The sequence below is a fragment of the Pseudomonas sp. Y24-6 genome (assembly GCF_020295325.1).
Taxonomy (GTDB): domain Bacteria; phylum Pseudomonadota; class Gammaproteobacteria; order Pseudomonadales; family Pseudomonadaceae; genus Aquipseudomonas; species Aquipseudomonas gregormendelii.
On sequence record NZ_JACBXG010000002.1, the window covers coordinates 281665 to 338817 of the forward strand.

Consider the following 57153-nt stretch of genomic DNA (forward strand, 5'->3'; position numbering starts at 1 on the left):
TGGTGCTGCTGATCATCTTCATGGTGGCCGCTCCCCTGGCTACCGTGGACATTAAGGTCGACCTGCCAGCCTCCAGCGCAAAACCTGCACCAAGGCCGGAAAAACCGGTGTTCCTCAGCGTAAAGGCTGATCAACGCCTGTTCCTGGGCGAAGACGAAGTGAAGGCCGAAGCACTGGGCGCCACTCTGGACGCCCGGACCAAAGGCAAAAAAGACACGACCATCTTCTTCCAGGCCGACAAGGGCGTGGACTACGGCGACCTGATGAGCGTGATGGACGCCCTGCGCGCCGCCGGCTACCTGAAGGTTGGCCTGGTGGGTCTTGAGACGGCAGCCAAAAAATGATCACGACGCGCCATAAGCTGACGCGTTACAGCGGGAGCCTGGCCGTGGTGCTGGGCGTGCACGCGCTGGCCATCGCGCTGGCACTGAACTGGACCTCGCGCCAGCCGATCCCATTGCCGCCCCAGGCAATGATGGTCGAGTTGGCGCCAGTACCGGCCCCGCCACCACCGGCCCCGCCGAAAGTGATAACGCCGCCACAACCACCGGCACCGGTGGAAGAACTGCCGATCCCGAAACTGGCTGAAGCGCCAAAGGCCGAGATCACCGTACCCAAGCCGGTAAAACCCAAGCCCAAACCGCAACCGCCAAAGCCTGTGGAGAAGAAACCGGAACCGCCGAAGGAGAAGCCTTCCGAGGAAAAACCGGCTGACGCTCAACCGACCCAGGCACCCACGGAGAAATCCGCACAACCGGCACCTGGACCATCACCGGCGCAGCAAGCGGCCAAGGCCAGCTGGCAAAACACCCTGCTCGCTCACCTGGCCAAGTACAAAAAGTACCCGGCCAGCGCTCAGGCCAGGGGCAAGACCGGCGTTAACCGCCTGCGGTTCGTGGTAGATGCCGAAGGCAACGTGTTGTCATTCGAACTGGTGGGTGCATCCGGCAATGCCGATCTGGATCGCGCTACTCTGGAAATGATCCGCCGCGCCCAACCGCTGCCCAAGCCACCTGCGGACATGGTGAAAAACGGCCCGATTGAACTCTATGCGCCTTTCGTCTACTCGCTGGAAAAGGGTCGCCGCTAAGCAACCCTGAAACCCTGTAGGAGCGAGCTTGCTCGCGATGGAATCGAACGATAACGCTTGAAGACTGACACCCCGCAGCGGTCTCAGGTTTTTCGCGAGCAAGCTCGCTCCTACATAACGTGCGTCTATCGATTGCAGCCGGTATGCTTGGCGCGCAACTTCATGGACGCCTGCTATGACCCTCACAGAATTACGCTACATCGTTACTCTCGCCCAGGAGCAGCACTTCGGCCATGCCGCCGAGCGTTGCCACGTCAGTCAACCGACCTTGTCGGTAGGCGTGAAGAAGCTTGAGGACGAACTCGGTGTGCTGATTTTCGAGCGCAGCAAAAGTGCCGTGCGCCTCACGCCAGTCGGCGAGGGCATTGTCGCCCAGGCGCAGAAAGTGCTGGAGCAGGCACAAGGCATCCGTGAACTGGCCCAGGCCGGCAAGAACCAGCTGACGGCCCCACTGAAAGTCGGCGCCATCTACACCGTCGGGCCCTACCTGTTTCCGCACCTGATTCCACAACTGCACCGGGTCGCCCCGCAGATGCCGTTGTACATCGAAGAAAACTTCACCCACATCCTGCGCGACAAGCTGCGCAACGGCGAGCTCGACGCGATCATCATCGCCCTGCCGTTCAACGAAGCGGACGTGCTGACCCTGCAGCTCTACGACGAGCCGTTCTACGTCCTGATGCCGGCCCAGCACCCATGGACGCAAAAAGAATCCATCGACGCCGCCCTGCTCAACGACAAGAGCCTGCTGCTGTTAGGTGAAGGTCACTGCTTCCGCGACCAGGTGCTGGAAGCCTGCCCGACCCTGGCCAATGGCAAGGACGGCGCCAAACACACCACCGTGGAATCCAGCTCCCTGGAAACCATCCGCCATATGGTCGCCTCCGGCCTGGGCATTTCGATCCTGCCGCTCTCGGCCGTGGACAGTCACCACTACGCTCCCGGCGTGCTCGAAGTGCGCCCACTGACGCCACCGGTGCCTTTCCGCACGGTAGCCATCGCCTGGCGCGCCAGCTTTCCACGTCCCAAAGCGATTGAGATCCTCGCTGACTCGATTCGCCTGTGCTCGGTCGCCAAGCCGCCAGCGCCGGTCGTTGCCGGCTAAGCCGCTGCCATGACCGAGTTGTCGCAAGTGTCGGTGACGGCACTCAAGGGTGTTGGCGAAGCCATGGCCGAGAAGCTCGCCAAGGTCGGCCTGGAGAACCTCCAGGACGTGCTGTTTCACCTGCCGTTGCGCTATCAGGACCGCACTCGCGTAGTCCCGATCGGCCACTTGCGCCCTGGCCAGGACGCCGTGATCGAAGGTACCGTCAGCGGTGCCGATGTGGTCATGGGCCGCCGCCGCAGCCTGGTCGTTCGGCTGCAGGATGGAACGGGTGGACTCAGCCTGCGCTTCTACCATTTCAGCAACGCCCAGAAAGAAGGACTCAAGCGTGGCACACGGATTCGCTGTTACGGCGAAGCGCGGCCTGGTGCCTCGGGGCTGGAGATCTACCACCCGGAGTATCGCGCCATCACCGGTGACGAGCCGCCGCCGGTCGATGAAACCCTGACCCCGGTCTACCCGCTCACCGAAGGCCTGACCCAGCAGCGTCTGCGCCAACTGTGCATGCAGACCCTGACGCTGCTGGGACCCAGCAGCCTGCCCGACTGGCTGCCGACCGAACTGGCCCGGGACTATCAACTCGCCCCGCTGGCCGACGCGATCCGCTACCTGCATCACCCGCCCGCCGATGCCGATGTCGACGAACTCGCGCTAGGGCATCACTGGGCCCAGCACCGGCTGGCCTTCGAAGAATTGCTGACCCATCAACTGTCCCAGCAGCGCCTGCGCGAAAGCATGCGCTCGCTGCGCGCACCGGCGATGCCCAAGGCGACAAAACTGCCGGCCAGTTACCTGGCCAATCTCGGCTTCGCGCCGACCGGTGCCCAGCAACGAGTCGGCAATGAAATCGCCTACGACCTCAGCCAGCACGAGCCCATGCTGCGCCTGATCCAGGGTGACGTTGGCGCGGGCAAAACCGTAGTCGCCGCCCTGGCCGCCCTGCAGGCACTGGAAGCCGGCTATCAGGTCGCGCTGATGGCCCCCACCGAGATCCTCGCCGAGCAGCATTTCATCACCTTCAAGCGCTGGCTCGAACCGCTGGGCATCGAAGTCGCGTGGCTGGCCGGCAAGCTCAAGGGCAAAAACCGCGTGGCTGCGCTGGAGCAGATCGCCAGCGGCACCCCGATGGTGGTGGGCACCCACGCACTGTTCCAGGACGAAGTGCAGTTCAAGAACCTGGCACTGGTGATCATCGACGAACAGCATCGATTCGGCGTGCAGCAACGCCTGGCACTGCGGCAAAAAGGCGTCGGCGGGCGCATGTGCCCACACCAGTTGATCATGACCGCCACGCCGATCCCGCGCACCTTGGCCATGAGCGCCTACGCCGACCTCGATACGTCGGTCCTCGACGAGCTGCCTCCCGGGCGCACCCCGGTAAACACTGTGTTGATCACTGACACCCGGCGCGTGGAGGTGATTGAGCGGGTTCGTGGGGCCTGCGCCGAAGGTCGGCAGGCCTACTGGGTCTGCACGCTGATCGAAGAATCGGAAGAGCTGACCTGCCAGGCCGCCGAAACTACCTACGAAGACCTCACCGCCGCCCTCGGCGAGCTCAAGGTCGGGTTGATTCACGGGCGCATGAAGCCTGTGGAAAAAGCCGCAGTCATGGCCGAATTCAAGGCCGGCAACCTGCAGTTGCTGGTGGCGACCACGGTCATTGAAGTGGGCGTCGACGTACCGAACGCCAGCCTGATGATCATTGAAAACCCCGAGCGCCTGGGTCTCGCGCAACTTCATCAGTTGCGCGGTCGAGTCGGCCGGGGCAGCGCCGCCAGCCACTGCGTGCTGCTGTATCACCCGCCGCTGTCGCAGATCGGCCGCCAGCGCCTGGGCATCATGCGCGAAACCAACGACGGCTTTGTCATCGCCGAAAAAGACCTTGAGCTACGCGGCCCCGGCGAAATGCTCGGCACCCGCCAGACCGGCCTGCTGCAGTTCAAGGTCGCCGATTTGATGCGCGATGCCGACCTGCTTCCCGCCGTGCGCGACGCGGCGCAGGCGCTGCTTGAGCGGTGGCCGGATCACGTCAGCCCGTTGCTGGATCGCTGGTTGCGTCATGGGCAGCAATACGGCCAAGTGTGAGCACCGTCGCAGTTTCCGGACCACCGTGTTAAACATGATGGTTATACTCTTGCAACTGTTTGAGAACGGATCCAAACCATGATCGACGCTGCCCTCGCTCCCGAAACCCCGCACGCTACGTCTGCAGTTCGGCTGCTGCTGGGCAAGCTGGACATAGCCTTTGATGAAGTCCTCGACCACCACGGCCTGAATGCTGCGCGCAAAGTGCAGGCAGTGCTGCTGGACGATGCCGTCGGCTCGCTCATGGTGCTGTTCCCGCAAAGCCAGCTGCTGGACCTCAATCGCCTCGCCGAGCTCACCGGCCGCCGCCTCACTGCGGTTTCGCCTGAGCGCCTGGAGCGCCTGCTCGGTAAGCACAACCAGAGCCTGTTGCCCGGCTTGCCTTCGCTCACTGCTGCACCGTGCCTTTACGAAGACAGCTTGCTGCGCGAACCCAAGTTGCTGATCAATTCGGGCGTACCGGGCGTGCTGCTGGAAATAGCCTGCGACGATTTCAAGACCCTGCTGAGCAAGGCCAGCGCCGCCCGCTTCGGTGAGGCGCTAACCAGCATCCGTCCAAACCTCGACCGCCCCGACGACGACCGCGAGGAAATCACCCAGGCCGTCCAGGCCTTCACGGCGCGACGCATTCAGCAACGACTGGAAGCCACCATCGAAATCCCGCCGCTGGCTTCGACGGCACAAAAAATCATCAAGCTGCGGGTCGACCCCAACGCCACCATCGACGACATCACCAGCGTCGTAGAGACCGACCCGGCCCTGGCCGCGCAAGTCGTCAGTTGGGCAGCGTCGCCGTACTATGCCTCGCCGGGCAAGATTCGTTCAGTGGAAGACGCTATAGTGCGGGTGCTGGGTTTCGACCTGGTGATCAACCTGGCGCTGGGCCTGGCCCTGGGCAAAACCATGAGCCTGCCCAAAGATCACCCGCAACAAGCAACACCTTATTGGCAACAGTCGATCTACACCGCCGCCGTCATCGAAGGCCTGACCCGAGCCATGCCCCGCGCACAGCGTCCGGAAGCCGGCCTCACCTACCTGGCCGGCCTGCTGCACAACTTCGGCTATCTGCTGCTGGCGCATGTATTCCCGCCGCACTTCTCGCTGATCTGCCGCCACCTGGAAGTCAACCCGCATCTGTCCCATAGCTACATCGAGCAACACCTGCTGGGCATTACCCGCGAGCAAATCGGCGCCTGGCTGATGCGCTACTGGGACATGCCCGACGAACTGGCCACCGCCCTGCGCTTCCAGCATGACCCAAGCTACGACGGCGTCTACGCCGAGTACCCGAACCTGGTGTGCCTGGCCGTGCGCCTGCTGCGCAGCCGCGGCATCGGCTCAGGTCCGGTCGAGGAAATCCCCGACGCCCTGCTGGACCGCCTGGGCCTGAGCCGCGAGAAGGCCAATGATGTGACCAGTAAAGTGCTGGATGCGGAAGTGTTGTTGCGTGAACTGGCTTCGCAATTCGGCCAGCCCTGAAAGTGATCGCGAGCAAGCTTTGCCCCCACACAGGGTGATTCACAATCCTGTGGGAGCAAGGCTTGCCCGCGATGGGCTCAACTCGGTCTGAAGTGTTGTAACGCTCCCAAGCTATCAATGCGTCTCAAACCTTCGCTTTGGCCTTGCGCGGTTTCAAGTACTTGGTCAAACCCTGGAACCAGATCACCAGCGCCGGGTTGCCCTTGATCTGGATCGACTTGTCCTGAATCCCCGTCATGAACGCCAATTGCTTATTCTTCGCCTGCATGGTCGCGAAGCCATAGGCAGCGTCTTTAAATGCAATCGCAAACGCCGGCTCGGGATACACACCGGACGTGCTGGTAATGCGCTGATCCTTCACGCGAAAGTGCCGGGCCACTTTTCCGTCCAGTGTCTGTAGCTGAAAGACCAGATCCTTGTCCCCCAACTGCTGTTGGAACGCAGGATTTTTCCTACTGGCCTTGGCCATCAACAAACCCAGCATCCACAGAAGAAAACGAAATTTCATGCGCACAGCCTCAAGAGAAAAATGAACGGCCGGCGCAGTGTAGCGGCTTCATCCAGGAACGCCACCATCGCGTAACTTTAGCGGAAGATGACCCTATTTTTGACGCCAATGACTACCAAGTCACCAATGAAAACCCCCTGTAGGAGCTGCCGAAGGCCGCGATCCTTTGATGTTAAGCCCCACAACTCTTTGGGCTTTTCCGATCTCCGGACTACAGACCGCCATGCCCGACACCACTCACCCGCGCCCCATAAAAAAAGGGCACCCGATCTAATCGGCATGCCCTTTTTCCAACGCCCCTCCCGGTTCACCCAAGGAGTTCGTCGCAATTACGGATTAACGCTGTCCTTCAACGATTTGCCTGGCTTGAACGCAACAGTATTGCTGGCCTTGATTTTGACTGGCTCACCGGTTTGCGGGTTTTTGCCGGTGCGGGCGCCGCGGTGGCGTTGCAGGAAGGTGCCGAAGCCCACCAGCGTGACGCTGTCCTTGCGGTGCAGAGCGCCGGTGATTTCTTCGAGAACGGCGTTGAGGACGCGGTTGGCCTGCTCTTTGGTGAGATCTGCTTTTTCAGCGATTGCTGCGGCGAGGTCTGGTTTACGCATTAGTGAAGCCCCTTTGACGGTTTTTTGTTGTTATGTCCGTGCTGTTCTCGTTGGAACAGCGCCAAAAGCGCCGCAGGTGCTCTACTCTGCGGCAGACGGGAGTGAGAATGGCACGCAGCGGGGTGCCGCGCCAGTCTCGGCGCGACGTTTGTGGGGGCAAAAGCGGGGTGATTCCGACAGAACGACCAGTATTTACGCCAGCAGTGCCGGAAGCTCTTTGTTCAGTGCCAATTTTTCCATGACTGCCGCGCCTGTGAGGGCGTAACCGAGCAGTTTTCCACCAGCATCGCGGCACAGTGCCTTGATGTCTGCGCCCTGCCCTTCGACGGTCCAGACGCCTTCCACACCGCGCGGTGGCGGGGAAACGACCAAGGGGCAGACGGGGGTTTTGACAGTGATCGGCATCGCGCCATAGTTGACGGTCGTGGGATTGCCGGCCAGGGTCTGGGCCAGTGCTCTGGCGCAGCTCATGAGGGGCATTACGTACAGCAGGTTCAGCCCATCGACCTCGGCGCAGTCGCCCAGGGCGTAGATGTTGGCGTGGGAGGTCTGCAGGTGGCGGTCGACGACCACGCCCCGATTGACCTGCACGCCAGCCGCTGCGGCCAGGTCGATGCGCGGGCGCAAGCCGATGGCCGAGACCACCAGGTCGCAGGGGATCACCTGGCCATCGGACAGGTGCGCTTCCAGCCCGTCCGTCACGCGTTGCAGGCGGTTGAGCACAGGGCCGAGATGGAAGCGTGCACCGAGGCTTTCCAGGCCGGCCTGAACCGCAGCAGCGGCGGCGGGATGCAGCAAAGTGGGCATGACCTGTTCGCACGGGGCGACCAGTTGCACCTCGTAGCCACCGAGCATCAGGTCGTTGGCAAATTCGCAGCCGATCAGCCCGGCGCCCAGCAGCAATACCCGGCGCTTGCCGACAGCGGCTGCACGAAAGCGCGCGTAGTCTTCCAGGTCATTGATCGGGAACACGCAGTCTGCGGCATCCCCTTCGATGGGTACACGCACGGTTTCTGCGCCCCAGGCCAGCACCAGGTCGCGGTACATCACCGACTCTTCGCCGATCCACAGACGCTTGTGGCCCGGGTCGATGCCGCTGATGCGCGTATGGGTGCGCACCTCGGCCTTCAGCTGCTCGGCCATGGCGCCTGGCTCGGACATGCTCAGGCCATCGGCGTCCTTGTTTTTGCCGAAGCCGGTGGAGAGCATCGGCTTGGAGTAGGAACGTCCGTCATCTGCGGTAATCAGCAGCAGCGGGGTTTCGCCATCGAGTTTGCGAAACTCCCGGGCCAGGTTGTAGCCAGCCAGCCCGGTGCCTACGATCACGACAGGTGCGTTCATTCTCTACTCCCCTAATGTCTTAGTTGATTTCGATCATTTCGAAATCCATCTTGCCCACGCCGCAGTCGGGGCACAGCCAGTCTTCCGGCACGTCCTGCCACAGGGTGCCCGGCGCAATGCCGTCGTCCGGCCAGCCGTCGGCTTCGTTATAGATCAGGCCGCAGACCACACATTGCCACTTTTTCATTCAGGTATTTCCTCAGAGTTCAGGCTTTTGCCGGCACGAACGGTCGATGGTTGCAGCACTGCCGTCCGGCTCAGGGCGTTTTGTACTGATCGAGCCCGGCAGATGCAAGCCTGTTCGACGCAGCGCCATGCCCGATCAATCAAAATCGCCGACCGACATGGTAAGCTCGCCGCCTCATTTGCTGCCAATAATGACTCACCGTGCCGCACTCAAATACCCCCCGAACGGCCCCGCTCTGGCTACCTCAAGGCCAGCTCGCTCCCCTCCCCGACGCTTTTTCCCTCGACTGGCTGTTCGACGAAGGCTCGTTGACCCGGCGCCTGACCCGTTTGTCGAATGACGCTTTCAGCGTCACGCCGCTGTTCGAAGGCTGGCAAGCGCTGCGCGCCGATGAATGCGCCGCATTGGACCTGGCCGAAGGCAGCGAAGGCTGGGTGCGCGAGGTGTACCTGCGCGGCCACGGCGAGGCCTGGGTATTTGCCCGCAGCGTGGCGTCGCGCAATGCGCTGCAGGGCGATGGCTTGCACATGGACGAACTGGGCAGCCGTTCCCTGGGTGAGCTGCTGTTTTGCGACCAGGCGTTTGAGCGCCGTGCCATCGAGGTTTGTCACTATCCTGAGCAATGGCTACCTGAAGAGTGCCGGGCACCACAACTGTGGGGGCGCCGCTCGCGCTTCGACCGGGGCGCCCTGAGTGTGCTGGTGGCCGAAATCTTTCTGCCAACCCTGTGGACCGCCGCCCGCTCTCATCCGGAGAACTGCTGATGTACCAGAGCCTGCTCAAGTCCCTGAACCGCCTGAACCCCAGGGCCTGGGATTTCATTCAGCTGACCCGAATGGACAAGCCCATCGGCATCTACCTGCTGCTGTGGCCGACGCTGTGGGCGCTATGGATTGCCGGCAAGGGCTCACCGTCGCTGGCCAACATCGCGATTTTTGTCCTCGGGGTAGTGCTGACGCGCGCGGGTGGTTGCGTGATCAACGACTGGGCGGACCGCAAGGTCGATGGCCACGTCAAACGCACCGCACAACGCCCTCTGGCTGCCGGCAGAATCAGCTCGAAAGAGGCGCTGGTGTTCTTTGCGCTGCTGATGGGTTTGAGTTTTCTGCTGGTGCTGTGCACCAACGCGCCGACGATCTGGCTATCGTTGGGTGGCCTGGCGCTGGCTTTCACCTACCCGTTCATGAAGCGTTACACCTACTACCCGCAAGTGGTGCTGGGCGCGGCATTTTCCTGGGGGATGCCGATGGCGTTCACCGCCGAGACCGGTGAGTTGCCAGCTGCGGCCTGGCTACTGTGGATCGCCAATCTGCTGTGGACCGTGGGATACGACACCTACTACGCCATGACTGATCGTGATGACGACCTGAAGATCGGCGTGAAATCCACTGCCATCCTGTTCGGCGAGGCGGACCGGGTGATCATCCTGACGCTGCAGGGCCTGGCGCTGGGCTGCCTGCTTCTGGCCGGGTCGAAATTCGAGCTGGGCGGCTGGTTCCACTTGGGATTGCTGGCGGCGGCGGGCTGTTTTGCCTGGGAGTTCTGGTACACCCGCAGCAAGGACCGCATGCGTTGCTTCAAGGCGTTCCTGCACAACCATTGGGCCGGGTTGGCGATTTTTATCGGCATCGTCCTGGATTACGCGTTGCGCTGACGAACACACGCCCCTTGCAGGAGCGAGCTTGCTCGCGATGAACCCGAGATCGACGCGTGAACCCGCGAAAACACCGGGTCATCGTTCAAGTTTTTCGCGAGCAAACTCGCTCTTACGGAAGATGGCCTACATCTTCGGCCCTTGAAGGACGTGCCACTTGTCCATTTTCTTGTCGCCAGTCATGTCGCCTGGCTTCTTGTCTTGAACGAAGTAGTACAGCGGTTTGCCGTCAAAGGCCCACTGCATCGTGCCGTCATCACGGCTGATAACGGTCCATTTTCCTTCGGGCTTATCGGATTCGGTCGCTTTGAGCGGCGGCCAGTTTTCTGCGCACTTACCGGTACAGGCCGATTTGCCACCCGTGTCGTTATCGAAGGTGTACAACGTCATACCCTTATGGTCGACCAACATGCCGTCCTTGACCATGCCCGGGTCTGCCGCGAAGGCCATTGTCGGCAGCGATAGCGCTGCGCTAACCAATAGTGCCTTCCAGGATTGCGCGATGTGCTTCATGGAAACCTTCCTTTTGTGGTTGTCAGGATTCGGACTTAGAGCTTAGTCCAGGATCCCTGCGATCGCCGGGCGACTAAAATACTGTCACACGACTGCAATAATTCCGTTATCTAATGCGGCGCAAGACAGTTAAATGACAAGAGGATATACGCATGGTTGGCAGGAGCATTCTGATCGTCGACGACGAAGCGCCCATTCGCGAAATGATCGCCGTTGCGTTGGAAATGGCCGGCTATGACTGCCTGGAGGCTGAGAACTCCCAGCAGGCCCACGCCATCATCGTCGACCGCAAGCCGGACTTGATCCTGCTCGACTGGATGCTGCCGGGTACATCCGGCATTGAATTGGCCCGCCGCCTCAAGCGCGACGAGCTGACCGGGGACATACCGATCATCATGCTCACCGCCAAGGGCGAAGAGGACAACAAGATCCAGGGGCTGGAGGTCGGGGCCGACGACTACATCACCAAACCGTTCTCCCCACGCGAGCTGGTAGCGCGGCTCAAAGCCGTGCTGCGCCGCGCCGGCCCGACCGATGGCGAGACGCCGATCGAAGTCGGTGGCCTGCTGCTGGACCCCATCAGCCACCGCGTGACCATCGACGGCAAGCCCGCCGAGATGGGCCCCACCGAGTACCGTCTGCTGCAGTTCTTCATGACCCACCAGGAACGCGCCTACACCCGCGGCCAGTTGCTGGATCAGGTCTGGGGCGGCAACGTTTATGTCGAGGAACGCACCGTCGACGTGCACATCCGTCGCCTGCGCAAAGCCCTCGGCGATGCCTACGAAAATCTGGTACAAACCGTGCGTGGCACCGGATACCGGTTTTCCACGAAGGCATAAAAGCAGCGGCAGGCATTAAGCTACAAGCGGCCAGCAGAAGCACAGCCGATCCCCTACTTGAAGCTTGCAGCTTGAAACTTGAGCTGCGCTAAGGACGCTCCGTGAATCAAAACTGGCATGGCACCCTGATTCGCCACATGCTTTTGCTGGTCACCGCCTGCCTGGTGATCGGCCTGATTACCGGCTACTACGGCTGGAGCCTGGCTGCAGGCCTGGCCCTGTACCTGGCCTGGACCCTCAAGCAGTTGCTGCGCCTGCACGAGTGGCTGCGCCTGCACAAACCCGATGAAGCACCACCCGACGGCTACGGCCTGTGGGGCGAAGTGTTCGACAGCATCTACCACCTGCAACGCCGCGACCAGCGCGTGCGGGGGCGCCTGCAAGCGGTGATAGACCGGGTTCAGGAATCCACGGCGGCCCTCAAGGACGCGGTGATCATGCTCGACACCGACGGCAACCTGGAATGGTGGAACCGCGCCGCCGAAACCCTGCTGGGCCTCAAGACCCCGCAAGACAGCGGCCAGCCCGTCACCAACCTGGTGCGCCATCCGCGCTTCAAGGAGTATTTCGAGCAGGACAGTTACTCCGAGCCGCTGGAAATCCCGTCGCCCACCAATGATCGGGTACGCATCCAGCTGTACATCACCCGCTACGGCAATAACGAGCACCTGATGCTGGTGCGCGACGTCACACGCATTCATCAGCTGGAGCAGATGCGCAAAGACTTCATCGCCAACGTCTCCCACGAACTGCGCACACCGCTGACAGTGATCTGCGGTTACCTGGAGACGCTGCTGGATAACGTCGAAGACGTAAACCCGCGCTGGTCCCGTGCCTTGCAGCAGATGCAACAGCAAGGGGGGCGCATGCAGACGCTGCTCAATGACCTGCTGTTATTGGCCAAACTGGAAGCCACCGATTACCCGTCGGACAATGCACCGGTGCCTATCGACACTTTGCTGCAATCGATCAAAAGTGACGCACAGCAGTTGTCCGGCCAGAAAAACCAGCACATCACCCTCGAAGCGGACCCGCAGATCCTGCTCAAGGGCAGCGAGGCGGAATTGCGCAGTGCGTTTTCGAACCTGGTGTTCAACGCCGTCAAATACACCCCGGCCGAAGGCAATATCCGCATTCGCTGGTGGGGCGACGAACAGGGCGCGCACTTGAGCGTCCAGGATTCGGGCATCGGTATCGACAGCAAGCACCTGCCGCGCCTGACCGAGCGCTTTTACCGGGTCGATTCCAGCCGCAACTCCAATACAGGCGGCACCGGCCTGGGGCTCGCGATCGTCAAACACGTGCTGTTGCGCCACCGTGCACGCATGGAAATCAGTAGCGTACCCGGGCACGGCAGCACGTTTACCTGTCATTTCGCCCCGGCTCAGGTCAGCAAATCCCTGACCATCAACGCCGCCGACTGATACCGGCCAGCACGCGCCACTAGGCAATCGCCCAGTCAGCCGCTACATTGGCTGACTTGTGCCTGCCTTTCAGGTGCACAGCTGTCCCCCCTTTCGAATACACGGAACCCGCAAAACTCCATCATGGACCCATCCCCTGGCTTGACCCTCGCGACACTCTTCGCCGATTTCGGCATGATTCTTTTTGCTCTGATCCTGGTTTTGCTCAACGGTTTTTTCGTTGCAGCGGAATTCGCCATGGTCAAATTGCGCTCGACCCGGGTCGAAGCCATTGCAGAAAAGAACGGCTGGCGCGGACATATCCTGCGCACCGTTCACAGTCAGCTCGACGCGTACCTGTCGGCCTGCCAACTGGGTATCACCCTGGCATCCCTCGGCCTCGGCTGGGTCGGTGAGCCGGCGTTCGCGCATATCCTCGAACCGGTCCTGAGTGCCGTAGGCGTCGAGTCCGCCGAAGTGGTCAAGGGCGTGTCGTTCTTCACCGCGTTCTTCATCATTTCCTACCTGCACATTGTGGTCGGCGAGCTGGCTCCAAAATCCTGGGCCATCCGCAAACCCGAGCTGCTGTCGTTGTGGACTGCGGTGCCGCTGTACCTGTTCTACTGGGCCATGTACCCGGCCATCTACCTGCTGAACGCCAGCGCCAACGCCATACTGCGCATCGCTGGCCAGGGTGAACCCGGCCCTCATCACGACCACCATTACAGCCGCGAAGAACTGAAGCTGATCCTGCACTCCAGCCGCGGTCAGGACCCGAGCGACCAGGGCATGCGCGTGCTGGCTTCGGCGGTGGAAATGGGCGAGCTGGAAGTGGTTGACTGGGCCAATTCCCGGGAAGACCTGGTGACGCTGGAGTTCAATGCGCCGCTCAAGGAAATCCTGGCGATGTTCCGTCGCCACAAGTTCAGCCGTTATCCGGTGTACGACAGTGATACACAGGAGTTCGTCGGACTGCTGCACATCAAGGACCTGCTGCTGGAACTGGCGGCACTGGACCATATTCCCGAGTCGTTCAACCTTGCTGAGCTGACCCGTCCGCTGGAACGCGTATCGCGCCATATGCCGCTGTCGCAGCTGCTGGAGCAGTTCCGCAAGGGTGGCTCGCACTTCGCACTGGTTGAGGAGGCCGACGGCAACATCATTGGTTACCTGACCATGGAAGACGTGCTGGAAGTGCTGGTGGGCGACATTCAGGACGAACACCGCAAGGCCGAACGCGGAATCCTCGCGTATCAACCGGGCAAGCTGCTGGTACGCGGCGATACACCGCTGTTCAAGGTGGAACGACTGCTGGGCATCGACCTGGACCACGTTGAGGCCGAAACCCTTGCCGGGCTGGTGTATGACAGCCTGAAGCGGGTGCCGGAAGAGGAGGAGGTCCTGGAAGTCGAAGGCCTGCGGATCATCATCAAGAAGATGAAAGGGCCGAAGATTGTGTTGGCCAAGGTGTTGATGCTCGATTAATTTGCATTGACCCCAAAAGATCGCAGCCTCCGGCAGCGCCTGCAGGAGATCGCAATTTCCTGCAGGAGCTGCCGCAGCCTGCGATCTTTTGCTTTCAGAGCCTCACTGTTTACCCAACGCAAAGTTGGGTAATGCACCTACCGGCTGATTGAACCGGTACGGTATCGACACCAGCCCCATCCCGGTATTGCGCTGTACCACAAAGTGCAGATGCGGCCCGCTGCTGTTGCCGGTATTGCCCGACAGCGCCAACGCAGTGCCCACACCAACCCGCTGACCTTCCCGGACGCTGACCGAACCTTGCATCAGGTGCAGGTACACGCCCATGGTCCCGTCGTCGTGCAGCACCCGTACGAAGTTGCCTGATGGGTCGGTCCCCCGGCCGGTCTGGTTATTCTCGGTCTTCACCACCATCCCGCCTCGCGCCGCAATGATCGGCGTGCCTTCAGGCATGGCAATGTCCATGGCGTAGCGATTTTTCGCGCCGAAGTGACTGTATTGGCCGTTGGCACCCTGGCTCAGCCGAAATGGCCCACCGCGCCAGGGCAATGGGTAGCGATAAGCCATGGCAGCCCCTGCAGGGTCGCCCAGGGAATATTTGAACGCCGGGGTATACACCAGCGGCTTTCCTGCCCGCGTGGCCGTGAGCAACGCCAGGCGCAGGTTGCTGCGTGCCGGCAGCACCCGGCGGATCGGGCGGCTCGGCGCACCGCTGACGTTCTTCAGACCGGCAAAACTCAATTCGATTTCGACCGGCGCGTACAAGTCATTGCGCACAAATACGCTATCAGCGCCCCGCTGTTTCTTGATGTCGAGGTACACCTGGCCTTCAAGGCGCTCGACCATGCGATCGCGGAAAACGAATACCTTGGCGCCTTTCGAGGGGCGGTCGCTGTAGGAGACCACGCCGTTGGCGTCCTTGGACTTGTAGATAGTCATGGCCAAAACCGAGGTGGAGGCCAGGAAAAGACCACAGAAAAACAGCAAGCGCGCGAGCATGGGCAGAGGTTCTGTCGAGGAGAGGCCTGGGAGGGAGCCTAGCAGCTGCAATGGACCTGGGTAGGCGGCAGATGTTTCAAAATCGGCAGATCAATGGATGGGCGGTGAACAGGATGACGCCATCGCGAGCAGGCTCGCGCCCACAGAGGATTTTCTGTGGGGCTGTTTTTCACAGGAGTCTCTGTTGCAGCGCAGTGCCCTGTGGAGCGAGCCTGCTCGCGATGGCAGCTTCAGGCCACCAAGGATTTAAGCACCGGGCACAAAGTGCTTCTGTACCGTACCACGTGCTATCAATCGCGATATGTAATCGAGCTTCTGAGCGTCCTGGTCCACAAACCGGAAGGTTAGCTGCAACCACTCGCTGTCAGGCCTGGGTTCGTAGGCGACGATGGCATGCAGGTAGCCGTTGAGTCGCGCGATCTCGGCATTGTCGCCCTGCTCCAGGTCTAGCACGGCACTGTCGAGCACCTGCGGCAACGTGTCAGTACGCTTCACCACCAACAAGGCCTCCTTGAGGCTCAAGGCCTTGATCACGCACTGCTGGTTACCACTGGGCAGGCGCAACTGCCCATGGCCGCGGCCTGCCGAAGCAGACGGTGCAGCAGCGGCCTTGGGGGGCGGGTTGCTGAGCAGGCCACGTGTCGGCGTCGGCATCGCAGGCGCGGCAACCACGGTCGCCTGGCCACCGGTCAAGGCGTTGAGGGAATCGTTGCCGAAGGCGGAGCTCATCTTCACCGGCGCGCTGCTCATCAACGCGTCGAGCTTGCCGACCTTGTTCAGGGCCTGCTTGACCTTGGTCAGTAACTGCTCGTTGTTGAAGGGCTTGCTGACGTAGCCGGAAACGCCTGCCTGGATCGCCTGGACAACGTTCTCCTTGTCGCCACGGCTGGTCACCATCACGAACGGCATGGTCTTGAGACGGTCCTGCTCGCGGCACCAGGTCAACAGTTCCAGGCCGGACATTTCCGGCATCTCCCAGTCACACAGGACCAGGTCGAACGTTTCCCTGGCCAGCAAGACCTGGGCCTTCCTGCCGTTGACGGCGTCCTCGATCCGAATGCCCGGAAAGTAGTTGCGCAGGCATTTTTTCACCAGGTCACGAATGAATGACGCATCGTCCACGACCAAAACACTGACCTTACTCATCCATCACCCCTTCCAAAACCCCGGCAAGCATAGCGCTTTGCTGATGGCACACTGCCATAAACCCTCAGTCACGCCGGGACTTTTCGTTCGCGGGGTGCTGCTTCGAATTCGTACGCCACAAACAAAAACGCCCGACCAAAAGGCCGGGCGTTTCTCTTGGGCAAACTTACTTATCGTCAGCTGCACCCGGAACATTAGCGGTTTCGCCGCTTGTGCCTTCAACTTCTTCCTTCATGCGCTTCAAACCCAGGTGACGCACATCGGTGCCGCGCACCAGATAGATCACCAGCTCGGAGATGTTGCGCGCGTGATCGCCGATTCGCTCCAGCGAACGCAGCACCCAGATGATGCTCAAGACCCGCGAGATAGAGCGCGGGTCTTCCATCATGTAGGTCGCCAGTTCACGCAGGGCGGTCTTGTATTCGCGATCAATGATCTTGTCGTACTGGGCTACCGACAACGCCAGGTCGGCATCGAAGCGGGCAAAAGCGTCCAGTGCGTCACGGACCATATTGCGCACCTGGTCGCCGATGTGACGCACTTCGACATAACCGCGCGGCGCTTCACCTTCTTCGCACAACTGAATGGCCCGGCGGGCGATCTTGGTCGCCTCGTCACCGATGCGCTCCAGGTCGATCACCGACTTGGAAATGCTGATGATCAGACGCAGGTCGGACGCAGCAGGTTGACGACGGGCCAGTATGCGCAGGCATTCTTCGTCGATGTTGCGTTCCATCTGGTTGATCTGGTCATCGATTTCGCGAACCTGTTGAGCCAGGCCGGAATCGGCTTCGATCAGCGCGGTGACCGCGTCATTGACCTGCTTCTCCACCAGTCCGCCCATGGCCAGGAGGTGGCTGCGCACTTCCTCGAGCTCGGCGTTGAACTGCGCGGAGATGTGATGGGTAAGGCCTTCTTTACTAATCATGTTGGCGTCCTTGGAGCGTCCGGTAAGGTGCGGTGGACCGCAGCGTCAGTTCAGTGAACAACCACAATGGCTAGCCATAACGACCGGTAATGTAGTCTTCGGTCTGCTTCTTCGCCGGATTGGTGAACAGGGTATCGGTGTCGCCGAATTCAACCAGCTTGCCCATGTACATGAACGCTGTGTAGTCGGAGACCCGCGCGGCCTGTTGCATGTTGTGGGTCACGATGACGATGGTGAACTTCGATTTCAGCTCGTAGATCAGCTCTTCAACCTTCAGCGTGGAGATCGGGTCCAGAGCCGAACAGGGTTCGTCGAGCAGCAGCACTTCCGGCTCCACGGCGATGGTACGGGCAATCACCAGACGCTGCTGCTGACCACCGGAAAGGCCCAGTGCGGATTCGTGCAGGCGATCTTTTACCTCGTCCCACAAAGCCGCGCCCTTGAGCGCCCACTCCACGGCTTCATCAAGTACACGCTTCTTGTTGATGCCCTGGATGCGCAAGCCGTAGACCACGTTTTCGTAGATGGTCTTGGGGAACGGGTTCGGCTTCTGGAACACCATGCCGACGCGTCGACGCAGCTCTGCAACGTCTTCGCCTTTACGGTAGATGTTGTTGCCGTACAGGTTGATGGCGCCTTCCACACGGCAACCGTCGACCAGATCGTTCATGCGATTGAAAGTACGCAGCAGCGTGGATTTGCCGCAGCCAGACGGGCCGATAAAGGCTGTGACGCGCTGTTTCGGGATGTTCATGCTGACGTCGAACAACGCCTGCTTGTCACCGTAGAACAGGCTCAGGCCCGGCACTTCGATAGCCACGGTTTCCTGCTCGAGGTTCAGGCTCTGTTTGTCGCGACCCAGGGCCGACATGTTGATGCCGTGGGTATGTGTTTCGTGTTGCATGGGAGGCTCCCTGTGCTAACAAATTCGGTTCGTTGAGCCACTGGCCTTGCCAATGGGTGACTGAAAATCTGTGGCTTGTGCCGACCCCTGTGGGAGCTGGCTTGCCAGCGATGCAGGCGATGCGGTGTTTCAGTTACACCGCGCTAATGCCATCGCTGAAGCCAGCTCCCACAGGGTTTGTCTTAACTGTCTAACGCTTTGTATTTTTCGCGCAGGTGGTTACGGATATAGACCGCCGACAGGTTCAAGGTCGCAATCACCAGCACCAGCAGCAACGCCGTGGCGTAGACCAGTGGGCGCGCGGCTTCGACGTTCGGGCTCTGGAAGCCGACGTCGTAGATATGGAAGCCCAGGTGCATGATTTTCTGATCGAGGTGAAGGTACGGGTAATTACCGTCCAGCGGCAGCGACGGCGCCAGTTTCACCACACCCACCAGCATCAGCGGCGCCACTTCACCCGCGGCACGGGCAACGGCGAGGATCATGCCGGTCATCATCGCCGGGCTGGCCATCGGCAGTACGATCTTCCACAGGGTTTCCGCCTTGGTCGCGCCGAGGGCCAGCGAGCCTTCGCGCACGGTGCGAGGAATCCGCGCCAGGCCTTCTTCAGTGGCCACAATCACCACCGGCACCGCCAGCAGCGCAAGGGTCAGGGATGCCCAAAGCAACCCCGGAGTACCGAAAGTCGGCGCCGGCAGGGCTTCAGGAAAAAACAACCGGTCAACCGAGCCACCCAGAACATAAACGAAGAAGCCCAGGCCGAATACGCCGTACACGATGGCCGGTACACCTGCCAGGTTGTTCACCGCGATGCGGATCAACCGGGTCATGGTGTTCTGCTTGGCGTATTCACGCAGGTACACCGCAGCCAGTACGCCAAACGGCGTCACGATCATCGCCATGATCAACGTCATCATCACGGTGCCGAAAATCGCCGGGAAGATCCCGCCTTCGGTGTTTGCTTCACGCGGATCGTCGCTCAGGAATTCCCAGACCTTGCTGAAGTAGAAGCCGATCTTGGTCATGGTGCCCATGGCGTTCGGCTGGTAGGCATGAACCACTTTGCCGATGCCGATTTCGATCTCTTTGCCGTTGGCATCGCGGGCCGTCAGGCTGTCGCGATTGAACTGGGCATGCAGGTCGGCCAGGCGCGCTTCGATGGCCTGATAACGGGCATTGAGCTCGGCGCGCTCGGACTCCATGTCCGCTTGCGCGGTAGCGTCCAGCTTGCCGTCCAGTTCCAGTTTGCGGCCATGCAGGCGGATGCGTTCCAGTCCGGCGTTGATCGCGCCAATGTCGGACTTCTCCACGGTCTTGAGCTCGCTTGCCAGCTTGTTCACGCGGTCGACACGGGCCTGCAACTCGGGCCACGCCGCCTCGCCTTCGGCGATGACTTTGCCATCCTGCTTGACGTTGACCAGGTAGCCGTAAAAGTTGCCCCACTCGCGGCGTTCGATCGCCATCAGCTCCGGCGGCGTCTTCTGGTTAGTCAGCCACTCGCCGACGATCCAGGTGAAGTCATTGCCGTTCAAGTCACGGTTGCCGACCTTTATCAGCTCACGGGTCATGAACTCCGGACCCTGCTCGGGCACCGGCAGGCCAGCGCTTTTGAGGCGCTCACGGGGCACTTCTTCTTTCTGCACCACTTCGCCGATGACCAGGTGATTGGCCTGGCCTGGCACGTCGTAGCTGGCGTGGATCAAGTCCGCCGGCCAGAAGTGGCCCAGGCCGCGCACGGCGATCACGGCCAGCAAGCCGATCGTCATGATGACCGCGATGGACACCGCGCCACCGCTGATCCAGACGCCCGGGGCGCCGCTCTTGAACCATCCGTTCAGGGAGTTCTGTTTCACAGACTTCTACCTTTCTTAAAGCGACGAGTATTTCTTGCGCAGACGCTGACGAATCAGTTCCGCGAGGGTGTTCATGACGAAGGTGAACAGCAGCAGCACCAAGGCCGAGAGGAACAGCACGCGGTAGTGGCTGCCGCCAACTTCCGATTCGGGCATTTCCACCGCAACGTTGGCGGCCAATGTGCGCAGGCCTTCGAACAGGTTCATTTCCATGACCGGGGTGTTACCGGTGGCCATCAGCACGATCATCGTTTCACCGACCGCACGCCCCATGCCGATCATCAGCGCCGAGAAAATCCCCGGGCTGGCGGTGAGGATCACCACGCGAGTCATGGTCTGCCAAGGCGTGGCGCCGAGGGCCAGGGAACCGAGGGTCAGGCCGCGAGGCACGCTGAACACGGCATCTTCGGCAATGGAATAGATGTTCGGGATGACCGCGAAACCCATGGCCAGGCCAACCACCAGGGCGTTGCGCTGGTCGTAGGTGATGCCCAGGTCGTGGGAGATCCACATGCGCATGTCGCCGCCGAAGAACCAGTTTTCCATGTACGGGCTCATGTACAACGACAGCCAGCCCACGAACAGGATCACCGGGATCAGAATCGCGCTTTCCCAACCGTCAGGCACTTTCAGGCGCACGGATTCAGGCAGGCGACTGAAGACGAAACCCGCCACCAGAATGCCGATCGGCAGGAGCATCAACAGGCTGAAGATACCCGGCAAGTGTCCTTCCACGTAGGGCGCCAGGAACAGGCCGGCGAAGAAGCCGAGGATTACCGTCGGCATCGCTTCCATCAGCTCGATCACCGGCTTGACCTTGCGGCGCAGGCTCGGCGCCATGAAGTAGGCGGTGTAGATCGCGGCCGCTACGGCTAGTGGCGCGGCCAGCAGCATGGCGTAGAAGGCGGCTTTGAGGGTACCGAACGTTAGCGGGGACAGGCTCAGCTTGGGTTCAAAATCGGTGTTGGCGGCGGTCGATTGCCAGACGTACTTAGGCTCGTCGTAGTTCTCGTACCAGACCTTGCTCCACAGTGCGCTCCAGGAAACTTCCGGGTGCGGGTTATCGAGCAGCAGTGGTTGAATCTTGCCGCCGGCCTCGACGATCACGCGGTTGGCCCGTGGTGACAGGCCAAAAATGCCCTGCCCGTCGACGACCTGATCCACCAGGAGGGTGCGGTGCGCGGTGCTGTGGAACACGCCGAGCTTGCCGGATGCATCCAGGGCGATGAAGCCTTTGCGACGCTCTTCGGCAGTGATCTCAACGATGGGCGTGGTGCCCATCTGGAAGGTGCGAATCTGTTTCAGGCGCTGTTCGCCATCCGGGTCGCGAGCCATGAACCACTGGGCCAGGCCACCCTTGGAATCGCCGAGGATCAGCGAGATACCGCCCACCAGCTGAGTGCTGGCGGTGATCTGCGCCTCGCCATCTTCAAGCAGCTTGTAACGACCGTTGAGGCTCTTGTCGCGCAGGCTGAACACGTCGGCCTGGGCACGCCCGTTGATTACGTACAACCACTGCTGGCGCGGGTCGACGAAGATGTTTTTCACCGTCTCGGTCATCTGCGGCAGATCGATACGCTTCTGCTCGCTGGTGACTTCGCCGGTCATCATGTTTTCTTCGCTGGTGAGCGACAACACGTTGAGCTGCGCACCCGTGGAGCCCACCAGCAACAGGGTCGAATCTGTGGCGTTGAGGCTGATATGTTCCAGCGCCCCGCCCGCTTCGTTCAACGCGATCGGGGTCTCGCCATACGGGTATTCAATGGCTGGCGAGATGGTCTTATTGCCGTCGGGATAGCTAACTTTGTAAGTGTGGCGGAACACCAAAGCCTGGCCGTTGGAAAAGCCGACCGCAACCAATGGGGAACCCGGCTGGTCTTCACCGATAGAAGTGACCTGGCTACCAGCCGGGACCGGCAGGTCGACACGACGCAGCTCTGCGCCGCTGTCGATGTCGAAAAACAACGCCTGGCCCTTGTCGGACACCCGCATGGCCACCTTGTTCTGTTCTTCCAGGGAGATCATCAGCGGCTTGCCGGCGTCCTGCATCCAGGCGGGCGTGATCGAGTCCTTGGCCGTCAGGTCGGCGCCTTGGAACAGCGGCGCGACAACGTAGCCCAGGAAGAAGAAAATCAGCGTGATCGCCCCAAGCACGGCAAGGCCGCCAATGAGGACGTACCAACGCGTCAGGCGGTCTTTGAGCGCGCGCATACGGCGCTTGCGTTGCAACTCAGGCGTATTGAAATCAATTCGCTTGGGGGGATTTGTAGTCATTGTGGAATTGGCCAGATCATTCATTCGCACACCCTAGCGATCCTGTATGACAGAAAGATGACAGTGCAGTGACGCGACAAATCCGCCGCCTGTGGAAACTGGCAGCGGAGCGGAAATTGGGGGGTGTAGGAGCTGTCGAGGGAACCGAGGCTGCGATCTTTTGATCTTGCAGTTCGAAGCCAGATCAAAAGATCGCAGCCTCGTTTCACTCGACAGCTCCTACAGAGCCCGGGGTTACCCCGGACTCAGGGTTTTACTTTTTTGCGACTTCAGCGCCGCCTTCCTGCAGACCCAGGTCAGCCAATGCCTTAGCGGCAACTTTGGCTGGCAGTGGGATGTAGCCGTCTTTCACTACGACTTCCTGGCCTTGCTTGGACAGGACCAGCTTCACAAACTCGGCTTCCAGCGGGGCCAGAGGCTTGTTCGGCGCTTTGTTGACGTAAACGTAGAGGAAGCGCGACAGCGGGTATTTGCCGTTCAGGGCGTTTTCTTCGGTGTCTTCGATGAAGTCGGTGCTGCCTTTCTTGGCCAGTGCCACGGTCTTCACGCTGGCAGTCTTGTAACCGATGCCCGAGTAACCGATGCCGTTCAGCGAGGAGCTGATGGACTGCACGACCGAAGCCGAACCAGGTTGTTCGTTGACGTTAGGCTTGAAGTCGCCTTTGCACAGGGCTTCTTCCTTGAAGTAGCCGTAGGTGCCCGATACCGAGTTACGACCGAACAACTGCACCGGCTTGTTCGCCAGGTCGCCGGTCACACCCAGGTCGCCCCAAGTTTTAACGTCGGCTTTACCACCGCACAGACGAGTCGACGAGAATACCGCGTCGACTTGTTCCATGGTCATGTGCTGGATCGGGTTGTCCTTGTGCACGAACACAGCCAAGGCGTCCACGGCAACCGGGATGGCGGTTGGCTTGTAGCCGTACTTGGTTTCAAAGGCCTGCAGCTCGTTGTCCTTCATCTTGCGGCTCATCGGGCCCAGGTTGGCGGTGCCTTCAGTCAGCGCAGGTGGCGCGGTGGAGGAACCAGCGGCCTGAATCTGGATGTTTACGTTCGGGTATTCTTTTTTGTAGTTCTCGGCCCACAAGGTCATGAGGTTGGCCAGGGTATCGGAGCCGACGCTGGACAGGTTGCCCGACACACCAGTGGTCTTGGTGTAGCTCGGGATAGCAGGGTCAACAGCGGCAACCGCGTTGGCAGTCGCAACGCCAGCAGCGACAAAAGTCATTGCCGCCATCAAACGCTTCAGTTTCATGCCTTACTCCTAGCAGATAGGGTGTGTTAAGTCGGAGCCAAGTATTAGCAGGCCGTGTGAACACTCTATGGCTGAAATATGACAATTGGATGAAAGGCCATCATCCGATGCCGGAAGGGAGACCCGCGTTGCCCGCATCGCGAGCAGGCTCACCCCCACAGCGGTTCTGAAGTGATTACAGAGTCAGTGTGGGAGCGAGCCTGCTCGCGTTGGGCTCGGCAAGATTGAAGAAGATTGCGCGTCAGCGCCCCTTCCTCCAGAGGTACCCGCCCACCACTATCCCTACTCCACAAATAATTGCGACGTAGTAGGCCGGCCCCATCGGGCTTTCCTTGAGCAGCAGGGTCACCACCATCGGCGTCAGGCCGCCGAAGATGGCGTAGGCGAGGTTGTAGGAAAACGACAGCCCGCTGAAGCGCACCACCGCCGGAAAGGCCTTGACCATCACGTAGGGCACCGCACCGATGGTGCCTACCAGCAAGCCGGTCAGGGCATACATAGGGAATAGCCAGTCGGGGTGGTTGAACAGGCTGTGGTAGAAGGTCCACGAGCTGATCAGCAACGCGGCGCTGCCGAACACGAATACCCGACCTGCGCCAAAGCGGTCCGCCAGTGCACCGGACGCAACACAGCCCAGGCTCAGGAAGACGATGGCGAGGCTGTTGGCCTGCAAGGCGACGGTTGGTGCGAAATGGTAGACGGTCTGCAGCACGGTCGGGGTCATGAGAATGACGACGATGATGCCGGCAGACAGCAACCAGGTCAGCAGCATGGAAATCAGGATAGCGCCACGATGGTCACGCAATACGGCCTTGAGCGGCACTTCTTCGGCCAGCGCTTTGCGCAGTTGCAGCTCGGCAAATACCGGGGTCTCGTGCAGCCAGCGACGCAGGTAAACCGAGAACAGGCCAAACACACCCCCCAGCAGGAACGGGATACGCCAGGCGTAATCAGCGACTTCGGTGGGGGTGTAAAGGCTGTTGATCGCGGTAGCAACCAATGAGCCCAGGAGGATGCCGGCGGTCAGGCCGCTGGTCAGGGTGCCGCAGGCGTAGCCGATGTGACGCTGGGGCACATGCTCGGAAACGAAAACCCACGCGCCGGGCACTTCCCCGCCGATAGCCGCGCCCTGGATGACCCGCATCAGCAGCAACAAAATCGGTGCCCACATGCCGATCTGCGCGTAGGTTGGCAGCAGACCCATGATCAGGGTCGGCACCGCCATCATGAAAATGCTCAAGGTGAACATTTTCTTGCGGCCCAGCAGGTCGCCGAAGTGCGCCATGACAATGCCGCCCAACGGGCGCGCCAGGTAACCCGCAGCGAAGATGCCGAAGGTCTGCATCAGCCGCAGCCACTCGGGCATGTCGGCCGGGAAGAACAGTTTGCCCACCACCGTGGCGAAGAATACGAAGATGATGAAGTCGTAGAATTCCAGCGCACCACCGAGGGCGGACAGGGACAGGGTCTTGTAGTCATTACGAGTCAGCGGACGTGCGGGTTGTGTTGGCTGCGCGACGCTCGAGGGCGCTGTGGTCATGGCAAGGCTTCTCTTATAGTCGAATCTGCAACCTCAACAGCTCTGGCCGAGGCTTGGGCAGGTCCGGCACGATAGCAAATTGTTCGAAAAAGCACATGGATGTGCATATTTGACGGTCAAAATGAGAACCCGACGGTCGTCTCGGAGTCTACCGACCGATATACTCGCAATCTTGCAACGATTTGACTGGGTTGCTGTGCGAAAACGCCTGCCGGGGTACATAGGCGATTTCGCAGAGTTTCCCTTTTAGGCGCCTTTCGAAAAACGTGACGAACGTAGTATGTTCGGGGCTGAATCGTTTTTTCTTAGGACGGCTATTCACCTGAAGTACCAATGAAGACTCACGGGTCAGAGGCACCCCCGGCATGATAGAGCTCGAACAAGAAGATCCAATCCCGCAAGGCGACCTGGCCCTGCAAATTACTGCATTGCCGCGCGAAACCAACGGCTTCGGCGATATTTTCGGCGGTTGGCTGGTGGCGCAGATGGATTTGGCTGGCACTGCGATGGCCAGTAAGGTCGCGGGCGGACGGGTAGCTACCGTGGCGATCGATCGCATGGCGTTCCTGGTACCGGTCGCGGTAGGCGCCCAGCTCTCCTTCTATACCCAGGCCCTGGAAATCGGCCGTAGCTCGATCCAGATGATGGTTGAGGTGTGGAGCGACGATCCGCTGTCCAGCGAATGGCGCAAGGTCACCGAAGCGGTGTTCGTGTTCGTTGCCATCGACGGCAGTGGGCGTACCCGTTCGGTTCCGTCCAGAGCTCGATAGCCTTAAAGCGTCAAACGCCGGGAGCGTTTTGCGGTCCATTGCAGCCCTGTTCCAGATTGAGAGTCGCCCCATGAGCACGCCCAACGTTGAAGCCATGAAACTGGATGAACTGAACTGCTGGCGCATCCGCCACGGTCAGGCCGAATTGCTGGTGGCCCAGCAAGGCGCGCAAATCCTCAGCTATCAGTTGGCAGGCCAACCGCCGCTGATCTGGCTCAACGATGAGGCAGTGTTCAAGACCGGCAAGAGCATTCGTGCCGGTGTGCCCGTCTGCTGGCCATGGTTCGGCAATCTGGCGCGCAACCCGCAAAGCGTTCAGGCCATGCGTTCCAGCCAGGAGCCGGCGACGGCCCACGGGTTTGTCCGGGCGATGGACTGGGAGCTGGCCGGCATCGAGACCGAAGGTGAAAGCCTGAAGGTCGAGTTCGCCCTGCCCAACCCCGATGGCGGCTTTCCAGGCTGGCGGCATGAGGTGGATCTGAAGCTGAGCATTCGCCTGGATGAGCAGCTGCACATCGGCCTGACCAGTCATAACCGCGGCAACTCAAGCGTCACGATCAGCCAGGCATTGCACAGCTATTTCGCGGTCAGCGATGTGCGCACGGTGCATGTCGAGGGCCTGGATGGCTTGAACTACATCGAGACGCTGGATGCCTGGAAAACCGTGAAGCAGATCGGTGACCTGCAGTTCACCGGCGAGACTGATCGCATCTATCTCGATACGCCCCAAACGCTGAGCATTGTTGACCCGGCTTGGGAACGGCGGATCGAGCTGCGCAGCAGCGGCTCGCGCTCGGCGGTGATCTGGAATCCGTGGGTTGAGCGCGCGGCAGCGTTCAGCGACATGGCTGACGATGGCTGGCAGCGCATGCTGTGCATCGAGACGGCGAATGTGATGGACGATGTGGTGGTGCTGGCGCCGGGGTCGAGTCACACGCTTGGTGTGAACATCGCCAGCAAGCCGCTTTAAAAGCTTCGCTTTAACCAGACACCTACAAATCCGACTCCTGCACCACCCGCACCGTGGCGGCATCCAGGGCATACGCCGCATCAGCCAGGTCGTTATTGACCTGCTCGACTTTCAGCGTGCCGGTGACCCACAGCGGCGTGTAGATATCATCCAGTTTCAAGCCTTTTGGGTAACGCACCAGCACCAGCTGATTGGGCGGCGGTGGTGGCACGTGGATGCAGGCGCCTGGATAGGGCACCAGGAAGAACAGCGTGCTCCGACCTTTGGCGTCGCTCTCCAGCGGCACCGGATAACCACCGATACGAATCTTTTTGTCGTTCATCGACGCTACGGTTTTGGTCGAATACATCACTGCGGGCAAGCCCTTGCTCTGCTTCATGCCACCTTTTTCGGTAAAGGTGCCATCGCCTTCGGGAGAGTCGTGATCGATTTCCGGCATGGCCTCGAGGGCCTTCTGGTCGGACTTGGGCATCAATTCCAGCCAGTCGGTTTCCGGCAGCTCACTGCCATGGACGAGGCCGGCGCCCAATAAAAGTACAGTCAACAGAGTGCGGCGCATGGAGGTGCTCGGGTTTGGGGAGTGTTGGAACGCCGAGCATTCTAGCCCTCTCTGCACGCCGCGCAGAGAGGGCTTTGTCGCTTGAATCAGTTCTTTTTGATCAAGCCGTAGATCACCAGCAAAATCACGGCACCGACCAGCGCGCCCAGGAAACCTGCGCCTTCGCCGGCCTGGTAGAAGCCCAACGCCTGGCCGCCATAAGTGGCCGCCAGCGAACCGCCGATACCGAGCAAGATGGTCATGATCCAGCCCATGCTGTCATCGCCCGGTTTCAGGAAACGCGCCAGCAGGCCGACGATCAAGCCGATAAAGATGGTTCCAATAATTCCCATGACATTTCCCTCTGATTTGAATGGCTATGCAGAAGACTAGTCAGACTTTCGCATACTGCCATCAGAGAACGGCGGGCCTTGAATGGTTCCGCCGCTGTCAGGTGAAACTATTCGGCGATGAGCGCTTCGACCTTGATGATCTGCTGCTCCAGCGTGGCCTTGTCGGCGCAGCGCAGGTTGGCATGACCGACCTTGCGACCAGCCTTGAACGCCTTGCCATAGTGATGCAGGTGGCAATCGGCGATGGCGATCACTCTCTCGACCGGCGGCACGACGCCGATGAAGTTGAGCATGGCGCTCTCACCGACCTTGGCCGTCGAGCCCAGCGGCAAGCCGGCAACGGCGCGTAGATGGTTCTCGAACTGGCTGCACTCAGCGCCTTCCGTCGTCCAGTGTCCGGAGTTGTGCACGCGAGGGGCGATTTCGTTGGCCTTGAGACCACCGTCAACCTCGAAGAACTCGAACGCCATCACGCCCACGTAATCCAGGTGTTTGAGCACGCGGCTGGAGTAATCTTCGGCCAGGCCCTGCAGGGGGTGATCGGTACTGGCCACGGACAGCTTCAAGATGCCGCTGTCATGAGTGTTGTGCACCAGCGGGTAGAACCTGGTTTCGCCATCGCGAGCGCGCACGGCAATCAGCGAAACTTCCCCGGTAAAAGGCACGAAGCCTTCCAGCAGGCAGGCCACGCTGCCCAGTTCGGCAAACGTGCCTGTTACATCTTCGGGTTTGCGCAGGACTTTCTGGCCCTTGCCGTCGTAACCCAGGGTGCGGGTTTTCAACACGGCAGGCAGGCCGATGGACGCCACTGCGGCGTCCAGGTCGGCTTGCGACTGGATGTCGGCGAACGCTGGCGTCGGTATCTCCAGGTCCTTGAACATGCTCTTCTCGAACCAGCGATCACGCGCGATTCGCAGGGCTTCGGCGCTCGGGTACACCGGAACGAACTGAGAGAGAAATGCGACGGTTTCCGCCGGTACGCTCTCGAACTCGAAAGTCACCAGATCGACTTCATCTGCCAGCTGGCGCAGGTGATCCTGATCGCCATAATCGGCCCGCAGATGCTCGCCCAAGGCGGCTGCGCAAGCATCCGGCGCAGGGTCCAGGAAAGCGAAGTTCATACCCAGCGGGGTGCCCGCCAACGCCAACATGCGACCCAACTGGCCGCCACCGATTACACCGATCTTCATCGTCAACAACCTCAGGCGATGCGTGGGTCTGGATTTTCCAGGACGCTGTCTGTCTGCTCAGCGCGGAATGTTTTCAGCACCGCATGGAACTGCGGGTGCTTGGCGCCCAGGATGCTTGCCGAGAGCAAGGCTGCGTTGATTGCACCGGCCTTGCCGATGGCCAGCGTGGCGACCGGAATGCCCGCAGGCATCTGCACGATGGACAGCAGCGAGTCGACGCCCGAAAGCATGGACGACTGCACCGGCACGCCCAGCACTGGCAGGTGGGTCTTGGCCGCACACATGCCTGGCAGGTGCGCCGCGCCGCCGGCACCGGCGATAATCACCTCGATGCCACGCGCCTCGGCCTCTTCGGCATACTGGAACAGCAGGTCCGGGGTACGGTGGGCAGAGACCACTTTCACCTCGTAAGGAATGCCGAGCTTTTCCAGCATATCGGCGGTGTGGCTAAGGGTGGACCAATCGGACTTGGAGCCCATGATCACGCCAACCAGTGCACTCATCGTCGTGCCTCTTCTCTCTGGGCGCCCGCAGGCGCGTCAAAAAACAACAAGCCACGCGGGAAATCCGGCGTGGCTTGTTGTACGAATTCAGGCCGGTCGAACCGGCCAAAGGCCGCGCAGTATACCGTAATGAAGCAGATAAACAGCCCCCGAAACGACCATCTGTCCTACGGCGCAAAGTGCCGGTTTTATTGACCTGAAGGTCAGCCAAAAAGATCAAAAGATCGCAGCCTTCGGCAGCTCCTGCGCCGATCTCTGCAGGAGCTGCCGAAGGTTGCGATCTTGGCGTCCGTAAACACAGCGCAGTTTATGAACCCTGCGCCGCACCGCCTTCCAGCTTGCGCCACAACAACCGCACATTCGCCTTGCGAACCAGCGCACAGCGATACAGACGAATTTCCAGCGGCACATGCCATTGCGGGCCGCCGCATACCACCAGCTCCCCGCGCGCCAGCTCGGCGCGCACACTCAGTTGCGGCACCCACGCTATCCCCAGGCCTTCGAGTGCCATGCTCTTGAGGCTGTCGGCCATCGCCGTCTCATAGATGGTGGTGAAGCGCAGTGCCCGCTGGCGCAGCAGCATATTGACCGAACGCCCGAGGAATGCACCGGCGCTGTAGGCCAGCAGTGGCACACTGCCTTCGCCTTCGAGATCGAACAGTGGCTTGCCATCGGCATCGGCGGCACACACCGGGAGCATTTCAGTCTGGCCCAAGTGTAGAGACGGGAAAATCTCGGGGTCCATCTGCATCGCAGCGTCAGGGTCATAGAACGCGAGCATCAGATCGCAGCCGCCTTCGCGCAACGCGTGCACCGCGTCACCCACATTAGTGGCGACCAGTCGAGTGGCGATGTTCAGGCCTTCGTTGCGCAACTGCGCAATCCAGCGCGGAAAAAAGCCCAGGGCCAACGAGTGCGCCGCAGCGACTTGCATGACCTCACCCTGCCCGCCTTCCAGGTGATGCAGGTGGCGCAGCACTTCACCGAGTTGCTCGACCACTGTTCGCGCGGTGACCAGAAACAACTGTCCCGCCGCCGTCAGTTCTATCGGCGTGCGCGAGCGGTTGACCAGCTGCAGGCCCAGTGCCGTTTCCAGGCTGCGGATGCGCCGGCTGAAGGCAGGCTGCGTCACGAAACGGCGTTCGGCGGCCTGGGAGAAACTTCGGGTAGCGGCCAGGGCACTGAAGTCCTCAAGCCATTTACTTTCCAGATTCATCAAGTCCTCCCGGACACGCACCAAATTAGGTCACACGCTCTTTTCGAACACAGCGTCACATTCCCATTATGCCGAATTTGCATAGGTCAGTGTTTAACAGCATTGGCCGAAAACTCTCTACAAGCCTAGCATTTGCAGTGTTCCGGCACAGCCCGGGTCCATATTGAGATGATTTCTATCATGTCCTCCGCTGCATCTTTCCGCACAGAAAAAGACCTGCTTGGCGTACTTGAAGTACCTGCTCAAGCGTATTACGGCATCCAGACCCTGCGAGCGGTGAATAATTTCCGTCTCTCCGGCGTTCCGATTTCGCATTACCCGAAGCTGGTCGTCGGCTTGGCAATGGTCAAACAGGCCGCCGCTGACGCCAACCGCGAGCTGGGTCACCTGAGCGAAGCCAAGCACGCTGCCATCAGCGAAGCCTGTGCACGATTGATCCGCGGTGATTTCCACGAAGAGTTCGTGGTGGACATGATTCAAGGCGGCGCTGGCACTTCGACCAACATGAATGCCAACGAAGTCATCGCCAACATCGCACTGGAGGCCATGGGTCACCAGAAAGGCGAATACCAATACCTGCACCCGAACAACGACGTGAACATGGCGCAGTCGACCAACGACGCCTACCCGACTGCGATCCGCCTGGGTCTGCTGCTGGGTCACGACGCACTGCTGGCCAGCCTCGACAGCCTGATCCAGGCGTTCGCCGCCAAGGGTGAAGAATTCAGCCACGTATTGAAGATGGGGCGTACCCAGCTGCAAGACGCCGTGCCGATGACTCTCGGCCAGGAATTCCGCGCCTTCGCCACCACCCTGAGTGAAGACCTGGCACGCCTGAAGACACTGGCTCCCGAGTTGCTGACTGAAGTGAACCTGGGCGGCACAGCCATCGGTACCGGCATCAACGCCGACCCGCGCTACCAGCACCTGGCCGTTCAGCGCCTGGCGTTGATCAGCGGACAACCGCTGGTACCGGCTGCCGACCTGATCGAAGCCACCTCGGACATGGGCGCCTTCGTGCTGTTCTCCGGCATGCTCAAACGTACCGCCGTCAAGTTGTCGAAGATCTGCAACGACCTGCGCCTGCTGTCCAGCGGCCCGCGCACCGGCATCAACGAAATCAACTTGCCGGCACGTCAGCCAGGCAGCTCGATCATGCCCGGCAAGGTCAACCCGGTAATCCCGGAAGCAGTGAACCAGGTTGCATTCCAGATCATCGGCAACGACCTGGCGCTGACCATCGCGGCCGAAGGCGGCCAGCTGCAGTTGAACGTGATGGAGCCGCTGATCGCGTTCAAGATCTTCGACTCGATCCGCCTTCTGCAACGCGCCATGGACATGCTGCGCGAGCACTGCATCGTCGGCATCACCGCCAACGAAGAACGCTGCCGTGAACTGGTCGAGCACTCGATCGGCCTGGTCACCGCACTGAACCCGTACATCGGCTATGAAAACGCCACCCGCATCGCCCGTATTGCCCTGGAAAGCGGCCGTGGCGTGCTGGAGCTGGTACGTGAAGAAGGCTTGCTCGACGACGAAATGCTCGCCGACATCCTGCGCCCGGAAAACATGATTGCTCCGCGTCTGGTCCCGCTTAAAGCCTGAGCCGACACGTTGTTTGCAGTACCGCTCACCAGGTCGAGGGACTAGACACCTCTCACCTTTTGAGGGCTTGGGGACTTGCTCCCCAGGCCCTTTTTTTTACCGAAAAACCCGTGGGAGCGAGCCTGCTCGCGATGGCGGTGGCAAACCTGGATTAGATGGGACTGATATACCGCTTTCGCGAGCAGGCTCGCTCCCACACAAAAGCATGGGTATAGTGCCGCCCCTCTTCGCGTGAGCGGTCGTCGGTAACGAGACCCAAACCCATGCGAAACCCGAACTAATAACAAACCCGCGATTTGGAACCGGGACGAAAACTTCGCCTCGCCTGTTTTGCCGTGCGCAAATCGGTGTAACGCGATGTTTCTGCCCCGCCCAGCATTTGCCTACACAAAAAAACAGCGAGGAATAATCCATGCTCGAAGTCATTAACGACTTCCTCTCAGGAAAAGTACTGATCGTGCTCATTGTCGGGCTCGGTAGCTACTTCACGATCCGCTCGCGTTTCGTACAACTGCGCCACTTCTTCCACATGTTCGCGGTGTTCCGTGACAGCCTCAAAAGCAGCGCCGGGCAATTGAGTTCGTTCCAGGCCCTGATGCTCAGCCTCGCCGGCCGCGTCGGTGCAGGCAACATCGCCGGGGTCGGCATCGCCGTGACCCTGGGTGGCCCGGGCGCTGTGTTCTGGATGTGGGTAACTGCACTGGTCGGCATGTCCAGCAGCTTCTTCGAATGTTCCCTCGGCCAGCTCTACAAGCGCTGCGATTCCGAAGGCCAGTACCGTGGCGGTCCGTCCTACTACATCCAGCACGGCCTGCAGAAACGCTGGCTGGGCATGATCATGGCATTCCTGCTGCTGATCACCTTCGGCTTCGCCTTCAACGGCTTGCAGTCCCACGCCGTGACCCACTCACTGAACAACGCATTCGGGCTCGACACCACTTACACCGGGATCGGTCTGGCAGTGCTGCTGGGCCTGGTGTTCATTGGTGGTATCAAGCGTATCGCCAAGGTCGCCGACCTGCTGGTTCCCGTGAAAACCCTGGTGTACATCGGCGTGACCATCTACGTGATCGTGCTGCAGTTCGATCAAGTGCCAGGCATGTTGATGACCATCGTCAGAAGCGCTTTCGGTCTCGACCAGGCGTTCGGCGGCCTGATCGGCAGCGCGATCATCATGGGCGTGAAGCGCGGCGTGTTCGCCAACGAAGCCGGCCTGGGCAGTGCGCCTAACGTGGCGGCGGTGGCCTCGGTCGAGCACCCGGTGGCACAAGGCGTGGTGCAGGCGTTCAGTGTGTTCCTGGATACTTTCGTGATCTGCACCTGTACTGCTCTGCTGATCCTGCTCTCGGGTTTCTACACCCCTGGTTTCGAAGGCGATGGCATTGCCCTGACCCAGAACTCGCTGGCAGCCGTAGTGGGCGAGTGGGGCCGGATGTTCATTTCCGTGGCGCTGGCCCTGTTTGTGTTCACTTCGATCCTCTACAACTACTACCTGGGCGAGAGCAACCTGCGCTTCCTGATCGGTGAAAACCGCAAGGCGCTGATGGGTTACCGCGCGTTGGTGTTGGTGCTGATCTTCTGGGGCGCGATCGAAAACCTGGGCACGGTGTTCGCATTCGCCGACATCACCATGACCATGCTGGCCTTCGTCAACCTGATCGCGCTGTTCCTGCTGTTTAACGTCGGCATGCGCATCCTGCGCGACTACGACGACCAGCGCGCTGCCGGCATCAAGACGCCGGTGTTCGATTCGAGCAAGTTCCCGGACCTGGACCTCGACCTGAACGCCTGGCCTGCCAATCCACCAGCCGCGGCCACCCAGGCTGAAGCTGAAGCGCAAGGCGTACCCGCAGCGCAACGCTGATCGGTGAATGACGGGCGCATCCCCTGCGCTCGTCAGTTAAAATGTAAAACCTGTGAGAGCAAGCCTGCTCGCGATAGCGCTACGACAGTGCAATGTCGACTGCCAGTGCGCTATCGCGAGCAGGCTCACGCCCACACGTCATGTCTTGTGGAGATTTGCCCATGGTTCCCAGTTCCTACCCTGCCGCCCAGCACGTCATGGTGCTCTACACCGGCGGCACCATCGGCATGCAGGCCAGTGCCAACGGCCTGGCCCCGGCGTCCGGTTTCGAAGCACGAATGCGCGAATACCTGCACAGCCAGCCTGAGCTGGTGGTGCCCCAGTGGCGTTTTCGCGAGATGTCGCCGCTGATCGACAGCGCCAATATGAGCCCGACGTATTGGCAGCAACTGCGTGAAGCGGTGGTTGACGCCGTCGATGTACAGGGCTGCGACAGCGTGTTGATCCTGCATGGCACCGACACGCTCGCCTACAGCGCGGCGGCGATGAGCTTTCAGTTGCTCGGCCTGCAGGCCCGGGTATGTTTCACCGGTTCGATGCTCCCGGCCGGCGTCGCTGACAGCGATGCCTGGGAAAATCTCGGCGGAGCATTGGTGGCGCTTGGGCATGGCGTGGCCCCAGGTGTGCATTTGTACTTCCATGGCGAACTGCTGGACCCGACTCGTTGCGCGAAAGTACGCAGTTTCGGTCGACACCCGTTCAAGCGTCTGGAGCGTCAGGGTGGTGGTGCGAAAGCGTCTGCTGTGCCGATGCAGCTTGGCTACCAGCAACCCAGGCAGCTGGCGAAAGTGGCAGTGATGCCGCTATTCCCAGGGATTGGCGCCGAGCAACTGGACGGCGTGCTCAACAGCGGCATTCAAGGCCTGGTGCTGGAGTGCTACGGCAGCGGCACCGGGCCGAGCGACAACCCCGAGTTTCTCGCCGCGCTGTCGCGGGCCCGCGATAAAGGTGTGGTGGTGGTCGCGGTAACCCAGTGCCATGAAGGTGGCGTAGAGCTGGACGTGTACGAAGCTGGCAGCCGATTGCGCGGTGTTGGCGTGCTTTCCGGCGGCGGCATGACCCGAGAAGCAGCGTTCGGCAAGTTGCATGCGTTACTGGGTGCCGGCCTGGACACCGCTGAGGTACAGCGGCTGGTCGAGCTGGACCTGTGCGGCGAGCTCAGCTGACATACAAAACCTGCGGGAGCTTGCTCGCGATAGCGGAATGTCAGTCACCTCAGTGTTGAATGTGCCGCCGCATCGCGGGCAAGCCCGCTCCCACAGGTTCATCATTGGGCACATAACTTGCTGCGTTCCAGCCATCCCCAGGCTGGAAGCCGCCCATGCTCCACTCCCACCTCACCACCCTCAACGCCGTTTCCCTGGTGCTCGACGCCTTCAAGGCCAAAGGCCTGTCCAGCGATGCCCTGCTCGCCGGCAGCGGTATCTGTGCGGCGGATCTGAACCGGGCGGACACGCGCATCACGACCAACCAGGAGATGCAGGTCTGCGCCAACGCGGTCGCGCTCAAGCGTGATATCGGCCTGGAACTGGGCCGCAGAATGCACGTTTCATCCTACGGCATGCTCGGTTATGCCCTGCTCACCAGTGCCACCTTCGGTGACGCTTTGCGCCTGGCGATGCGCTATCCGGCGCTGTTGGGAACACTTTTCGAGTTGAGCCTGGAAGAGGACGATGAGCGCATCTGGTTCGTCGCCGCCGATTACCGGGAGAATCCGGCACTGGCGGTGTTCAACGCCGAGTTTTGCCTGGTGTCGTTGAAAGTCATCTGCGACGACCTCCTGGGGCACCCCCTGCCGTTGCTGGCGGCGCGCCTGGAACACCCGGCGCCAGACTATCAGGCGATCTACGCCGAGCACTTCGACTGCGCCCTGCACTTCGACGCGCGGGACAACGCATTCGCCTTCGACAAGCGCTGGCTGGACCACCCCCTGCCACTGGCGGACACCATCACCCATCAGGCCATGGCCGAGCGCTGCCGCAAGCAGAATCTCGAATTCACTGGACGGCAGGCGTGGCTGGGGCGGATCCGGCAGTTGCTGCGCGCACAGCTCAATGCCGCACCGGGCCTCGAAGGCCTGGCGCAGCAGATGAATTGCTCGGCGCGCACGTTACGTCGCCATCTCAAGGAGTTGGGGTGCAGCTATCAGGAACTGCTCGATGAGTTGCGCTTCGAACAGGCCAAACACATGTTGTGCGAAGACCAGATGCCGATCTACCGGATTGCTGAAGCGCTGGGCTTCAGCGAGACCGCCAGTTTTCGACATGCGTTCGTGCGCTGGAGTGGCGTAGCGCCAAGCCAGTTCCGCCCTTGATAAATCGTTTAGGGGCGAATTTCGGTCACATTTTTTGGCCATATTGATCCCCTTTTGGCCTTTCCTGCCGTTCTCCGAATTGCCCTGCGCGAGCAAGACTGTGTTCAACCGAATCAGCCTGCGGAGAACAAGAAATGCTGACCATCTACTCTGACGACCATCACCTGCACCACGGCCGCTGCGAACTGATCGACGGGCAACTCAAGCCCTGCTTTGAAATGCCCTCGCGTGCAGACCACGTGCTGCAACGCGTGCAGAACCAGAACCTCGGCCCCGTGCATGCGCCGAAAGATTTCGGCCTCGACCCCATCGCCCGTATCCACAGCCGCGACTACCTGGACTTCTTCAAGGGCGCCTGGACACGCTGGACTGAATTTAATACTGATGGCGACTTGCTGCCGTACACCTGGCCAGCGCGGACCTTGCGTGCAATCAAACCCACCAGTCTGCACGGCCAACTCGGCTACTACAGCTTCGACGGCGGCGCCCCGATTACCGCCGGCACCTGGCAGGCGGCCTACAGCGCAGCGCAAGTTGCACTCACCGCACAGGCCCAGATCCAGGCCGGTGCCCACAGTGCCTTTGCCCTTTGCCGCCCACCGGGGCACCACGCGGCCAGCGACTTGATGGGTGGGTACTGCTACCTCAACAACGCCGCCATTGCCGCCCAAGCCTTCCTCGACCAAGGCCATGGGAAAGTCGCAATCCTCGACGTCGACTACCACCACGGCAACGGCACCCAATCGATTTTCTACGAGCGCAGCGACGTACTGTTCACCTCGATCCACGGCCATCCGGAAGCCGAGTTTCCGTTCTTTCTCGGCTACGATGACGAGCTGGGTGAAGGCGCAGGCGAAGGCTTCAACTTCAACTACCCATTGCCCGCTGGCAGCGGCTGGGATGCCTGGAGCGCGGCGCTGGAACAAGCCTGCGAAGAAATCGAAACATACGGTGCCGACATCGTTGTGGTGTCCTTGGGTGTCGATACATTCAAGGACGACCCGATCTCTCAATTCAAGCTCGACAGCCCGGATTACCTGGCGATGGGCGAGCGCATCGCCAAGCTGGGGTTGCCGACCCTGTTCGTGATGGAAGGCGGTTATGCCGTGGAGGAAATCGGCATCAATGCGGTGAACGTTCTTGAAGGTTTCGAACGCGCTCAATGAGGAAACAATAACAATGAACAGACTCAAGCGTCTTATTGCGCCAGTGTTGTGCGCCACGGTGCTCGGCGGCGCAGCTCACGCCGAAGAGCGAACCTTGCGCGTCTACAACTGGTTCGACTACATCACCCCCAAGGCACTGGAAGACTTCAAGGCACAAAACACCCAGACCAGACTGGTCTACGACATCTTCGACACCAATGAAGCGCTCGAAGCCAAGTTGCTGACCGGTAACTCCGGCTACGATGTGGTGGTGCCGTCCAACGTGTTCCTCGCCAAGCAGATCGAGGCAGGCGTGTTCCAGCCGCTGGACCGCAGCAAACTGCCGAATTGGAGTCACCTTGATCCCAAGTTGATGAAACTGATCGAAGCTAACGACCCGGGCAACAAATTTGCGGTGCCCTACATGTACGGCACCATCCTGATCGGTTTCAACCCGGACAAAGTCAAGGCCGCCCTGGGTGACAAGGCGCCTGTCGACAGTTGGGACCTGATCTTCAAGGAAGAAAACATCAGTAAGCTCAAGCAATGCGGAGTCGCCCTGCTGGATTCGCCATCGGAGATCCTGCCACTGGCCCTGCAACACCTCGGCCTGGACCCAAACAGCAAGCAGCCAGCGGACTACGCCAAGGCTGAAGCTCTGCTGATGAAAATCCGGCCCTATGTCACCTACTTCCACTCCTCCAAGTACATGGCCGACATCGCCAACGGTGACATCTGCGTTGCCGTCGGCTACTCGGGCAGCTTCTCCCAGGCCGCCAACCGCGCCAAGGAAGCCAACAATGGTGTGAGCGTCGACATGCGCCTGCCCAGGGAAGGCGCACCGATCTGGTTCGATATGCTGGCTATTCCAAAGGGTGCGAAGAACTCCGAAGACGCTTACACCTTCATCAATTACCTGCTGCAACCGCAGGTGATTGCGCCGGTCAGCGACTTCGTCGGTTACCCCAACCCGAACAAGGACGCTACCGAACTGGTCGACCCGGCGATTCGCAACAACCCCAACCTGTACCCGACCGACTCGGCGATGGGCACGCTCTATACCCTGCAACCTCTTCCGCGCGATGCCGAACGGGCACGCACCCGTGCCTGGACCAAAATCAAGTCAGGCACCTGAGTAATCATTGAGCTGAACCTGTCGATGGCCTGTTACGCAAACTCAATGAGCCGGCACTGCGCAAGCTCTATCTGGACCTGGAACCCTTGGCGAATACCGCCTCGTAGCGGCTACGGGCGCCAAACCTTTTCCAGGCGGCCCAGTGCAGCGCGGATGGCTTGCTCTGGAACCGCCGCGAAACCCAGGACCAGTCCGGCCCGCTGGTCCAGGGGGGGTGAAGAGTCCGGCAACCAATAGCTGCTCAGCGGATTGATCTCCACATCGACGCTGGCGGCCTGCTCGACCAGCTCCTGCTCTCGGCGCGGCGAGTCGACCGCCACCGTCAGATGCAGCCCGGCGGCCACGCCGGGCAGGCTGCCGATACCGGCAATCGCCTGCGGCCAACCAGCCAGGAGGGTATTACGTCGGCTAAGAGCGGCGCGGCGCATACGGCGGATGTGCCGCTGGAAATGCCCGGCGGCCATGAACTCGGCCATGACCGCCTGGGTGCTGACCTCGGAATGTCGCACGTCCACAGCTCGACGCTGGGAAAACGCCTGCACCAGTGCCGGCGGCAACACCAGGTATCCCAGGCGCAGCGCCGGAAAGGCGACTTTGCCAAAGGTGCCGACGTACAAGACCCGGCCGTGGCGATCGAGTGCTGCCAGCGGTGCCAGGGGGGCGCCGCTGTAACGGTATTCTCCGTCATAGTCATCCTCGACGATCCAGCCTCCGTTGCGCTCTGCCCAGGCCAGCAACTCCAATCGCCGCGCCAGGCTCATCACCACCCCTGTGGGGTATTGATGAGAAGGCGTTACGTAGGCGAGGCGGCAATCGTCAAGGCTGGCCAGCTGGTTGCAATCAATACCCTCATTGTCCACCGCCACCCCATGCAACCGCGCACCGGCCACTGCGAACGCATGGCCCGCCGCCCGGTACCCCGGATTTTCCAGAGCCACCCCGTCCCCCGGATCCACCAGCAGCTGTGCACAAAGGCTAATTCCCTGTTGCGCACCACTGGTGATCACTATTTGCTCAGCGGTGCACTGCATTCCCCGAGAGCTACGCAAATACGCGGCAATCATCCCTCGCAATCGCGCATCGCCGGCCGGATCCCCGTAGCACAGCTGCTGCAAGTCCGGTTTACGCCAGAAAGCCGCGTTCAGCTTGGCCCATATCTCAAAAGGGAACAGGTCGAACGCCGGCACACCCACCCGAAATGCCCGAGGCGGCCCGCTGGGTGGTGTCGCTAAATGGTTCTTTTCGACCCGTTCCAAAGCACCATTGTGGATAACTTTACTGGATGAAATTACAGGTAATTCCTGCCAATTTGTGGATAAGGCTGTGGACAAGCCTGTTGAAAACCCTGTGGATACTTTTGTGGATAGTTTTTTGTCGAGCGAGTCCGCTTGGGGCAATTGCGCGACATAAGTCCCGTCTCCCACTCGCCCCTCGATAAACCCTTCGGCATACAGTTGATCGTACGCCCGCACCACGCTATTGCGGGAAATTGCCAGCGCCGACGCCAATTCGCGTGTTGCAGGCAATCGGGTGCCACTGGCCAGCCGTCCATCCAGCACGCGCAGTCGTAAAGCCTGGTAAAGCTGTCGACTCAAACCCTGGCGTCGGTCGAGTTCGATACCAGCCGGATTGAACGACAGGGAAAGCAGCGACTGGCTCATGGTAATGGACCTATGAAATTGGTCGTTAATGGCTCTTACAACAGACCAATAGCCTGCCTAGGATGCAGGCATTCGCCAAGGAATTTTTCCATGTACAACCCAAGCAGCTTTGCCATCCACGATTTGGACGAACTGCAGCAGCAGATACTCGCCACCCGCCTCGCCCTGGTCGTCACCCATGGCGAACAAGGCTTGCAAGCCAGTCACCTGCCCCTGTTGCTGCGCGGCGACGAAGGTCCCAATGGCACGCTCTACGGTCATTTCGCCAGGGCCAATCCACAGTGGAAGGAACTGCACAATGGTGCTGAAGCGATGGTGATATTTGCCGGTGCCGATGCCTATGTCAGCCCCGATTTTTACCCCAGCAAAGCCGAGCACGGCAAAGTCGTGCCCACCTGGAACTACATCGCCGTGCACGCGTACGGCACTGCCGAGGTGTTCAGCGATTCCGGGCGCCTGCTGGAGCTGGTCAGCAGCTTGACCGATCGTCATGAAGCGGCCCGCGCGCAGCCGTGGAAAGTGAGCGACGCTCCGGCCGACTACATTGACGGGATGCTCAAGGCCATCGTCGGCTTTGCCCTGCCAATCCAGCGCCTGGAGGGTAAACGCAAACTCGGCCAGAACCGTAGCCCCGCCGATTATGCCGGCGTGCGCGAGGGGCTCGGCGCCAGCCCCGATGCGCATGATCAGGCTCTCGCTCACTTGATGCGTTAAGGAACCAACATGAGTCAGCTCGACATCCGCCAGGTCACCGCCGACGATCACGCCGCCTGGCTACCCTTGTGGCAAGCCTATCTGGATTTTTACAACACCCAGCTGCCTGAAACGGTCAGCCGAAGCACCTGGGAGCGCATCCTCGATCCAGGCGAGCCGACCCACGCCGCGCTGGCCTGGGCGGATGGCCGAGCGGTGGGCATGGTGCATTTCATCTACCATCGATCAAACTGGAGCATCGAGAATTCCTGCTACCTGCAGGACCTGCTGGTGGCACCACACACCCGCGGCACGGGCGTCGGCCGCCAGTTGATCGAATTCGTCTACGCCACCGCCAAAAACGATGGCTGCTGCAAGGTCCACTGGTTGACTCACGAGACCAACGCCACCGCGATCCAGCTCTACGAGCGTATCGCCGAGCGGCCGGGTCTCATCCAGTTTCGTAAAGCCCTTTAAGGTTCAAGGAGAACAGCATGGCGACTTCACTCGCGGACTGGAAAGGCGTCCCGGCCCCCTCGGTTCAAACCATCGAAGGTCGGTTTATCCGCCTTGAGAAACTCGATCCGGCCCGTCACGCCGATGGCTTGTTCAAAGCCCTGCAAGGTCCGGGCGCCGATCCCAAGCTGTGGGATTACCTGCCTTACGGACCGTTTCCAGAGCGCAGCGTGTTCGACGATTGGTTGAACAATCATGCGGCCCACAGCGACCCCTGTTTTTTCAGCGTGATCGACCGCGCCAGCGGTGAGGTGCAGGGCATTCTCAGCCTGATGTCGATCGTTGCGGCCCAGGGCCGCATCGAGATCGGCCACGTAACCTTCGGCGCACCAATGCAACGCTCACCGAAAAGCACCGAAGCTGTGTATCTGCTGGCCAGGGAATCCTTTGCCTTGGGTTACCGCCGCCTGGAGTGGAAGTGCAACAACGGCAACGTTCGCTCCAAGTACGCGGCCGAGCGGCTGGGATTCAGCTTTGAAGGAGTGTTCCGCCAGCACATGGTGGTCAAGGGCCAGAACCGCGACACCGCCTGGTATTCGATCCTGGACTCGGAGTGGCCGGCCATCGGCGCGGGCTTCGAACGGTGGCTTTCGGATGAAAACCAGACGACTTCGGGTCAGTTGAAGACGCTGGCGCAGTGCCGGGCTTAGGGACTGATCGGCTTACCGGCGGTGGCGCGTGAGCCATCGCAATCGCCGGCAAGCCGGCTCCTACGGATTGGCGGCGCGGCGTAGTTCAACGCTCACTATCGCGCCGCAGCCGCACCACCCCCATTTTCATTCCAAAAGGTCTGAACACTGCATTCAGGGATTTCAACGTCTGATTCCCCTCACCATGCTCGATATGTACCAGCGTGCGCACCGAAATCTTGCACATTTTCGCAAACTGCGTCTGGTGCAGGCCCGTGACCTCCACGCGTAAACGGCGAACCGCCTCGCCGATTTCAAGAGTGCCTTGGGCAAGTGCCTCCCGGATGCTCTCAATGAGCTTTGTGCGCTCTGCAACCGTCATGCTCATTTCAAGTCCCACTCTATCAAACGGTGCTCCAGGCTTTTCAAGGCAATTCGCGGGTGATTCATCGTCGCGTCAGGCAAACCACTGGCACTTAGAATGTCGGGAAGTGCAGCCAGGCGTCGGGCATCCGCACGCAGGCGCTCGTAGATTTGCGATGCATCGCCGAGTGTGGCCAATGGGTCATTCGGATCGGCCAGTTCAGCCACGGCGCTACACACGCCACGCCAATCCACGTCACCCGCCCGTTCCAGTTCTTTTGGCCACTTGGTAGTACGTGTAACACCTTCATCGTCCATCACCATCGGTGCCAGATCGTAAATCGGTGCCAGTCGAAACGAATCAGTGCCACGGATAATCGCGGTGTTGCGACCATGGTTGTCTGAGTTACCGAGAATCTTATTGATCAAGTCGCGTCTCAGATAATCAGCGACCAAATCAGGGATTTCATCAACTTGTCCCGCGCCACGCCAAAGCTTCGCGAGCAGTCGAATCACTTCGATGTGATCCATGGCACTACCGGGTGTAGTGATATTTGCCAACGAATAGACCGATTCGACGGCAAGGCGCTCGATTCTCTGATCGGTCACTCGGCGATCAAAACGCTTCATCCACAGACTCGGCTTGGTGGCCTCTTCCAAAGCCAGGCTCTGCGCCTCAATTGTTTCTATCCCCAGATCCTGCAGCGCCTTGTAGTAGTGATACTCACTCCTGAGGATATCCTGGTCTGTTTTCGAGCCCTTATTGCGGGCGAACTTCACGAACCAGTGCTGGGTAACCTCGGCATCCTCAAGCACAGCATCGGGGTATAGAAGACCACTTTTATTTTGAGCCAGCAAAAGCTTTGGAGCCTCGCCTCCCGCCCCCGTCGCTCCACCAATCGCGGCACCTTGCTCATAGGCATATTCAAGAAACCGGTTATCACGGGCGATCACGTCCTGACGCTCGAAACCCATTGCCTCGCGCGGGTCTACTGCTTCAGCAGATTCTTTTATCCGCATATTGCCGATCGGTGCCGGCGTGCTTCGAGCAAGTAGATAAAGGGCAGCGTCGATATTTGCAGGCTTGTCTCGGCCGATGCGAGCCATTAGAAATCTTTTCGCCGCTCCTGCAGGTGCAATGTCATACACGAACGCCGGGGCATTGGAGCGCCATCCATCCCAATCCAGTGGAAGCCTGGCACTCACAGCTTTCGCGAAAGGTGTTCCGATGGATTCATAGTTGTCGGCCAGATAACTCTGTTCGTAACCGAAGCTGCAGCGGCTCTCAAAGCCTTTTTCAGGGCTGTCAAAGCTCAAGACCATGGCGTCGCGCCAGGTAGCGTCGATGTAGACCTGTAAGGTGAGGTTATACATGCCATCTTCACCTGCATTTAAATGCATATTTTGACGTTAATTGCGAAGCAAACACGCAATATAGTGCATTCAGACCTGTGAAGCACCCTTGAGAACTGCAGTATAATGCAGATAAAAGTTAAACTTTCAATAAAAAACGCAAAATAATGCAGATGCGAGACGCTTGTCGGCAACCGCCCAAACGACAGCCAAAAAAAAGGGGAGCACATGCCCCCCCGAGGTTTAAAGCGGTGTACCGAGGCTGTTAATCAGCCTTCGATCTCGATCAGGATTTCGCCCGGGTTCACCCGGTCGCCCTTGGCCACGTGAATGGCGGTAACTTTGCCGGCGATGGCGGCCTGGACTTCGGTTTCCATTTTCATCGCTTCGGTGATCAGCACGGCCTGGCCGGCTTTCACCACGTCGCCTTCCTTGACCAGCACGTCGACAATGTTGCCCGGCATGGTGGTGCTGACATGGCCAGGCGCCGTGGCTTGCTTGCGCTTGCTGCTGCCGCCGCTGACGAACTCATTGAGCGGTTCGAACACCACTTCTTCCGGCATGCCGTCGATGGACAGGTAGAAGTGACGCTTGCCTTCGGCCTTGACGCCGACACCGGTGATATCGACTCGGTAGGTTTCACCGTGAACGTCGATCACGAACTCGGTCGGCACGCCTTCGCCACCGGCCGAGGTCACGCCACCGGCCTCTGGAATCGGCAGCAACACCTCAGGCGTCAGGGTGCCGGCGGCACGCTCTTCGAGGAATTTGCGCCCGATGTCCGGGAACATGGCGTAGGTCAGCACGTCTTCTTCAGACTTGGCCACCGAGCCGATTTCAGCGCGCAGCTTGGTCATTTCCGGCTTGAGCAGATCAGCCGGGCGCACGTCGATCACTTCCTCGCTACCGATCGCCTGGCGACGCAGTTTTTCATTGACGGTGCCCGGCGCCTTGCCATAGCCACCTTGCAGGTAGAGCTTCACTTCATTGGTGATGGTCTTGTAGCGCTCGCCGGCCAGCACGTTGAAGAACGCCTGGGTGCCGACGATCTGCGAAGTCGGCGTCACCAGAGGCGGGAAACCGAGGTCCTCGCGAACACGCGGGATCTCGGCCAGCACTTCGGCCATGCGGTTGAGGGCGCCCTGCTCTTTCAACTGGTTGGCCAGGTTGGAAATCATCCCGCCCGGCACCTGGTTGACTTGCACACGGGTGTCGACGGCGGTGAACTCGCTTTCGAACTGGTGGTACTTCTTGCGCACGGCGTAGAAGTACAGGCCGATTTCCTGCAACAGTTCCAGGTTCAGGCCGGTGTCGTACTCGCTGCCTTTAAGGGCGGCGACCATCGACTCGGTGCCCGGGTGGCTGGTGCCGGAGGCGAAGCTGGAGATCGCGGTGTCGATGTGGTCGGCACCGTTCTCGATCGCCTTGAGCTGGCACATGGTGGCCAGGCCCGCGGTGTCGTGGGAGTGGATGAACACCGGCAGGGACTGCTCGGCTTTCAACGCACGGACCAGTTCGCCAGTGGCATAAGGGGTCAGCAGACCGGCCATGTCCTTGATCGCCACCGAGTCGCAACCCATGGCTTCCATCTGCTTGGCCTGGGCCACGAACGCATCGATGGTGTGCACGGGGCTGGTGGTGTAGGCGATGGTGCCCTGGGCATGCTTGCCGGCAGCCTTCACGGCTTCGATGGCCGTGCGCAGGTTACGTACGTCGTTCATCGCGTCGAAGATGCGGAAGACGTCGATGCCATTGACCGCAGCCTTGGCGACGAAGGCTTTGACCACATCGTCGCTGTAGTGGCGGTAGCCCAACAGGTTCTGGCCACGCAGGAGCATTTGCAGGCGAGTGTTAGGCAGCGCGGCGCGCAGTTGGCGCAGGCGCTCCCACGGGTCTTCTTTCAGGAAGCGTACGCAGGCGTCGAATGTCGCACCGCCCCAGCATTCCAGCGACCAGTAGCCGACCTTGTCGAGCTTGTCGCAGATCGGCAGCATGTCTTCAGTGCGCATGCGGGTCGCGAGCAGCGATTGGTGGGCGTCGCGCAGGATCGTGTCGGTGACGTGGATTTTCTTGCTCATTGTTATATTCCTCACAGGCCTGCGTGGGCGGCGATGGCGGCGGCGATGGCCAAAGCCAGCTCTTCGGGTTTGCGCTTGATCGAGTAGTTGGTCAGTTCAGGGTGGCTTTCAACGAAGCTGGTATTGAACTGGCCACTACGGAATTCCGGGTTACGCAGGATTTCCTGGTAGTACGCGGCGGTGGTCTTGACCCCTTGCAGACGCATGTCGTCGAGGGCACGCAAGCCACGGTCCATCGCTTCTTCCCAGGTCAACGCCCAGACCACCAGTTTGAGGCACATGGAGTCGTAGAACGGTGGAATGGTGTAGCCGGTATAGATTGCCGTGTCGGTACGCACGCCGGGACCGCCGGGTGCGTAGTAACGGGTGATCTTGCCAAAGCTCGGCAGAAAATTGTTTTTCGGGTCTTCGGCGTTGATCCGGAACTGCAGGGCAAAACCGCGGTGCTGGATGTCTTCCTGTTTCACCGAAAGCGGCAAGCCGGACGCAATGCGGATCTGCTCACGCACGATGTCGATGCCGGTGATTTCTTCGGTGATAGTGTGCTCCACCTGCACCCGGGTGTTCATTTCCATGAAGTACACCTCGCCCTCGGCGAGCAGGAACTCCACGGTACCGGCGTTTTCGTAACCCACGGCTTTGGCCGCACGTACGGACAGGTCACCGATGTAGGCGCGCTGTTCCGGGGTCAGTTGCGGGCTGGGGGCAATCTCGATGAGCTTCTGGTTGCGTCGCTGGATCGAGCAGTCGCGCTCGAACAGGTGCACGACATTGCCGAAACTGTCGCCGAGGATCTGCGCTTCGATGTGCTTCGGGTTGACGATGCATTTTTCCAGGAACACTTCTGCCGAACCGAAGGCCTTGGTGGCCTCGGAAATCACTCGCGGGAATGCCTGTTCAAGTTCGTCCCGACTGTCGCAACGTCGGATACCACGGCCACCGCCACCGGAGGTCGCCTTGAGCATCACCGGATAACCGATGCGGTCGCCTTCGATAAGCGCTTCCGCGATATCCGCGACGTTGCCTTCAGTACCGGGTGTGACCGGTACTCCGGCCTTGATCATGCTGCGGCGCGCTTCGGTCTTGTCGCCCATGCGCCGAATCACTTCAGCCGATGGACCGATGAACTTGATCCCGCGCTCGGCGCAGATGTCTGCCAGTTCGGCGTTTTCCGAAAGGAAACCGTAGCCGGGGTGCAGTGCATCGCAGCCGGTTTCTACCGCCAGGTTCACCAGCTTGCGCGCATTCAGGTAGCCGGCCAGAGGTTCGGCACCAATGCTGTGGGCTTCGTCTGCACGCTTCACGTGCAACGCGTGCCGATCGGCGTCGGAGTAGATCGCGACCGAGCGAATGCCCATCTCGGCGCAGGCACGTACGATTCGTACGGCAATCTCACCACGGTTGGCGATCAGGATCTTTTTTATCACTTGGAATTTCCCTTGAGCCGGTGGTACCCACAACCTGCTAGACCAGGTCGACGTGACCAAATGTTTCCATCTGGTCGCGAACCCACACTAGCGCTCACAAGGGATTAACAAAAATGAATAATTATTGGGTCAGGCATAAGTAAAGACTTATAGTCAGATTACCGGCCATGGTTCAGAGCGAAGAAAAAATGCGTAAGTCCTTGATGCGAATGACATTACGTCAACTTCAGATCTTCAATGAGGTGTGTGATCTACGGTCCTACAGCCGTGCAGCCGAGGAAATGTCGCTGACACAGCCAGCCGTCAGCCTGCAGATTCGGCAGATCGAAGAACTGATCGGGCAGCCCTTGTTTGATTATGTTGGCAAAAAACTCTACATGACCGAGGCCGCCGAAGCACTCCAGCGAGCCAGCCGGGACATTTTTGGCCGCCTGGAAAACCTCGACATGCAGCTGTCGGACATGCAGGGATCGCTGCAGGGACAGCTCAAGCTGGCAGTGGAATCCAGCGCCAAGTATTTCGTGCCGCATTTGTTTGCCGCCTTCAAGCGCCAACACCCCGAGGTCAATTTGCAGCTGACGGTGGTCAATCGCGGGCAGGTGATTCGGCGCCTGTCGGATAACCGCGATGACCTGGTGATCATGTCCATGGTGCCACAGGACATGGGGCTCGAATTCCTGCCTTTCCTGAACAACCCGATAGTCGCGGTGGCGCCGCCGGACCATCCGCTGTGCCATTTGGGACCGCTGCGCTTGCAGGATCTGGAACCTTATACCTTGCTGCTGCGCGAACCCGGCTCCGGTACTCGCCTGGCCTGCGAGGAGTACTTCAAGGAAAAGCGCGTGCACTTCAACCAGACTCAGGAAGTCTCGTCGGCCGAAGCCCAGCGCGAGTGTGTACTGGCAGGTTTGGGCGTGGCGCTGTTGACGCGTCATGCCCTGAACCTGGAACTGGCGACCGGCGGACTGATCGAGCTGCCAGTGGAAGAATTACCGCTGTACCGCAGCTGGTGCCTGGTGCAGGCCAAGGCGAAGCGCCTGTCACCGGTGGCTCACGCATTCCTTGCGTTTATCCGCAGCGAGCGGGTACAGATCAGCGCCCTGGTTGAGCGTTTCGACGGGAAGCTGCGGGCGCAGCCTGCCAGTAGTTGAGTTCGAGCTCGTCAGGAAAGCCGCCGATTTCAGCCAGCAGCTGGCGGCGCTCGCAGCGGTCTTCGATAGCGCGGCGAAACTCCATGCGGCGCTGGTCTTCCTGCTGACGACGGGTTCTGACGGCGCTGTTGCGTTCTTCGTAGGGCTGGGCCATTTCGAGTCTCCCAAGGCGATTACGGGAGTTTCAAGATAGGCGCGGGGGATGACGGTTTGGCGGCATGCGCGTTACAGGGGTGTGAACATTTACAGATCAAAAGATCGCAGTCTTCGGCAGCTCCTACAGGGTACGTGAATTCCCGCAGGAGCTACCGAAGGCTGCAATCCTTTGATCTTAATCGTCCAGCGCCTTCACCGACTTGGGCGACAACCGCAAGCTGCGCAAGCTGCGCTTCACGCTCTTGAGGTGGTTCACCAGGCTCGGGCCGCGCGCCATGGCCACGCCCATCGCCAACACATCGATCACCACCAAGTGGGCAATACGTGAAGTCAGCGGCGTGTAGATCTCGGTGTCTTCGTGCACATCGATCGCCAGGTTGACGGTCGACAACTCGGCGAGCGGGGTCTGGCTCGGGCACAGGGTGATCAGCGAAGCGCCGCTTTCACGCACCAGGTTAGCCGTGATCAGCAAATCCTTCGAGCGCCCGGATTGCGAAATGCAGATGGCTACATCGGAGGGTTTGAGGGTCACCGCCGACATGGCCTGCATGTGCGGGTCGGAATACGCCGCCGCCGTCAGCAACAAACGAAAGAATTTGTGCTGGGCATCTGCTGCCACTGCGCCCGACGCACCAAAGCCGTAGAACTCCACCCGCTGGGCCTGGGACATGAGTGTCACTGCGCGCTGCAACTCGATCGGGTCGAGCCGCTCGCGCACTTCCATCAGGGTATGCAGGGTGGTGTCGAAGATTTTCAGACTGTAGTCGGCGACCGAATCGTCTTCGTGAATCGCGAACTGTCCAAAACTCGCGCCCGCCGCCAGGCTCTGCGCCAGCTTGAGTTTCAGGTCCTGGAACCCGGAACAGCCGATGGCCCGGCAAAACCGCACGATGGTCGGTTCGCTGATGCCCACGCTGTGGGCCAGGTCTGCCATGGAACTGTGCATCACCGCCGCCGGGTCAAGCAGCACGTGGTCGGCGACCTTGAGCTCCGACTTGCGTAAGAGGTGGCGTGACTGGGCGATGTGTTGCAACAGATTCAAAGGTCTGGACTCTTTGTTATTGGCAGGCGCCGTGATGTAGCGAGCTTGTAGTTATACTACATGAATTGGCTTTTTGCCTGCTCAATCCGTAACCGAATCCCTCGTTTTCAGCAGAGCATGGCTGCATGTAGCGCCAATCACGCCTCCGCGGAATTACTTCGAGCCCTGCAACTGCAGAAGGCTCGCAAGCTGTTGCGCCTCAACGGGCTTGCTGATCAGGTAGCCCTGAACCTCATCACAATGTTCGCCTCGCAGGAACTCAAGTTGCTCGGGCCGCTCCACTCCCTCAGCCACCACTTTCAACGACAAGCCATGGGCCATGGCGATGATCGCGCGGGTGATCGCGGCATCCATCTGCCCCTCGCCCAGGCCGCGTATAAACGTCTGATCGATTTTCACGTAGTCCACCGGAATGCGCTTGAGGTAACTCAATGACGAATAGCCGGTGCCAAAGTCGTCGATCGCCAGTTTTACCCCCAGGTCCCGTAGCTGCTGGAACGTCGAAATGATGTGCTCGACGCTGTCCAGCAACTGACTTTCGGTCAGTTCAAGCTCAAGGTATTGCGGCGCCAGCCCGGTTTCTTCCAGCACCTGCCGAACCAGGCTGACCAACTTGCCCTGACGCAGCTGATGCACAGACAGATTGACCGACACACGAATCGGCTCGAGCCCCTGGCGCTGCCACTCGCACGCTTGCCAGCAGGCCTGACGCAGCACGAACTCGCCGATCGGACCGATCAATCCGGTTTCCTCGGCCAGGCCAATGAACTCTGCAGGCGACACCCTGCCCCTGTCGGGATGATCCCAGCGCACCAAGGCTTCGGCGGCATTCAGGCGCCCCGTGGCGAGGCAGAGCTTGGGTTGGTAGAACACTTTGAGCTGCTTCTCATCGATCGCTTTGCGCAGCTGGTTTTCCAGTTGCAATCGCTCCAGGGTGCTGGCCTGCAGGCTCTCGGTGTAGAACTGGAAATTATTGCCGCCCAAGTGTTTGGCATGCTGCATGGCCATGTTCGACTGGCTGACCAGCGCTGAGATTTCCCGGGCGTTGTCCGGCAGCATACTGATGCCCATCGACGCACTGACTACCAGCTCATGTCCGTCGATGTTCAAAGGCAAACGCAACTTGGCGGACACCCGTGTCGCCACCCGGGCCAGGCTGGAGAGGTTGGCGTAGCTGTCAAACAGCACGGCAAATTCGTCGCCGGACAAGCGTGCAATGGTATCGGCCTCGGGCAGTGCACTCACCAGCCTGCGAGCGATTTTCTGCAATAGCTCGTCGGCAATGTCATGGCCCAGGCTCTCGTTGAGCAACTTGAACCGGTCCAGATTGATATGCAGCAACGCCAGGCTGCGCCCGCCCTGACGCATCCGTTGATGAGCCTCACGCAGACGCTCGCGGAACAGCGAGCGGTTAGCCAGGCCCGTCAACTCGTCGTAATGGGTGAGAAACCGCATGCGTTCTTCGGATTCGCGCCTGGCCGAAAGATCAGCGAAGAAGCCTACAAGATGACTTACATTTCCCCGACTATCACGCACCGCACTTAGCTGCAACCACTGCGGATACAACTCACCATTTTTCCGCGTCTCCACCAGTTCGCCCTGCCAGCTGCCATGCTGCTCCAGTGCCTGGCGGATGGCGCTGTAGTGCCGGCGAGCGTCACGACTGCACGGCAGATCGACCACACTCAGTCCGAGCATGTCGTCGATCTCATAGCCGGTCACTCGGCAGAAGGCCTGATTAGCGGCGATCAGGGCGTAACTGGGATCGAAAATCACAATACCTTCACTGGCCGCTTCAAAGACCGTCGCAGCCAGTTGCTGTTGCGCTTCCTGGTGCTTGCTGACGCTGATGTTGCGCCGAGTCCCGACCATGCGCACCACCCGGCCATTTTCGCCGCGCTCCACCGCCCGTCCACGGTCCTCGATCCATACCCAGTGACCGTCACCGTGACGCACGCGATATTCGATCTGATAGTCCTCGCTGCGACCCTTCAGGTGTTCAACCAATGCGCGCTTGAGCGCCGGCACGTCCTCGGGGTGCAGGCGTGGCTTGAGATGGCGCAGCATGGCCGTCACTAACTCTGGCTCCAGTCCGAACAATTCCTGAAGCTGCGTGTGGTGGACTTCGTCCGTCTGCAGGTTCCAGTCCCACAACCCCAGCTCACTGGCTTTGAGCGCCAATGCCAGACGCGCCTCGCTTTTACTGAGGGCCTGGTTGGCCAGGTCGAGTTCGAGGCTGCGCTGGGCAACACGGCCTTCCAGCCCGGCCTGAATGGCCCGTAGTTCAGCTTCAGCGCAACTACGCTGCTCAACCTCCCTGGCCAGCTTCTTATTAAGTTGATCGCTGCTGGTTTGAGCCTGCTGCAGGTGCTCGATCAGTGCCTGATTCTGGAAGCGACGCAACAAGCCGCGATCGATCAGCCGGTTGACCTGCCAGGCAACCACGCTCAACGCCCCCAGCAAAATCAGGCCGAACCAGCCCCAGCCCTGGCCTTGCTCATCGCCGCCCCAGAACAGATAGGCGATCGCCGGCAATAGACAGGGCAACGTAAAGGAAAGAAACGCCGGGAGGCTGACGGCGTAGGCCACGCTCGCCGACAGCGCAGCGGCCCCGATCAGGCCAAATACCCAGGCTTGCTGGATGAAGGTGTCCGCCGGGACCAGCGCGATACCGGCACCCGCCAGGGTCAAGCCGGTCAGACCCGAGCCGAGCATGAACATGCGGCGCCAGACCGGATGCGCCTGACGGTTGGGGATCGCTGAGTCGAAAGCCGCGACCTGGATAACCCGCAACGCCACCAGTGAGAGCAACCACACCAGCCAGATGCTGACCAGAAAGTAGCGTTGCGGGCTCCAGAGCAGGCCGGCGCAGACCAGGCCATTGATCAGCATGAACAAAGTAGGCAGCAGCGATCCCTGGTAAAGCAGACGCGTGCGCTCCACCGCCATTTCCATGGCGTATTGTCTGCGGATAACCCGGGGCTCCACGGAGGGACCCGACAGGTCGATGCTGAAGGTCATAGGCAATATTCTTGTTCTTATAATGATGAGCTTGTGCCCGAATCGTCGACGGAGCATACACAAGCACGTGGCTGGACCAAACCGCCGCCCACTATAAAAAACATGAAATCTGCGGTTGCACTTGCCCCCTGAAAAGCCGCAGAGCAAGCCCCGCCAGCGCTTGCAGGCAGTGACTGACCGGTCGTCATCCGTGCGTCTTTCATCGGCTAATGCAAAGCTCGGTTTGCCCGGTGTGACGGCGCACCCTAGAATGCCCCGATGCGCGATGATCTCTCCCTTCTGCTGAACTCCCTCAACGATGCCCAACGCCAGGCCGTAGCTGCCTCCGTGGGTCGTCAGTTGGTCCTGGCCGGTGCTGGTTCCGGTAAAACCCGAGTGCTGGTGCACCGTATCGCCTGGTTGATCCAGGTCGAGAACGCCTCACCCCACTCGATCCTGTCGGTGACCTTTACCAACAAGGCCGCTGCCGAGATGCGTCATCGCATCGAGCAGCTGATGGGTATCAACCCGGCCGGCATGTGGGTAGGCACCTTCCACGGCCTGGCGCACCGCTTGTTGCGGGCGCATTGGCAGGAAGCCGGCCTGAGCCAGACCTTCCAGATTCTCGACAGCGACGACCAGCAGCGGCTGGTCAAGCGGGTGATCCGCGAGCTGGGGCTGGACGAACAACGCTGGCCAGCGCGCCAGGCGCAATGGTTCATCAACGGGCAAAAAGACGAAGGCCTGCGGCCACAACACATCCAGGCCAGTGGCGACCTGTTCCTGGCGACCATGCGCAGCATCTACGAAGCCTATGAGGCCGCTTGCCTGCGCGCAGGTGTCATCGATTTCTCCGAACTGTTGCTGCGCGCACTCGACCTGTGGCGTGATCACCCAGGCCTGCTGGCGCATTATCAAAAACGCTTCCGGCACATTCTGGTGGACGAATTCCAGGATACCAACGCCGTGCAGTACGCCTGGCTGCGCCTGCTGGGCAAGGGCGGCGACAGCCTGATGGTTGTAGGCGACGACGACCAGTCGATTTACGGCTGGCGCGGCGCGAAAATCGAAAACATTCATCAGTACTCCTCCGACTTCCCGGACTCGCAAACCATCCGACTGGAGCAGAACTACCGCTCCACGGCCGGCATCCTCAAAGCGGCCAATGCCCTGATCGCCAACAACACCGGGCGCCTGGGCAAAGAACTGTGGACGGACGGCGGCGATGGCGAGGCGATCAACCTGTACGCGGCTTTCAACGAGCACGATGAGGCGCGTTACGTTGTCGAAACCATCGAAAGCGCGCTGAAAACCGGACTGGCACGCAGCGATATCGCAATTCTGTATCGCTCCAACGCCCAATCTCGCGTTCTGGAAGAAGCCTTGCTGCGCGAACGCATCCCGTATCGCATCTATGGCGGCCAGCGCTTCTTCGAGCGTGCAGAAATCAAGAACGCCATGGCGTACTTGCGGTTACTGGAAGGTCGAGGCAACGACGCCGCCCTGGAACGGGTGATCAACGTGCCCGCCCGTGGGATCGGTGAGAAAACCGTCGAAGCGATCCGCGAGCATGCGCGCCATAGCGACGTCTCGATGTGGGAAGCCATGCGCCTGCTGGTGGCCAACAAGGGCCTTACCGGACGTGCTGCCGGCGCCTTGGGAGGCTTTATCGAGCTGATCGAGAACCTCGCCGCCAAATGCATGGAAATGCCGCTGCACCTGATGACCCAGACTGTTATCGAGCAGTCCGGGCTGATTGCCTACCACGAAGCGGAAAAAGGTGAAAAAGGCCAGGCACGGGTGGAAAACCTTGAGGAGCTGGTCAGCGCTGCCCGCAACTTCGAAAACACCGAGGAAGATGAGGACCTCACGCCGCTGGCTGCATTCCTCGGCCACGCCTCGCTGGAGGCCGGGGATACCCAGGCCGACGAACACGAAGACAGCATTCAGCTGATGACGTTGCACAGCGCCAAGGGCCTGGAATTCCCTTATGTGTTCCTGGTGGGCATGGAAGAAGGCCTGTTCCCGCACAAGATGAGCCTGGAAGAACCAGGACGCCTTGAAGAAGAACGGCGCCTGGCCTACGTCGGCATCACCCGGGCCATGCAGAACCTGGTGATGACCTACGCCGAAACCCGCCGCCTGTATGGCAGCGAGACCTACAACAAGGTGTCGCGGTTCGTACGTGAGATCCCGAAGGGTCTTATTCAGGAAGTACGCTTGTCGAACAGCGTCAGCCGGCCCTTCGGCGGCAACCAGTCGATGAGTGGCAGCAACCTGTTCAGTGGCAGTGAAATTCCGGAAACCGGCTTCAGCCTGGGTCAGACGGTGCGTCACTCAATCTTTGGCGACGGCGTGATCCTCAACTTCGAAGGCGCCGGCGCCCAGGCCCGGGTGCAGGTGAACTTCAGCGAAGGCAGCAAATGGCTGATGCTCGGCTACGCCAAGCTGGAAGCCGTCTAGGGACCTGCAAGCAGGTCTTGCAGGTGGGAGCGGCGGTGCGGCTCGCTCGCGAATACCGTGTATCAGCTGGCATCCATGCCAGGTACTAAACGGCTTTCGCGGGCAATCCCGCTCCTACAGGTTTTCATTTCTCTGTGAACCTATCCCTTTTTCCTACAGACAAAAGTACATAACCTTATTGCCTCGACGAAGCTGAACCGAACCTGTCAGGCAAAAGCCCGAAACACTCTGCCGCTAGCCAGTAACACTTCAGCTGTGCAACATGGCGCGCGTGCCTTCCACAAATGGGAATTCCCTTTATGAAACGTTTTCTTAGCATCGCCATGGCGTTGTGCATCGGCCTGACGATGAGCCTCGACGCCAACGCCAAGCGCTTTGGTGGCGGCAAGAGCTCCGGCGCTGCGCCGACTCACCAGACCAGCCAAATGGCTCCTTCTTCTGCTGCCGGTGGCGCTGCTGCCACTGCCGGCGCGGCCGGTGCCGCTGGCGCCGCTGCCAAAGCCGGCGGTGCGTCGCGCTGGCTCGGCCCTCTGGCCGGTATTGCTGCCGGTGGCCTGCTGGCCTCCATGTTCATGGGCGGCGGCTTCCAGGGGATGCAGATCTTCGACATCCTGATCATGGCGGTCATCGCCTTCCTGGTCTTCCGCTTCATCGCCGCTCGTCGTCGCAAGCAGCAGGAGCACCTGGCCCCGGCCGGCGCGCCAATGCAGCGTGAAGTGTTCGAGCACAAGCCTGCTGGCATGGGTTCGATCTTCGGCGGTGCAGCAGCGCCGGTTGCCGCACGTCCGGTGATCAATGCGCCAGCCTGGTTCAATGAAAACAATTTCATTGAAGCAGCTCGCAACCACTTCCAGTCCCTGCAGCAGCACTGGGACGCTAACGAAATGGACAAGATCGCCGAGTTCGTGACCCCGCAACTGCTGGAGTTCCTCAAGCGCGAGCGCGCTGATCTGGGCGACAGCTTCCAGTCCACCTACATTGATAACCTCAATGTGCAACTGGACGGCGTGGATGACCGTGCGGACAAAACCATCGCCACCCTGACCTTCAGCGGTCTGTCGAAGACCTCGCGCTTCGACCAGGGCGAAGTGTTCAGCGAAAGCTGGAACATGGAACGTCCACAAGGCGAGAACCAGCCTTGGCTGGTAGCCGGTATCCGCCAGAACGGCTGATCACCCGCTGCTTTAAAAAATGCTGTAATAAAAACCCCAGCCCCGGCTGGGGTTTTCTATTTCGCGGTTGCATCTATAGCAAGCTACTGTATAAACCGCCCCAACCAAACCGCGCCAACAGCAAGAGGATCCCGGACGTGGAAGAAATCATCGAACAACTGCGTGAAGCCAACGAACCGGTACCAGTCCCCTTGGAACTGCCTGACGAAGACATGCTGGTAGAGATCGAAGAGCAACTGTTCATCGACATTCCATTCGTCTTCAGAGAATTTTTGCTGACCGTCAGCGATGTGGTCTACGGCAGCCTGGAGCCGGTGACGGTTACCGACCCGCAGTCCCACACCTACCTTCCGGACGTGGCGGCCAATGCCTGGGATGCGGGCGTCGATCGCAGCCTGATCCCGATCTGCCAGGACGGCGACGACTACTACTGCGTCGAAGAAGACGGCACCGTGGTGCTTTGGCAAGCCGAAGAAGAGTTGATTGCCGAAGAAACCTGGGAATCGGTATGGCACTGGGCCCGAGACGTCTGGCTGGAAAGCTGAGCCTCGCAGTATTCTGCAGCCATCAGCCCGCGCAGCGGCCCGCTGGCTGCAGGTTCAATCAATGGCCTGACGATTCCTTGTGATTGTCCAGGGTCTCCAGCAGGG

General features: G+C 60.3%; 52 protein-coding genes (2 of these 52 cut by a window edge). 25 read left to right on the forward strand and 27 right to left on the reverse strand.

Going from position 1 to position 57153, the window contains the following annotated elements; translation table 11 throughout:
* The 5 genes from exbD to HYI44_RS05060 form a co-directional block, all read left to right on the forward strand.
* On the forward strand, positions 1 to 344 hold the 3' portion of the coding sequence (gene exbD, locus HYI44_RS05040) for a TonB system transport protein ExbD (RefSeq protein ID WP_045057822.1). 85 nt of this gene lie to the left of the window's left edge; 344 of the gene's 429 nt are visible here — the last part of the coding sequence; its start codon lies beyond the left edge, outside the window; it ends in the stop codon at positions 342 to 344.
* A complete protein-coding gene (locus HYI44_RS05045; protein WP_045057821.1) occupies positions 341 to 1090 on the forward strand; it encodes an energy transducer TonB in 750 nt (249 codons plus the stop codon). The genes exbD and HYI44_RS05045 overlap by 4 nt, the downstream gene beginning before the upstream one ends.
* A 175-nt stretch (positions 1091 to 1265) precedes the next feature.
* Positions 1266 to 2195 carry a hydrogen peroxide-inducible genes activator gene (locus tag HYI44_RS05050; protein ID WP_045057820.1) on the forward strand — a complete coding sequence of 310 codons (930 nt, stop codon included), beginning with the start codon at positions 1266 to 1268 and terminating at the stop codon, positions 2193 to 2195.
* 9 nt (positions 2196 to 2204) lie between these two features.
* Complete coding sequence (gene recG, locus HYI44_RS05055) at positions 2205 to 4280, forward strand: ATP-dependent DNA helicase RecG (protein WP_225568895.1); 2076 nt, start codon at positions 2205 to 2207, stop codon at positions 4278 to 4280.
* Between the two features lie 78 nt (positions 4281 to 4358).
* Positions 4359 to 5759, forward strand: a complete 1401-nt coding sequence (locus HYI44_RS05060; protein ID WP_225568896.1) for an aminoacyl-tRNA deacylase and HDOD domain-containing protein — start codon at positions 4359 to 4361, stop codon at positions 5757 to 5759.
* A 124-nt stretch (positions 5760 to 5883) separates the two neighbouring features.
* Here HYI44_RS05060 and HYI44_RS05065 read toward each other — a convergent pair whose 3' ends face one another.
* The 4 genes from HYI44_RS05065 to HYI44_RS05080 form a co-directional block, all read right to left on the reverse strand.
* Positions 5884 to 6267 (reverse strand): helicase, encoded by a 384-nt coding sequence (locus tag HYI44_RS05065; protein WP_225568897.1) that lies wholly within the window; start codon positions 6265 to 6267, stop codon positions 5884 to 5886.
* A gap of 329 nt (positions 6268 to 6596) precedes the next feature.
* Entirely contained in the window at positions 6597 to 6872 is a 276-nt protein-coding gene (locus tag HYI44_RS05070) for an HU family DNA-binding protein (RefSeq protein WP_003195589.1), read from the reverse strand.
* A gap of 192 nt (positions 6873 to 7064) precedes the next feature.
* Positions 7065 to 8213, reverse strand: coding sequence for an NAD(P)/FAD-dependent oxidoreductase (locus tag HYI44_RS05075; RefSeq protein ID WP_122840976.1), 1149 nt, complete (start codon positions 8211 to 8213; stop codon positions 7065 to 7067).
* A gap of 19 nt (positions 8214 to 8232) precedes the next feature.
* Positions 8233 to 8400 carry a rubredoxin gene (locus tag HYI44_RS05080; RefSeq protein WP_007954349.1) on the reverse strand — a complete coding sequence of 56 codons (168 nt, stop codon included), beginning with the start codon at positions 8398 to 8400 and terminating at the stop codon, positions 8233 to 8235.
* A gap of 200 nt (positions 8401 to 8600) precedes the next feature.
* Between HYI44_RS05080 and HYI44_RS05085 the strand changes: the two genes are divergently transcribed.
* Complete coding sequence (locus HYI44_RS05085; protein ID WP_225568898.1) at positions 8601 to 9164, forward strand: chorismate--pyruvate lyase family protein; 564 nt, start codon at positions 8601 to 8603, stop codon at positions 9162 to 9164.
* Positions 9164 to 10054: a 4-hydroxybenzoate octaprenyltransferase gene (gene ubiA / locus HYI44_RS05090; RefSeq protein ID WP_122840974.1), complete on the forward strand. Its 891-nt coding sequence runs from the start codon at positions 9164 to 9166 to the stop codon at positions 10052 to 10054. Before HYI44_RS05085 ends, ubiA begins: the two co-directional genes overlap by 1 nt.
* A 126-nt stretch (positions 10055 to 10180) precedes the next feature.
* On the opposite strand, the gene HYI44_RS05095 is transcribed toward ubiA, so the two are convergent.
* The gene (locus tag HYI44_RS05095; RefSeq protein ID WP_045057812.1) at positions 10181 to 10567 is read right to left on the reverse strand and encodes a hypothetical protein; all 387 of its coding nucleotides are present in this window, start codon (positions 10565 to 10567) and stop codon (positions 10181 to 10183) included.
* A 152-nt stretch (positions 10568 to 10719) separates the two neighbouring features.
* On the opposite strand from HYI44_RS05095, the gene phoB reads away from it, so the two are divergent.
* The 3 genes from phoB to HYI44_RS05110 all read left to right on the forward strand — a co-directional run bounded on the left by phoB (position 10720) and on the right by HYI44_RS05110 (position 14297).
* Positions 10720 to 11409, forward strand: a complete 690-nt coding sequence (gene phoB, locus HYI44_RS05100; protein WP_008150066.1) for a phosphate regulon transcriptional regulator PhoB — start codon at positions 10720 to 10722, stop codon at positions 11407 to 11409.
* A 101-nt stretch (positions 11410 to 11510) separates the two neighbouring features.
* The gene (phoR, locus tag HYI44_RS05105; protein WP_122840973.1) at positions 11511 to 12833 is read left to right on the forward strand and encodes a phosphate regulon sensor histidine kinase PhoR; all 1323 of its coding nucleotides are present in this window, start codon (positions 11511 to 11513) and stop codon (positions 12831 to 12833) included.
* A 123-nt stretch (positions 12834 to 12956) separates the two neighbouring features.
* Entirely contained in the window at positions 12957 to 14297 is a 1341-nt protein-coding gene (locus tag HYI44_RS05110; protein ID WP_045057810.1) for a hemolysin family protein, read from the forward strand.
* 102 nt (positions 14298 to 14399) lie between these two features.
* Here the strand turns inward: HYI44_RS05110 and HYI44_RS05115 are convergent, their stop codons facing one another.
* The 8 genes from HYI44_RS05115 to HYI44_RS05150 all read right to left on the reverse strand — a co-directional run bounded on the left by HYI44_RS05115 (position 14400) and on the right by HYI44_RS05150 (position 25196).
* Positions 14400 to 15296, reverse strand: coding sequence for a peptidoglycan DD-metalloendopeptidase family protein (locus HYI44_RS05115; protein ID WP_225568899.1), 897 nt, complete (start codon positions 15294 to 15296; stop codon positions 14400 to 14402).
* 246 nt (positions 15297 to 15542) lie between these two features.
* Positions 15543 to 16442, reverse strand: coding sequence for a response regulator (locus tag HYI44_RS05120; RefSeq protein ID WP_122840971.1), 900 nt, complete (start codon positions 16440 to 16442; stop codon positions 15543 to 15545).
* A 166-nt stretch (positions 16443 to 16608) separates the two neighbouring features.
* Positions 16609 to 17370 (reverse strand): phosphate signaling complex protein PhoU, encoded by a 762-nt coding sequence (gene phoU, locus HYI44_RS05125; RefSeq protein WP_122840970.1) that lies wholly within the window; start codon positions 17368 to 17370, stop codon positions 16609 to 16611.
* 70 nt (positions 17371 to 17440) lie between these two features.
* Complete coding sequence (pstB, locus tag HYI44_RS05130) at positions 17441 to 18274, reverse strand: phosphate ABC transporter ATP-binding protein PstB (protein ID WP_045057806.1); 834 nt, start codon at positions 18272 to 18274, stop codon at positions 17441 to 17443.
* 182 nt (positions 18275 to 18456) lie between these two features.
* The gene (gene pstA / locus HYI44_RS05135) at positions 18457 to 20127 is read right to left on the reverse strand and encodes a phosphate ABC transporter permease PstA (RefSeq protein WP_122840969.1); all 1671 of its coding nucleotides are present in this window, start codon (positions 20125 to 20127) and stop codon (positions 18457 to 18459) included.
* Positions 20128 to 20142: 15 nt separating this feature from the next.
* The gene (locus tag HYI44_RS05140; RefSeq protein ID WP_122840968.1) at positions 20143 to 22425 is read right to left on the reverse strand and encodes an ABC transporter permease subunit; all 2283 of its coding nucleotides are present in this window, start codon (positions 22423 to 22425) and stop codon (positions 20143 to 20145) included.
* 229 nt (positions 22426 to 22654) lie between these two features.
* Positions 22655 to 23656, reverse strand: coding sequence for a phosphate ABC transporter substrate-binding protein PstS (locus HYI44_RS05145; protein ID WP_122840967.1), 1002 nt, complete (start codon positions 23654 to 23656; stop codon positions 22655 to 22657).
* Between the two features lie 241 nt (positions 23657 to 23897).
* Positions 23898 to 25196 (reverse strand): MFS transporter, encoded by a 1299-nt coding sequence (locus HYI44_RS05150; RefSeq protein ID WP_122840966.1) that lies wholly within the window; start codon positions 25194 to 25196, stop codon positions 23898 to 23900.
* Positions 25197 to 25561: 365 nt separating this feature from the next.
* Between HYI44_RS05150 and HYI44_RS05155 the strand changes: the two genes are divergently transcribed.
* Positions 25562 to 25966 (forward strand): acyl-CoA thioesterase, encoded by a 405-nt coding sequence (locus HYI44_RS05155; RefSeq protein WP_003176975.1) that lies wholly within the window; start codon positions 25562 to 25564, stop codon positions 25964 to 25966.
* 70 nt (positions 25967 to 26036) lie between these two features.
* Positions 26037 to 26936, forward strand: coding sequence for a D-hexose-6-phosphate mutarotase (locus tag HYI44_RS05160; RefSeq protein ID WP_122840965.1), 900 nt, complete (start codon positions 26037 to 26039; stop codon positions 26934 to 26936).
* A gap of 22 nt (positions 26937 to 26958) precedes the next feature.
* Here the strand turns inward: HYI44_RS05160 and HYI44_RS05165 are convergent, their stop codons facing one another.
* The 5 genes from HYI44_RS05165 to HYI44_RS05185 all read right to left on the reverse strand — a co-directional run bounded on the left by HYI44_RS05165 (position 26959) and on the right by HYI44_RS05185 (position 30736).
* Positions 26959 to 27495 (reverse strand): DUF3299 domain-containing protein, encoded by a 537-nt coding sequence (locus tag HYI44_RS05165; RefSeq protein WP_122840964.1) that lies wholly within the window; start codon positions 27493 to 27495, stop codon positions 26959 to 26961.
* Positions 27496 to 27581: 86 nt separating this feature from the next.
* Positions 27582 to 27827: a GlsB/YeaQ/YmgE family stress response membrane protein gene (locus HYI44_RS05170; protein WP_045057799.1), complete on the reverse strand. Its 246-nt coding sequence runs from the start codon at positions 27825 to 27827 to the stop codon at positions 27582 to 27584.
* 107 nt (positions 27828 to 27934) lie between these two features.
* Entirely contained in the window at positions 27935 to 29017 is a 1083-nt protein-coding gene (locus HYI44_RS05175; RefSeq protein WP_225568900.1) for a 5-(carboxyamino)imidazole ribonucleotide synthase, read from the reverse strand.
* Positions 29018 to 29028: 11 nt separating this feature from the next.
* Positions 29029 to 29520: a 5-(carboxyamino)imidazole ribonucleotide mutase gene (purE, locus tag HYI44_RS05180; protein WP_017341565.1), complete on the reverse strand. Its 492-nt coding sequence runs from the start codon at positions 29518 to 29520 to the stop codon at positions 29029 to 29031.
* Between the two features lie 307 nt (positions 29521 to 29827).
* Entirely contained in the window at positions 29828 to 30736 is a 909-nt protein-coding gene (locus HYI44_RS05185) for a LysR substrate-binding domain-containing protein (RefSeq protein ID WP_045057796.1), read from the reverse strand.
* 180 nt (positions 30737 to 30916) lie between these two features.
* Between HYI44_RS05185 and aspA the strand changes: the two genes are divergently transcribed.
* The 6 genes from aspA to HYI44_RS05215 all read left to right on the forward strand — a co-directional run bounded on the left by aspA (position 30917) and on the right by HYI44_RS05215 (position 38799).
* Positions 30917 to 32341 carry an aspartate ammonia-lyase gene (aspA, locus tag HYI44_RS05190; protein ID WP_045057795.1) on the forward strand — a complete coding sequence of 475 codons (1425 nt, stop codon included), beginning with the start codon at positions 30917 to 30919 and terminating at the stop codon, positions 32339 to 32341.
* Between the two features lie 412 nt (positions 32342 to 32753).
* Positions 32754 to 34205 (forward strand): alanine/glycine:cation symporter family protein, encoded by a 1452-nt coding sequence (locus HYI44_RS05195; RefSeq protein WP_225568901.1) that lies wholly within the window; start codon positions 32754 to 32756, stop codon positions 34203 to 34205.
* Between the two features lie 161 nt (positions 34206 to 34366).
* The gene (locus HYI44_RS05200; RefSeq protein ID WP_225568902.1) at positions 34367 to 35371 is read left to right on the forward strand and encodes an asparaginase; all 1005 of its coding nucleotides are present in this window, start codon (positions 34367 to 34369) and stop codon (positions 35369 to 35371) included.
* Positions 35372 to 35526: 155 nt separating this feature from the next.
* Positions 35527 to 36519, forward strand: a complete 993-nt coding sequence (locus HYI44_RS05205) for an AraC family transcriptional regulator (RefSeq protein ID WP_225568903.1) — start codon at positions 35527 to 35529, stop codon at positions 36517 to 36519.
* A 134-nt stretch (positions 36520 to 36653) separates the two neighbouring features.
* On the forward strand, positions 36654 to 37685 hold the full coding sequence (locus tag HYI44_RS05210) for a histone deacetylase family protein (protein WP_225568904.1): 1032 nt from the start codon (positions 36654 to 36656) through the stop codon (positions 37683 to 37685).
* A gap of 13 nt (positions 37686 to 37698) precedes the next feature.
* Positions 37699 to 38799, forward strand: a complete 1101-nt coding sequence (locus tag HYI44_RS05215) for a polyamine ABC transporter substrate-binding protein (RefSeq protein WP_122840959.1) — start codon at positions 37699 to 37701, stop codon at positions 38797 to 38799.
* A 110-nt stretch (positions 38800 to 38909) separates the two neighbouring features.
* Here HYI44_RS05215 and HYI44_RS05220 read toward each other — a convergent pair whose 3' ends face one another.
* A complete protein-coding gene (locus HYI44_RS05220) occupies positions 38910 to 40460 on the reverse strand; it encodes a PLP-dependent aminotransferase family protein (protein ID WP_225568905.1) in 1551 nt (516 codons plus the stop codon).
* A gap of 90 nt (positions 40461 to 40550) precedes the next feature.
* On the opposite strand from HYI44_RS05220, the gene HYI44_RS05225 reads away from it, so the two are divergent.
* Genes HYI44_RS05225 through HYI44_RS05235 form a run of 3 tightly spaced genes read left to right on the forward strand, consistent with a single transcriptional unit; the run spans position 40551 to position 42319 of the window.
* The gene (locus tag HYI44_RS05225; RefSeq protein WP_122840957.1) at positions 40551 to 41174 is read left to right on the forward strand and encodes an FMN-binding negative transcriptional regulator; all 624 of its coding nucleotides are present in this window, start codon (positions 40551 to 40553) and stop codon (positions 41172 to 41174) included.
* Positions 41175 to 41183: 9 nt separating this feature from the next.
* Entirely contained in the window at positions 41184 to 41630 is a 447-nt protein-coding gene (locus HYI44_RS05230; protein WP_225568906.1) for a GNAT family N-acetyltransferase, read from the forward strand.
* A gap of 17 nt (positions 41631 to 41647) precedes the next feature.
* Complete coding sequence (locus HYI44_RS05235; RefSeq protein WP_225568907.1) at positions 41648 to 42319, forward strand: GNAT family N-acetyltransferase; 672 nt, start codon at positions 41648 to 41650, stop codon at positions 42317 to 42319.
* 85 nt (positions 42320 to 42404) lie between these two features.
* On the opposite strand, the gene HYI44_RS05240 is transcribed toward HYI44_RS05235, so the two are convergent.
* The 4 genes from HYI44_RS05240 to HYI44_RS05255 all read right to left on the reverse strand — a co-directional run bounded on the left by HYI44_RS05240 (position 42405) and on the right by HYI44_RS05255 (position 47519).
* A complete protein-coding gene (locus HYI44_RS05240; RefSeq protein WP_045060833.1) occupies positions 42405 to 42686 on the reverse strand; it encodes a helix-turn-helix domain-containing protein in 282 nt (93 codons plus the stop codon).
* On the reverse strand, positions 42683 to 44035 hold the full coding sequence (locus HYI44_RS05245; protein WP_201147252.1) for a type II toxin-antitoxin system HipA family toxin: 1353 nt from the start codon (positions 44033 to 44035) through the stop codon (positions 42683 to 42685). Before HYI44_RS05245 ends, HYI44_RS05240 begins: the two co-directional genes overlap by 4 nt.
* Before the next feature lie 248 nt (positions 44036 to 44283).
* Positions 44284 to 46092 (reverse strand): sodium-extruding oxaloacetate decarboxylase subunit alpha, encoded by a 1809-nt coding sequence (gene oadA / locus HYI44_RS05250; protein ID WP_045060834.1) that lies wholly within the window; start codon positions 46090 to 46092, stop codon positions 44284 to 44286.
* Between the two features lie 11 nt (positions 46093 to 46103).
* Positions 46104 to 47519 carry an acetyl-CoA carboxylase biotin carboxylase subunit gene (locus HYI44_RS05255; RefSeq protein WP_045060835.1) on the reverse strand — a complete coding sequence of 472 codons (1416 nt, stop codon included), beginning with the start codon at positions 47517 to 47519 and terminating at the stop codon, positions 46104 to 46106.
* Positions 47520 to 47707: 188 nt separating this feature from the next.
* Here HYI44_RS05255 and HYI44_RS05260 point away from each other — a divergent pair, with 188 nt between their 5' ends.
* A complete protein-coding gene (locus HYI44_RS05260) occupies positions 47708 to 48670 on the forward strand; it encodes a LysR family transcriptional regulator (protein WP_122841280.1) in 963 nt (320 codons plus the stop codon).
* Here HYI44_RS05260 and HYI44_RS05265 read toward each other — a convergent pair.
* The 3 genes from HYI44_RS05265 to HYI44_RS05275 all read right to left on the reverse strand — a co-directional run bounded on the left by HYI44_RS05265 (position 48612) and on the right by HYI44_RS05275 (position 52889).
* The gene (locus HYI44_RS05265) at positions 48612 to 48824 is read right to left on the reverse strand and encodes a PA3496 family putative envelope integrity protein (RefSeq protein ID WP_045060836.1); all 213 of its coding nucleotides are present in this window, start codon (positions 48822 to 48824) and stop codon (positions 48612 to 48614) included. The genes HYI44_RS05260 and HYI44_RS05265 overlap by 59 nt on opposite strands.
* A 177-nt stretch (positions 48825 to 49001) precedes the next feature.
* Entirely contained in the window at positions 49002 to 49868 is an 867-nt protein-coding gene (gene hexR / locus HYI44_RS05270; RefSeq protein ID WP_122840954.1) for a transcriptional regulator HexR, read from the reverse strand.
* A 153-nt stretch (positions 49869 to 50021) separates the two neighbouring features.
* Positions 50022 to 52889: an EAL domain-containing protein gene (locus tag HYI44_RS05275; protein WP_225568908.1), complete on the reverse strand. Its 2868-nt coding sequence runs from the start codon at positions 52887 to 52889 to the stop codon at positions 50022 to 50024.
* 258 nt (positions 52890 to 53147) lie between these two features.
* Between HYI44_RS05275 and uvrD the strand changes: the two genes are divergently transcribed.
* The 3 genes from uvrD to HYI44_RS05290 all read left to right on the forward strand — a co-directional run bounded on the left by uvrD (position 53148) and on the right by HYI44_RS05290 (position 57048).
* Positions 53148 to 55331: a DNA helicase II gene (gene uvrD / locus HYI44_RS05280; protein WP_122840952.1), complete on the forward strand. Its 2184-nt coding sequence runs from the start codon at positions 53148 to 53150 to the stop codon at positions 55329 to 55331.
* A 299-nt stretch (positions 55332 to 55630) separates the two neighbouring features.
* The gene (locus HYI44_RS05285) at positions 55631 to 56503 is read left to right on the forward strand and encodes a Tim44 domain-containing protein (protein WP_205891758.1); all 873 of its coding nucleotides are present in this window, start codon (positions 55631 to 55633) and stop codon (positions 56501 to 56503) included.
* A 137-nt stretch (positions 56504 to 56640) separates the two neighbouring features.
* Positions 56641 to 57048: an SMI1/KNR4 family protein gene (locus tag HYI44_RS05290; protein WP_034149364.1), complete on the forward strand. Its 408-nt coding sequence runs from the start codon at positions 56641 to 56643 to the stop codon at positions 57046 to 57048.
* A gap of 58 nt (positions 57049 to 57106) precedes the next feature.
* Here the strand turns inward: HYI44_RS05290 and HYI44_RS05295 are convergent, their stop codons facing one another.
* On the reverse strand, positions 57107 to 57153 hold the final stretch of the coding sequence (locus HYI44_RS05295; protein WP_225568909.1) for a cation:proton antiporter. The gene runs 1717 nt beyond the window's last position; 47 of the gene's 1764 nt are visible here — the last part of the coding sequence; its start codon lies beyond the right edge, outside the window; it ends in the stop codon at positions 57107 to 57109.

Bases quoted from the DNA above. Each gene is read 5' to 3' on its own strand.
- HYI44_RS05060 (WP_225568896.1), top strand. From the start codon at position 4,359: ATGATCGACGCTGCCCTCGCTCCCGAAACCCCGCACGCTACGTCTGCA.
- HYI44_RS05225 (WP_122840957.1), top strand. From the start codon at position 40,551: ATGTACAACCCAAGCAGCTTTGCCATCCACGATTTGGACGAACTGCAG.
- HYI44_RS05185 (WP_045057796.1), bottom strand. From the start codon at position 30,736: ATGAATCTGGAAAGTAAATGGCTTGAGGACTTCAGTGCCCTGGCCGCT.
- HYI44_RS05285 (WP_205891758.1), top strand. From the start codon at position 55,631: ATGAAACGTTTTCTTAGCATCGCCATGGCGTTGTGCATCGGCCTGACG.
- HYI44_RS05120 (WP_122840971.1), bottom strand. From the start codon at position 16,442: ATGAGTAAGGTCAGTGTTTTGGTCGTGGACGATGCGTCATTCATTCGT.
- HYI44_RS05195 (WP_225568901.1), top strand. From the start codon at position 32,754: ATGCTCGAAGTCATTAACGACTTCCTCTCAGGAAAAGTACTGATCGTG.
- HYI44_RS05110 (WP_045057810.1), top strand. From the start codon at position 12,957: ATGGACCCATCCCCTGGCTTGACCCTCGCGACACTCTTCGCCGATTTC.
- HYI44_RS05160 (WP_122840965.1), top strand. From the start codon at position 26,037: ATGAGCACGCCCAACGTTGAAGCCATGAAACTGGATGAACTGAACTGC.
- HYI44_RS05265 (WP_045060836.1), bottom strand. From the start codon at position 48,824: ATGGCCCAGCCCTACGAAGAACGCAACAGCGCCGTCAGAACCCGTCGT.
- HYI44_RS05095 (WP_045057812.1), bottom strand. From the start codon at position 10,567: ATGAAGCACATCGCGCAATCCTGGAAGGCACTATTGGTTAGCGCAGCG.
- HYI44_RS05210 (WP_225568904.1), top strand. From the start codon at position 36,654: ATGCTGACCATCTACTCTGACGACCATCACCTGCACCACGGCCGCTGC.
- HYI44_RS05140 (WP_122840968.1), bottom strand. From the start codon at position 22,425: ATGAATGATCTGGCCAATTCCACAATGACTACAAATCCCCCCAAGCGA.
- HYI44_RS05165 (WP_122840964.1), bottom strand. From the start codon at position 27,495: ATGCGCCGCACTCTGTTGACTGTACTTTTATTGGGCGCCGGCCTCGTC.
- HYI44_RS05150 (WP_122840966.1), bottom strand. From the start codon at position 25,196: ATGACCACAGCGCCCTCGAGCGTCGCGCAGCCAACACAACCCGCACGT.
- HYI44_RS05200 (WP_225568902.1), top strand. From the start codon at position 34,367: ATGGTTCCCAGTTCCTACCCTGCCGCCCAGCACGTCATGGTGCTCTAC.
- HYI44_RS05260 (WP_122841280.1), top strand. From the start codon at position 47,708: ATGCGTAAGTCCTTGATGCGAATGACATTACGTCAACTTCAGATCTTC.
- aspA (WP_045057795.1), top strand. From the start codon at position 30,917: ATGTCCTCCGCTGCATCTTTCCGCACAGAAAAAGACCTGCTTGGCGTA.
- oadA (WP_045060834.1), bottom strand. From the start codon at position 46,092: ATGAGCAAGAAAATCCACGTCACCGACACGATCCTGCGCGACGCCCAC.
- HYI44_RS05075 (WP_122840976.1), bottom strand. From the start codon at position 8,213: ATGAACGCACCTGTCGTGATCGTAGGCACCGGGCTGGCTGGCTACAAC.
- HYI44_RS05235 (WP_225568907.1), top strand. From the start codon at position 41,648: ATGGCGACTTCACTCGCGGACTGGAAAGGCGTCCCGGCCCCCTCGGTT.
- purE (WP_017341565.1), bottom strand. From the start codon at position 29,520: ATGAGTGCACTGGTTGGCGTGATCATGGGCTCCAAGTCCGATTGGTCC.
- HYI44_RS05155 (WP_003176975.1), top strand. From the start codon at position 25,562: ATGATAGAGCTCGAACAAGAAGATCCAATCCCGCAAGGCGACCTGGCC.
- HYI44_RS05080 (WP_007954349.1), bottom strand. From the start codon at position 8,400: ATGAAAAAGTGGCAATGTGTGGTCTGCGGCCTGATCTATAACGAAGCC.
- HYI44_RS05145 (WP_122840967.1), bottom strand. From the start codon at position 23,656: ATGAAACTGAAGCGTTTGATGGCGGCAATGACTTTTGTCGCTGCTGGC.
- HYI44_RS05230 (WP_225568906.1), top strand. From the start codon at position 41,184: ATGAGTCAGCTCGACATCCGCCAGGTCACCGCCGACGATCACGCCGCC.
- HYI44_RS05205 (WP_225568903.1), top strand. From the start codon at position 35,527: ATGCTCCACTCCCACCTCACCACCCTCAACGCCGTTTCCCTGGTGCTC.
- HYI44_RS05215 (WP_122840959.1), top strand. From the start codon at position 37,699: ATGAACAGACTCAAGCGTCTTATTGCGCCAGTGTTGTGCGCCACGGTG.
- phoU (WP_122840970.1), bottom strand. From the start codon at position 17,370: ATGATTAGTAAAGAAGGCCTTACCCATCACATCTCCGCGCAGTTCAAC.
- ubiA (WP_122840974.1), top strand. From the start codon at position 9,164: ATGTACCAGAGCCTGCTCAAGTCCCTGAACCGCCTGAACCCCAGGGCC.
- HYI44_RS05115 (WP_225568899.1), bottom strand. From the start codon at position 15,296: ATGCTCGCGCGCTTGCTGTTTTTCTGTGGTCTTTTCCTGGCCTCCACC.
- uvrD (WP_122840952.1), top strand. From the start codon at position 53,148: ATGCGCGATGATCTCTCCCTTCTGCTGAACTCCCTCAACGATGCCCAA.
- phoB (WP_008150066.1), top strand. From the start codon at position 10,720: ATGGTTGGCAGGAGCATTCTGATCGTCGACGACGAAGCGCCCATTCGC.
- pstB (WP_045057806.1), bottom strand. From the start codon at position 18,274: ATGCAACACGAAACACATACCCACGGCATCAACATGTCGGCCCTGGGT.
- HYI44_RS05245 (WP_201147252.1), bottom strand. From the start codon at position 44,035: ATGTATAACCTCACCTTACAGGTCTACATCGACGCTACCTGGCGCGAC.
- HYI44_RS05275 (WP_225568908.1), bottom strand. From the start codon at position 52,889: ATGACCTTCAGCATCGACCTGTCGGGTCCCTCCGTGGAGCCCCGGGTT.
- HYI44_RS05045 (WP_045057821.1), top strand. From the start codon at position 341: ATGATCACGACGCGCCATAAGCTGACGCGTTACAGCGGGAGCCTGGCC.
- HYI44_RS05220 (WP_225568905.1), bottom strand. From the start codon at position 40,460: ATGAGCCAGTCGCTGCTTTCCCTGTCGTTCAATCCGGCTGGTATCGAA.
- HYI44_RS05050 (WP_045057820.1), top strand. From the start codon at position 1,266: ATGACCCTCACAGAATTACGCTACATCGTTACTCTCGCCCAGGAGCAG.
- HYI44_RS05240 (WP_045060833.1), bottom strand. From the start codon at position 42,686: ATGAGCATGACGGTTGCAGAGCGCACAAAGCTCATTGAGAGCATCCGG.
- HYI44_RS05175 (WP_225568900.1), bottom strand. From the start codon at position 29,017: ATGAAGATCGGTGTAATCGGTGGCGGCCAGTTGGGTCGCATGTTGGCG.
- HYI44_RS05065 (WP_225568897.1), bottom strand. From the start codon at position 6,267: ATGAAATTTCGTTTTCTTCTGTGGATGCTGGGTTTGTTGATGGCCAAG.
- HYI44_RS05070 (WP_003195589.1), bottom strand. From the start codon at position 6,872: ATGCGTAAACCAGACCTCGCCGCAGCAATCGCTGAAAAAGCAGATCTC.
- HYI44_RS05170 (WP_045057799.1), bottom strand. From the start codon at position 27,827: ATGGGAATTATTGGAACCATCTTTATCGGCTTGATCGTCGGCCTGCTG.
- recG (WP_225568895.1), top strand. From the start codon at position 2,205: ATGACCGAGTTGTCGCAAGTGTCGGTGACGGCACTCAAGGGTGTTGGC.